Source organism: Pseudocalidococcus azoricus BACA0444 (assembly GCF_031729055.1).
Classification (GTDB): domain Bacteria; phylum Cyanobacteriota; class Cyanobacteriia; order Thermosynechococcales; family Thermosynechococcaceae; genus Pseudocalidococcus; species Pseudocalidococcus azoricus.
The window spans coordinates 227,027-284,056 of record NZ_JAVMIP010000002.1 but is presented as its reverse complement, the minus strand read 5'-3'; the positions used below and the strand labels follow the sequence as shown (position 1 = coordinate 284,056).

55 protein-coding genes, 1 tRNA gene and 2 pseudogenes (1 of these 58 running past the window's edge) are annotated in these 57,030 nt (G+C 50.5%); 35 read left to right on the top strand and 23 right to left on the bottom strand.

The window, feature by feature from the left end:
- The first annotated feature begins 188 nt into the window (after nt 1-188).
- The 5 genes from RIF25_RS03815 to RIF25_RS03795 all read left to right on the top strand — a co-directional run bounded on the left by RIF25_RS03815 (nt 189) and on the right by RIF25_RS03795 (nt 4,484).
- Nucleotides 189-941 carry a HEAT repeat domain-containing protein gene (locus tag RIF25_RS03815; protein WP_407682309.1) on the top strand — a complete coding sequence of 251 codons (753 nt, stop codon included), beginning with the start codon at nt 189-191 and terminating at the stop codon, nt 939-941.
- A 6-nt stretch (nt 942-947) separates the two neighbouring features.
- Complete coding sequence (locus RIF25_RS03810; protein ID WP_322877224.1) at nt 948-1,751, top strand: ABC transporter ATP-binding protein; 804 nt, start codon at nt 948-950, stop codon at nt 1,749-1,751.
- The gene (locus RIF25_RS03805; RefSeq protein ID WP_322877223.1) at nt 1,748-2,983 is read left to right on the top strand and encodes an MlaD family protein; all 1,236 of its coding nucleotides are present in this window, start codon (nt 1,748-1,750) and stop codon (nt 2,981-2,983) included. Before RIF25_RS03810 ends, RIF25_RS03805 begins: the two co-directional genes overlap by 4 nt.
- Nucleotides 2,984-3,036: 53 nt before the next feature.
- Nucleotides 3,037-3,183, top strand: a complete 147-nt coding sequence (locus RIF25_RS03800; RefSeq protein ID WP_322877222.1) for a hypothetical protein — start codon at nt 3,037-3,039, stop codon at nt 3,181-3,183.
- A gap of 110 nt (nt 3,184-3,293) precedes the next feature.
- The gene (locus RIF25_RS03795; RefSeq protein WP_322877221.1) at nt 3,294-4,484 is read left to right on the top strand and encodes an NAD(P)/FAD-dependent oxidoreductase; all 1,191 of its coding nucleotides are present in this window, start codon (nt 3,294-3,296) and stop codon (nt 4,482-4,484) included.
- A gap of 90 nt (nt 4,485-4,574) precedes the next feature.
- Here RIF25_RS03795 and RIF25_RS03790 read toward each other — a convergent pair whose 3' ends face one another.
- Nucleotides 4,575-5,384 carry a TrmH family RNA methyltransferase gene (locus RIF25_RS03790; protein ID WP_322877220.1) on the bottom strand — a complete coding sequence of 270 codons (810 nt, stop codon included), beginning with the start codon at nt 5,382-5,384 and terminating at the stop codon, nt 4,575-4,577.
- Between the two features lie 88 nt (nt 5,385-5,472).
- Between RIF25_RS03790 and RIF25_RS03785 the strand changes: the two genes are divergently transcribed.
- Nucleotides 5,473-6,792: a glycoside hydrolase family 10 protein gene (locus RIF25_RS03785; RefSeq protein ID WP_322877219.1), complete on the top strand. Its 1,320-nt coding sequence runs from the start codon at nt 5,473-5,475 to the stop codon at nt 6,790-6,792.
- 52 nt (nt 6,793-6,844) lie between these two features.
- A complete protein-coding gene (locus tag RIF25_RS03780; RefSeq protein WP_322877218.1) occupies nt 6,845-7,393 on the top strand; it encodes a hypothetical protein in 549 nt (182 codons plus the stop codon).
- Nucleotides 7,394-7,951: 558 nt separating this feature from the next.
- Here RIF25_RS03780 and RIF25_RS17115 read toward each other — a convergent pair.
- A pseudogene (locus RIF25_RS17115) lies at nt 7,952-8,330 on the bottom strand (response regulator); the annotation flags it as partial.
- Between the two features lie 146 nt (nt 8,331-8,476).
- Here RIF25_RS17115 and lipA point away from each other — a divergent pair.
- From lipA to RIF25_RS03750, 5 genes are all read left to right on the top strand, one after another.
- Nucleotides 8,477-9,349, top strand: a complete 873-nt coding sequence (gene lipA, locus RIF25_RS03770) for a lipoyl synthase (RefSeq protein WP_322877216.1) — start codon at nt 8,477-8,479, stop codon at nt 9,347-9,349.
- Between the two features lie 839 nt (nt 9,350-10,188).
- Nucleotides 10,189-10,464 carry an RNA recognition motif domain-containing protein gene (locus RIF25_RS03765; RefSeq protein WP_015126014.1) on the top strand — a complete coding sequence of 92 codons (276 nt, stop codon included), beginning with the start codon at nt 10,189-10,191 and terminating at the stop codon, nt 10,462-10,464.
- A 36-nt stretch (nt 10,465-10,500) separates the two neighbouring features.
- Entirely contained in the window at nt 10,501-11,493 is a 993-nt protein-coding gene (gene ilvC / locus RIF25_RS03760) for a ketol-acid reductoisomerase (protein ID WP_322877215.1), read from the top strand.
- Between the two features lie 47 nt (nt 11,494-11,540).
- Nucleotides 11,541-11,951 (top strand): pre-16S rRNA-processing nuclease YqgF, encoded by a 411-nt coding sequence (locus RIF25_RS03755; RefSeq protein ID WP_322877214.1) that lies wholly within the window; start codon nt 11,541-11,543, stop codon nt 11,949-11,951.
- A gap of 161 nt (nt 11,952-12,112) precedes the next feature.
- Nucleotides 12,113-12,862 (top strand): Uma2 family endonuclease, encoded by a 750-nt coding sequence (locus RIF25_RS03750; protein ID WP_322877213.1) that lies wholly within the window; start codon nt 12,113-12,115, stop codon nt 12,860-12,862.
- Nucleotides 12,863-13,775: 913 nt separating this feature from the next.
- Here the strand turns inward: RIF25_RS03750 and carA are convergent.
- Entirely contained in the window at nt 13,776-14,927 is a 1,152-nt protein-coding gene (carA, locus tag RIF25_RS03745) for a glutamine-hydrolyzing carbamoyl-phosphate synthase small subunit (protein ID WP_322877212.1), read from the bottom strand.
- 256 nt (nt 14,928-15,183) lie between these two features.
- On the opposite strand from carA, the gene RIF25_RS03740 reads away from it, so the two are divergent.
- From RIF25_RS03740 to RIF25_RS03730, 3 genes are all read left to right on the top strand, one after another.
- On the top strand, nt 15,184-16,590 hold the full coding sequence (locus tag RIF25_RS03740) for a DUF3352 domain-containing protein (protein ID WP_322877211.1): 1,407 nt from the start codon (nt 15,184-15,186) through the stop codon (nt 16,588-16,590).
- Between the two features lie 110 nt (nt 16,591-16,700).
- Entirely contained in the window at nt 16,701-17,660 is a 960-nt protein-coding gene (locus RIF25_RS03735) for a hypothetical protein (protein ID WP_322877210.1), read from the top strand.
- Nucleotides 17,661-17,761: 101 nt separating this feature from the next.
- Nucleotides 17,762-18,328, top strand: a complete 567-nt coding sequence (locus RIF25_RS03730; protein ID WP_322877209.1) for a TIGR04376 family protein — start codon at nt 17,762-17,764, stop codon at nt 18,326-18,328.
- An 18-nt stretch (nt 18,329-18,346) separates the two neighbouring features.
- Here the strand turns inward: RIF25_RS03730 and RIF25_RS03725 are convergent, their stop codons facing one another.
- Nucleotides 18,347-19,057, bottom strand: coding sequence for a TVP38/TMEM64 family protein (locus tag RIF25_RS03725; RefSeq protein ID WP_322877208.1), 711 nt, complete (start codon nt 19,055-19,057; stop codon nt 18,347-18,349).
- Between the two features lie 95 nt (nt 19,058-19,152).
- On the bottom strand, nt 19,153-20,883 hold the full coding sequence (locus tag RIF25_RS03720; RefSeq protein ID WP_322877207.1) for an ABC transporter ATP-binding protein: 1,731 nt from the start codon (nt 20,881-20,883) through the stop codon (nt 19,153-19,155).
- A gap of 164 nt (nt 20,884-21,047) precedes the next feature.
- Between RIF25_RS03720 and RIF25_RS03715 the strand changes: the two genes are divergently transcribed.
- From RIF25_RS03715 to RIF25_RS03705, 3 genes are all read left to right on the top strand, one after another.
- Nucleotides 21,048-21,296, top strand: coding sequence for a DUF3134 family protein (locus RIF25_RS03715; protein WP_015126004.1), 249 nt, complete (start codon nt 21,048-21,050; stop codon nt 21,294-21,296).
- Nucleotides 21,297-21,334: 38 nt separating this feature from the next.
- Nucleotides 21,335-22,456, top strand: a complete 1,122-nt coding sequence (mraY, locus tag RIF25_RS03710; protein ID WP_322877206.1) for a phospho-N-acetylmuramoyl-pentapeptide-transferase — start codon at nt 21,335-21,337, stop codon at nt 22,454-22,456.
- Between the two features lie 94 nt (nt 22,457-22,550).
- Entirely contained in the window at nt 22,551-23,084 is a 534-nt protein-coding gene (locus RIF25_RS03705; RefSeq protein ID WP_322877205.1) for a pentapeptide repeat-containing protein, read from the top strand.
- A 26-nt stretch (nt 23,085-23,110) separates the two neighbouring features.
- Here the strand turns inward: RIF25_RS03705 and mazG are convergent, their stop codons facing one another.
- Nucleotides 23,111-24,268: a nucleoside triphosphate pyrophosphohydrolase gene (gene mazG, locus RIF25_RS03700; protein WP_322877204.1), complete on the bottom strand. Its 1,158-nt coding sequence runs from the start codon at nt 24,266-24,268 to the stop codon at nt 23,111-23,113.
- 441 nt (nt 24,269-24,709) lie between these two features.
- On the opposite strand from mazG, the gene RIF25_RS03695 reads away from it, so the two are divergent.
- Nucleotides 24,710-26,992, top strand: a complete 2,283-nt coding sequence (locus RIF25_RS03695; protein WP_322877203.1) for a RelA/SpoT family protein — start codon at nt 24,710-24,712, stop codon at nt 26,990-26,992.
- A 51-nt stretch (nt 26,993-27,043) separates the two neighbouring features.
- Entirely contained in the window at nt 27,044-29,344 is a 2,301-nt protein-coding gene (locus RIF25_RS03690) for a putative PEP-binding protein (protein WP_322877202.1), read from the top strand.
- A 10-nt stretch (nt 29,345-29,354) separates the two neighbouring features.
- Here RIF25_RS03690 and RIF25_RS03685 read toward each other — a convergent pair whose 3' ends face one another.
- The 5 genes from RIF25_RS03685 to pheA all read right to left on the bottom strand — a co-directional run bounded on the left by RIF25_RS03685 (nt 29,355) and on the right by pheA (nt 32,637).
- Complete coding sequence (locus RIF25_RS03685; RefSeq protein ID WP_322877201.1) at nt 29,355-30,443, bottom strand: Get3/ArsA fold putative tail anchor-mediating ATPase NosAFP; 1,089 nt, start codon at nt 30,441-30,443, stop codon at nt 29,355-29,357.
- A gap of 2 nt (nt 30,444-30,445) precedes the next feature.
- Nucleotides 30,446-30,718 carry a hypothetical protein gene (locus RIF25_RS03680; protein WP_322877200.1) on the bottom strand — a complete coding sequence of 91 codons (273 nt, stop codon included), beginning with the start codon at nt 30,716-30,718 and terminating at the stop codon, nt 30,446-30,448.
- Between the two features lie 63 nt (nt 30,719-30,781).
- Nucleotides 30,782-31,066, bottom strand: coding sequence for a photosynthetic electron transport-dependent transcriptional regulator PedR (pedR, locus tag RIF25_RS03675; RefSeq protein WP_322877199.1), 285 nt, complete (start codon nt 31,064-31,066; stop codon nt 30,782-30,784).
- 124 nt (nt 31,067-31,190) lie between these two features.
- On the bottom strand, nt 31,191-31,739 hold the full coding sequence (locus RIF25_RS03670; protein ID WP_322877198.1) for a cytochrome b: 549 nt from the start codon (nt 31,737-31,739) through the stop codon (nt 31,191-31,193).
- A gap of 25 nt (nt 31,740-31,764) precedes the next feature.
- Complete coding sequence (gene pheA / locus RIF25_RS03665) at nt 31,765-32,637, bottom strand: prephenate dehydratase (RefSeq protein WP_322877197.1); 873 nt, start codon at nt 32,635-32,637, stop codon at nt 31,765-31,767.
- 117 nt (nt 32,638-32,754) lie between these two features.
- Between pheA and RIF25_RS03660 the strand changes: the two genes are divergently transcribed.
- Together RIF25_RS03660 and RIF25_RS03655 are read left to right on the top strand one after the other, a co-directional pair.
- A complete protein-coding gene (locus RIF25_RS03660; RefSeq protein ID WP_015125993.1) occupies nt 32,755-33,339 on the top strand; it encodes a DUF1997 domain-containing protein in 585 nt (194 codons plus the stop codon).
- A 50-nt stretch (nt 33,340-33,389) separates the two neighbouring features.
- The gene (locus tag RIF25_RS03655; RefSeq protein WP_322877196.1) at nt 33,390-34,931 is read left to right on the top strand and encodes a mercuric reductase; all 1,542 of its coding nucleotides are present in this window, start codon (nt 33,390-33,392) and stop codon (nt 34,929-34,931) included.
- A 29-nt stretch (nt 34,932-34,960) separates the two neighbouring features.
- Here RIF25_RS03655 and RIF25_RS03650 read toward each other — a convergent pair whose 3' ends face one another.
- Nucleotides 34,961-35,314, bottom strand: a complete 354-nt coding sequence (locus RIF25_RS03650; RefSeq protein ID WP_015125991.1) for a DUF760 domain-containing protein — start codon at nt 35,312-35,314, stop codon at nt 34,961-34,963.
- 78 nt (nt 35,315-35,392) lie between these two features.
- The gene (locus RIF25_RS03645; RefSeq protein ID WP_322877195.1) at nt 35,393-36,469 is read right to left on the bottom strand and encodes an AOC03_06830 family ribosome hibernation factor; all 1,077 of its coding nucleotides are present in this window, start codon (nt 36,467-36,469) and stop codon (nt 35,393-35,395) included.
- A 99-nt stretch (nt 36,470-36,568) separates the two neighbouring features.
- Here RIF25_RS03645 and RIF25_RS03640 point away from each other — a divergent pair, with 99 nt between their 5' ends.
- Nucleotides 36,569-37,228, top strand: coding sequence for an ABC transporter ATP-binding protein (locus RIF25_RS03640; protein WP_322877194.1), 660 nt, complete (start codon nt 36,569-36,571; stop codon nt 37,226-37,228).
- Nucleotides 37,225-38,025 (top strand): ABC transporter permease, encoded by an 801-nt coding sequence (locus RIF25_RS03635; RefSeq protein ID WP_322877193.1) that lies wholly within the window; start codon nt 37,225-37,227, stop codon nt 38,023-38,025. Before RIF25_RS03640 ends, RIF25_RS03635 begins: the two co-directional genes overlap by 4 nt.
- A 51-nt stretch (nt 38,026-38,076) precedes the next feature.
- On the opposite strand, the gene RIF25_RS03630 is transcribed toward RIF25_RS03635, so the two are convergent.
- Entirely contained in the window at nt 38,077-39,378 is a 1,302-nt protein-coding gene (locus RIF25_RS03630; protein WP_322877192.1) for an ABC transporter substrate-binding protein, read from the bottom strand.
- 63 nt (nt 39,379-39,441) lie between these two features.
- Nucleotides 39,442-39,951: a GNAT family N-acetyltransferase gene (locus RIF25_RS03625; protein WP_322877191.1), complete on the bottom strand. Its 510-nt coding sequence runs from the start codon at nt 39,949-39,951 to the stop codon at nt 39,442-39,444.
- A gap of 233 nt (nt 39,952-40,184) precedes the next feature.
- Here RIF25_RS03625 and psbO point away from each other — a divergent pair, with 233 nt between their 5' ends.
- The 3 genes from psbO to RIF25_RS03610 all read left to right on the top strand — a co-directional run bounded on the left by psbO (nt 40,185) and on the right by RIF25_RS03610 (nt 43,724).
- Nucleotides 40,185-41,009: a photosystem II manganese-stabilizing polypeptide gene (psbO, locus tag RIF25_RS03620; RefSeq protein WP_407682308.1), complete on the top strand. Its 825-nt coding sequence runs from the start codon at nt 40,185-40,187 to the stop codon at nt 41,007-41,009.
- Between the two features lie 58 nt (nt 41,010-41,067).
- Nucleotides 41,068-42,720 carry an ABC transporter ATP-binding protein gene (locus RIF25_RS03615; protein WP_322877189.1) on the top strand — a complete coding sequence of 551 codons (1,653 nt, stop codon included), beginning with the start codon at nt 41,068-41,070 and terminating at the stop codon, nt 42,718-42,720.
- Between the two features lie 83 nt (nt 42,721-42,803).
- The gene (locus RIF25_RS03610; RefSeq protein WP_322877188.1) at nt 42,804-43,724 is read left to right on the top strand and encodes a Ycf66 family protein; all 921 of its coding nucleotides are present in this window, start codon (nt 42,804-42,806) and stop codon (nt 43,722-43,724) included.
- A gap of 20 nt (nt 43,725-43,744) precedes the next feature.
- Here RIF25_RS03610 and RIF25_RS03605 read toward each other — a convergent pair whose 3' ends face one another.
- Complete coding sequence (locus RIF25_RS03605; protein ID WP_322877187.1) at nt 43,745-44,602, bottom strand: M48 family metallopeptidase; 858 nt, start codon at nt 44,600-44,602, stop codon at nt 43,745-43,747.
- Between the two features lie 174 nt (nt 44,603-44,776).
- Here RIF25_RS03605 and RIF25_RS03600 point away from each other — a divergent pair, with 174 nt between their 5' ends.
- Both RIF25_RS03600 and rppA read left to right on the top strand, forming a co-directional pair.
- Nucleotides 44,777-45,298 (top strand): DUF4330 domain-containing protein, encoded by a 522-nt coding sequence (locus RIF25_RS03600; protein ID WP_322877186.1) that lies wholly within the window; start codon nt 44,777-44,779, stop codon nt 45,296-45,298.
- A gap of 53 nt (nt 45,299-45,351) precedes the next feature.
- A pseudogene (rppA, locus tag RIF25_RS17110) lies at nt 45,352-45,974 on the top strand (two-component system response regulator RppA); the annotation flags it as partial.
- 91 nt (nt 45,975-46,065) lie between these two features.
- Here rppA and accB read toward each other — a convergent pair.
- The 3 genes from accB to RIF25_RS03575 form a co-directional block, all read right to left on the bottom strand.
- Nucleotides 46,066-46,542 (bottom strand): acetyl-CoA carboxylase biotin carboxyl carrier protein, encoded by a 477-nt coding sequence (gene accB / locus RIF25_RS03585; protein ID WP_322877185.1) that lies wholly within the window; start codon nt 46,540-46,542, stop codon nt 46,066-46,068.
- Nucleotides 46,543-46,552: 10 nt separating this feature from the next.
- Nucleotides 46,553-47,110, bottom strand: coding sequence for an elongation factor P (efp, locus tag RIF25_RS03580; RefSeq protein WP_015125981.1), 558 nt, complete (start codon nt 47,108-47,110; stop codon nt 46,553-46,555).
- Between the two features lie 65 nt (nt 47,111-47,175).
- Nucleotides 47,176-48,492, bottom strand: coding sequence for a glycosyltransferase (locus RIF25_RS03575; protein WP_322877184.1), 1,317 nt, complete (start codon nt 48,490-48,492; stop codon nt 47,176-47,178).
- A 139-nt stretch (nt 48,493-48,631) separates the two neighbouring features.
- Between RIF25_RS03575 and def the strand changes: the two genes are divergently transcribed.
- The gene (gene def, locus RIF25_RS03570; RefSeq protein ID WP_322877183.1) at nt 48,632-49,210 is read left to right on the top strand and encodes a peptide deformylase; all 579 of its coding nucleotides are present in this window, start codon (nt 48,632-48,634) and stop codon (nt 49,208-49,210) included.
- A gap of 57 nt (nt 49,211-49,267) precedes the next feature.
- Here the strand turns inward: def and RIF25_RS03565 are convergent, their stop codons facing one another.
- The 3 genes from RIF25_RS03565 to RIF25_RS03555 all read right to left on the bottom strand — a co-directional run bounded on the left by RIF25_RS03565 (nt 49,268) and on the right by RIF25_RS03555 (nt 52,326).
- Nucleotides 49,268-49,909, bottom strand: a complete 642-nt coding sequence (locus RIF25_RS03565) for a YqiA/YcfP family alpha/beta fold hydrolase (protein WP_322877182.1) — start codon at nt 49,907-49,909, stop codon at nt 49,268-49,270.
- Nucleotides 49,910-49,924: 15 nt separating this feature from the next.
- Complete coding sequence (sir, locus tag RIF25_RS03560) at nt 49,925-51,841, bottom strand: sulfite reductase, ferredoxin dependent (RefSeq protein ID WP_322877181.1); 1,917 nt, start codon at nt 51,839-51,841, stop codon at nt 49,925-49,927.
- A gap of 296 nt (nt 51,842-52,137) precedes the next feature.
- On the bottom strand, nt 52,138-52,326 hold the full coding sequence (locus RIF25_RS03555; protein WP_015125974.1) for a hypothetical protein: 189 nt from the start codon (nt 52,324-52,326) through the stop codon (nt 52,138-52,140).
- A gap of 327 nt (nt 52,327-52,653) precedes the next feature.
- On the opposite strand from RIF25_RS03555, the gene accD reads away from it, so the two are divergent.
- From accD to RIF25_RS03535, 4 genes are all read left to right on the top strand, one after another.
- Nucleotides 52,654-53,568, top strand: coding sequence for an acetyl-CoA carboxylase, carboxyltransferase subunit beta (gene accD / locus RIF25_RS03550; protein WP_322877180.1), 915 nt, complete (start codon nt 52,654-52,656; stop codon nt 53,566-53,568).
- A 160-nt stretch (nt 53,569-53,728) separates the two neighbouring features.
- A complete protein-coding gene (locus tag RIF25_RS03545) occupies nt 53,729-54,031 on the top strand; it encodes a hypothetical protein (protein WP_322877179.1) in 303 nt (100 codons plus the stop codon).
- Nucleotide 54,032: 1 nt separating this feature from the next.
- Nucleotides 54,033-55,322 (top strand): YegS/Rv2252/BmrU family lipid kinase, encoded by a 1,290-nt coding sequence (locus RIF25_RS03540; RefSeq protein WP_322877178.1) that lies wholly within the window; start codon nt 54,033-54,035, stop codon nt 55,320-55,322.
- A 228-nt stretch (nt 55,323-55,550) separates the two neighbouring features.
- Entirely contained in the window at nt 55,551-55,907 is a 357-nt protein-coding gene (locus RIF25_RS03535) for an IS630 transposase-related protein (protein WP_322877177.1), read from the top strand.
- A gap of 269 nt (nt 55,908-56,176) precedes the next feature.
- Here RIF25_RS03535 and RIF25_RS03530 read toward each other — a convergent pair.
- Nucleotides 56,177-56,261, bottom strand: a tRNA-Ser gene (locus RIF25_RS03530).
- 202 nt (nt 56,262-56,463) lie between these two features.
- Between RIF25_RS03530 and RIF25_RS03525 the strand changes: the two genes are divergently transcribed.
- Nucleotides 56,464-57,030, top strand: the 5' portion of a protein-coding gene (locus tag RIF25_RS03525) for an NnrU family protein (protein WP_407682320.1). The gene runs 111 nt beyond the window's last position; the window shows 567 of its 678 coding nt (coding positions 1-567); the start codon lies at nt 56,464-56,466; the stop codon falls past the right edge of the window.

The following is a 57,030-nucleotide window of genomic DNA, read 5'->3' as shown; positions in this document are numbered from 1 at the left end:
GAGGTTGGGGGTCTCTCCGGCCCAAGCAGAGAAATTCTCGAGTCGCAGGGAGTAAATAGGCTATTCTATAGCTGCACAAGCGGTGTGATGGTGATTTAGCCACCCCTCAGTAGTTTAATGGATCATAACTAGGCAGCCGCAATAGTTTTCGGATGAACCCCAGGCCTGGATTGCTGCAAAAGAGACCCATGATGGATGACAGCGACCTCCAACTGAACGGAGCCATAATCAGCGAAGTTAACTTGGCCGATCACGAAGATTGGGCTGAGGTGACTGAACCGCCCCGGCCAGATCCCGATGAAATGCTAGCTCTGTTGACTGCCGAGGATGTTACTCAACGGATGCTGGCGGCGCGGGCTTTTTGTGAAATTGAAGATGCCAGGGCCGTACCCGCACTCATTAACCTCCTCTCCTCTTCTTGTCCCCTCGTTCGGGTCAGTGCTGCCTATGCCTTGGGCCGCAATCCCAGTCCCAGTGCGGTGGAGCCTCTGATTCAACAACTGGAGCAAGATTGGAATGGCTATGTCCGCAAAGGGGTAACTTGGGCCTTGGGGAATTGCCGCGATAGTCGCTCCCTCTTACCCTTAACAGAAACCTTACTGACGGATATTTCGGCGGTACGATTATGGGCGGCCAGTTCCTTGGGACAAATGGCAGAAGTGAGTATTGAGGCCGCAACCCAGGCTGTTCCTCCCTTAGTCAAGGCTCTGACTGTAGATGCGATGGCGGTCGTCAGAAGTAATGCGGCTTGGGCTTTGGGGCAACTCTGTCGAGCGATTCCTGTGGATCAAACCTATAGCCAGGCCATTGATGCCTTGATTAGCGCGCTGGAGGATGAGGATATGGGGGTACAGGAAGATGCCCGGGCTGCCTTGGTGAAGTTGGGAGATGCCCGGGGCCTGGAAGCCATTGAAACCCAAGAATTGGAAGGACTAATTTAAACCACCATGTCTGTTCCCCTGATTGAATTTCGGAATGTCAGCAAAGCCTTTGGGGATAAGGTCGTTCTTGATCATGTCAACCTTGCCATACATGTAGGCGATGCTTTAGCGGTGATTGGCCCATCGGGAACTGGGAAATCCACCATCCTGCGTTTAATCGCGGGCTTGACGCAGCCAGATACGGGGGAAATCTATGTGAATGGCCAGAAACGGGATGGGGATTGGGATGAGGGCAAGGGAGATATTCGCATGAGCATGGTCTTTCAGCAGGCCGCCCTCTTTGATTCGTTGACCGTAGAAGAAAATGTCGGCTTTCATCTGTTGGAAAATACCAATCTCTCCTGTACAGAAATCAAAACCTTAGTCAGCCACAAACTAGCCTTAGTTGGCCTGGAGAATATGGGCCATTTGTATCCGGCAGAATTGTCCGGGGGAATGCGGAAACGGGTCAGTTTTGCCCGAGCGATTATGGATAATCCCAAAGATAAAAATGATGACCCCCAAATTTTGCTCTACGATGAACCCACAGCGGGCTTGGATCCGATTGCCTCAACCGTCATTGAAGACATGATCCGCAATATCCACGCCACCACCTGCTCGACCTATGTCATTGTCACCCACCAACACAGCACAATTCACCGCACCGGAGGACGAATGATTTTGCTTTATGAGGGTAAGATACGATGGCAAGGAACTGTGAGCGACATTCCCACCTGTGATGATCCCTACCTGCATCAATTTCTCCAGGGGGCCGTCCACGGGCCAATTCGGATTATTGAACCACCCCTAGCTGGAGGCCAAAGCGAATGAGATCTCGGGTCATGCAGGAAAGTGTGGTTGGCCTGCTGTTTTTAATTGGCCTGGGGGTGCTGGGCCTAGCCTTGATCTGGCTGCGGGGAAATCTCTTTGCGGGGCAAACCTACGAAGTCACCATTACCTTGGCCGATGCCCCAGGCCTGGTGGTGGGTACACCGGTACGCTATCGGGGCGTTAGAGTCGGCAGTATTTCTGATGTCCAAGTCGGGCCAATGGGGATTATCGCCAAGGCCAAGCTGCGGGATGTGATTATTCCCCGTGATGCCATTCCCGAGGTGCGGCAGTCAGGCTTTGTCGGCAGTTCGTTTCTGGATTTTCGTCAAGTTGTGGCCGTAGCAGATCTTCCCGAAAATCTTTCCCCTGTCAGTGCCGATTGTGACCCCACAATCATTATTTGTAATGGGCAGAAAATTCAAGGGCGGACAGGTAAAAGCCTTGATGATTTAATCACCGCTGCAAATGCCATTGCCGATAGTTTGGATCAATCGCAACTAATTGAAAATACCAATTCTGCCATTACGAAAGTGGCCACCGCCGCCGAAAATGTGAATCGTCTTAGTGCCGATGCCCGAGTGCAACTGCGAGAATTTTCGACTGCGGCCCGCTCTGTTACCCAAGCAGCCAATCAGGTAACAAGCTTAGTGGAAGTCAATAAAGGGACTTTAACCACAACTCTAAATACCTTGAGTGCATCTGGACAGGAACTCAAATTAGTTTTGGGTAACCTATCCCCATTTCTGAATCGCTTAGAAAAAAGTACAGTCCTGGCGGATTTAGAAGCCTTGTTGAAAAATGGTTCCCAGGCCGCGGCCAACTTAAATACCATTTCGGGAACTCTCAGTAATCCGGCGGTGATGTTTTCCTTGGCCCAAACCCTAGATGCGGCCCGGGCCACCTTTATCAATACCCAAAAAATCACCAATGATCTGGTTAAACTCTCGGGAGACCAAGAACTGCAAGAGGATTTACGGCGACTCATTCGGGGCCTGAGTCGGTTATTTTCCTCCAGTTTAGAACTTGAACAACAACTGCTGGCCCTGACCCAACAATCCCAACTATCCGCCACTCCCCCTGCTCCAGTTTCCCGCACCAATCAACCCGCTCTTGCTCCTAATACCCCCAGTAGCGATCCAGAAACCGTTGCTCCCAATCAACCCGTGAATGCCACAGCCCCGCCCCCTCCTACCCCGGAACCGACTCCCCTTCTGGCTCCAAACCCCTCCTAAGCATCAATGACAAACTGAGTCAATTAGCTGATCAATCTTAAGGATATAGACCAATGGAACGACCAAAGTGGGTAGCGATTTTAACGGGAGTTGTCGCCGTATTACTGGGGGTGGGTTATCTACTCTTAGGGCAGCTTTTAGACTTTCGCGGGAATTTGCTACCAGCCCCGATGGAAATTATTTTTAACCTCAAATTTTAGCCAGGCCACCTTTATCTCTCCTGCAAATAGCTGGCTACTGAAATTTGTCGTTATTGTGGAGATGTTTGGCCAGCGAGCAGATGTGACTTTAGGTTGGAACCAGAAAAACTATGGCTAAGAAAGTTGTGATTCTCGGTGGGGGGTTTGGGGGACTTTATACGGCACTGCGTTTGGCCCAACTCCCCTGGGAAGAGGGTGGCAGGCCTGAAATTACCCTCGTGGATCAATCTGATCGCTTTTTATTTACACCCCTGCTCTATGAATTGCTGACTGGGGAACTGGAAACCTGGGAAATTGCCCCCCCCTTTAGCGAAATTTTAGCGGATACCCCGATTCAGTTTTGCCAGGCCCAGGTGTCGCACATTAATCTAGTTGAAAAACTCATCGCCCTCAGTTCCCAGGCCACCCTCGCCTATGACTATTTAGTTTTGGCCTTAGGCGGCACGACTCCCACTGGCCAGGTTCCGGGAGTTACCGATCATGCCCTGATGTTTCGGACTTTGGCTGATGCTTATACCCTGGGGGAACGCTTAAAAACCCTAGAGAATTCTGGACAAGACAAGATCCGTATTGTAATTGTCGGTGCCGGTCCCAGCGGTGTGGAACTGGCCTGTAAACTCTCGGAACGGTTGGGCAATCGGGGGCGAATTCGCCTGGTGGATCGCAATAGCCAAATCCTGGGTGGCTCCCCCAGCTTTAATCAGGAAACGGCGCAACGGGCCTTGGAAGCGCGGCAAGTGTGGCTGGATTTAGATACCACCCCAGAGTGGCTGAGTGCCAATACCATTGCCCTGAAGTATAAAGACCAGGTGGATGAACTGCCGGTGGATTTGGTGATCTGGACAGTTGGGACAGCGGTGGCGGGTGCGATTCAAGCCTTGGAACTCCCCAAAAATGAGCGCGGCCGACTCCTGACTACCCCGACCCTGCAAGTTGTTGATCATCCCGAACTGTTTGCCTTGGGGGATGCGGCCGATGTCCGGGATCAAGCCGGCCAACAGGTACCAACAACGGCCCAAGCTGCGTTTCAACAGGCCGATTATCTGGGTTGGAATGTTTGGGCCAGCCTGAATCACCGCCCGCTGTTGCCCTTTAACTATTCTCATTTGGGGGAAATGTTGACCTTGGGTACCGATAGCGCGGCCTTGGCGGGCCTGGGCTTGCAGTTGGATGGCTCCTTAGCCTATTTGGTGCGGCGGTTGGCCTATCTCTATCGCATGCCGACTCTGGAACATCAATTAAAAGTGGGGGCCAAGTGGGTCCTCTCGCCGTTGATGGATTTTTTGACGACTGCGGTTTGAGAAGTGAGGATTTAGGAGTGAGGAGTGAGAACCTCCCCTGGACTCAACTTGATGCCTTTTGTTAACTCTTTTCTCATTACTCTCTAATCCCTAATCAGAAGATTCGATCCCTTGGGCATGATGACGGCGTTGACGTTTGACTTCATAGAGTAAAAGGGCGGCGGCAACTCCCACATTAAGGGATTCGACACCAGGGGCCTGGGGAATATAAACCTCTTGGCTGGCCTGGGCGCGTAACTCTGGGGAGAGGCCCTGTCCTTCACTCCCTAATAAAAAAATGGTTGGTTGACAATAATCCAGATCCCAATAATTACAACTGCTGGGGCTAGGCCGGGTGGCAATAATCTGCCAATTGGAACTGGTTTGATAGGGGGCTAAATCTTGGCTGAGATCACTACTTTGCTTGAACCCGAGTCGAAACCATTGCCCAGCAGTCGCCCGTAAAACTTTGGGATGCTCCAAATCCACACAGCCAGGCCCCAAATAGATTCCCTCCACTTCAGCCGCGGCGGCCGTCCGGATCAGCGTCCCTAAATTACCGGGATCTTGAATCCCCTCTAAGACCAGGCCAAGGCTGTGGAGTTCTAAAGATGCGGCGGGGCGGCGGGGAGCAATGGCAACAATTCCATCAGGGGTTTGGGTCGTAGCCAAGGCCGCTAAAACAGGTTCACTGACTGATTCCAGGTGTTCGGCAATTTCCTGGAGATGTTGATATAGCACTGGGTTTTTCCCTTGCCAGGCCGGGGTACTGTAAACCCTCAATAAGGGGTAACGAACCGCACAGGCCTCCATAATCAGGTGAGTCCCTTCTAGGAGTAACTGCTGGTGGTGATGGCGATATTTGCCCTGGTGCAATTGCCGACACTGTTTAACCAGAGGATTGTGCAAACTGGTGATCATAACTGGGGAAATTGTGGGGGATTCCGAAAGGACTCTAGAATAATCCAGAAGCTGAAAAAATTCTAAACCACGCAATAGGTGAGGGTTTGTGACACAGTCCAGATGGCGGAAGTTGGCATATTGGCTCAGTTTGGGGTTGGGGGTAGTCCTGGCCTGGGGAATACTCAGTCCGGTCTTGGCTCAGTCTCCCATAAAAGTTGTGGATCCCCTCGATCATCCTGACAGCATTTACGTTCAACCCGCCGCCCCTGCTTCCCCCACCCCAAGAGTGTCGGAACCGGAAATTCGCGGGGTTTGGCTGACCACTAATGACACTAGAATGCTCCGAGATCGCCCCAGCTTAACCCAGGCCATGGCCCAACTGGCCGATCTTAACTTCAATACGGTCTATCCGGTGATTTGGAATTCGGGTTATGTCACCTATCCCAGCCCAGTCGCTCAACGCCATAACATTCAACCCTTTGTGATTCGGGGCATTCAAGATAACTATGACATCCTCGCCGAAGTCATTAACCAGGCCCACTGTCAAGGCTTACTGGCCATCCCCTGGTTTGAATTTGGCTTTATGGCCCCAGAAACCTCGGAACTTGTCCTACAGCATCCCAATTGGGTAACCCAGCGGCGCGATGGGACAAAAACCTGGGTCGGGGCAGCTGGGGAAGTGGTTTGGCTCAATCCCTTTCATCCAGAGGTGCAAAAATTTATGACGGATTTGGTGGTGGAAGCCATCAGCCAGTACGACGTGGATGGGATTCAGTTTGATGATCACATGAGCCTCCCCAATGAGTTTGGTTATGATCCCTACACCGTGGCTCTTTATAAGCAAGAAACGAAGAAAGATCCCCCCGCCCATCCCCAGGCCACGGATTGGGTCAAATGGCGCGCCGATAAGATTACGGCTTTCATGAAACAACTGAATCAAGCCATCCAAGCCCGGAAACCGAAGATCATTGTCTCTGTGTCCCCCAACCCCTATCCCTCCGCCTACAATAGCTCTCTCCAAGACTGGGTGGCCTGGATTAATCAAGACATTGTGGATGAGTTAATTGTCCAAATTTATCGGCCCACCTTGGAAGCCTTTTTAGAACAAATTGCCCGCCCGGAATTGCAAGCCGCTAAACAGAAAATTCCCACCGCCGTTGGGATTCTCTCTGGCCTGCGAACCAACTTAACCCCACTCTCTCTGGTCAAGGCTAAAGTAACAGCCGCTCAAACCGATGGTCTGGGAGTCGCGTTCTTCTATTACGAGAGTTTATGGAACAATGGCCCGGAACCCCCAGAAATTCGTCAAGCGGGCCTCCAGTCTCTCTTTGCCTGGCCAGCCACTCGCAGTCGCCGGGCTCAATGTAGTCCAGAAACTATTACCCCGGCCAGCAGTCCGCCCCCCGCCCCTATCATTGCCAACTAATCTCCAGTCCTGACGATTCTCCCTCTCCATTAACCTCTAACAAGCCCTCCCCATGTCTAACCTTGACCCCGCCCAGGCCTTATGTCTCAAGCCCTCGCCCTTAATCACTTGGACAATCCTCAGTTTTTATATAGCCTTGACGCTTCCTCTTCCTCTTCTATCCCAACAAACCCAGGCCCCGGTTTCCCCTTGGCTATTACTGATTGCGCTGGTGATGGGCGGTCTGATTCTCCTGGGAACCCTCAGCTATCGAGTCGAACTGAATCAACAGGGGATGGCGATTATCTATCCGGCCTGGGTTCCAACTTTCCTCCGGCGACAGTGGTCAATCCAATGGTCAGAAATCACCGGGATTCAGCCGCGGGGCACAAGTCAGGGTGGACTGGTGTATTATCTATTGACTCAAGCGGGTATGGCCTATTTATTGCCGATGCGAGTGGTCGGCTTTAGTCAAATGCTGCGGTTTATTCATCAACACACTGGCCTGGACACAGAACTGATCCGCCCCCTGGCCCAACCTTGGATGTACGGATTACTGGGACTGTTTGCGCTGCTAATGTTCGCCATAGATGCCTGGGTCTTGATAACGCTGCAAAGCTAACCAGGCCTGGGATCAGCGTGAGCAAATTTGGCTATTAATCTGGGCGTTTGCGTTTGAGGAAGCCAACCACTTGGGCCAGGGTATGCCGAATTGTATGCAATTCTTCTTCCAGAGAGTTCACTAAGGTTTGCAGGGCCTGGAACTCAGTTGGATTAGGCCCAGAAGCAATTTCCCCAGAGCCATAATCCTGATGTTGGGGTTGCCCCACTTGGGTCTGGAGTTCCATAACCATACTTTTCAATGCGGCAAAATCAGCCGGATCGACCGTGTGGGCATGGGCCAAGCCCTGGATTTGTAGTTGGGCCACGGTGGCTTCCAGTTGGGCAAATTCTAGGGGGTCAATGGTGCTGGCGGGCGGGCTGACTTGGGACTGGAGTTCGGCAACCATTTCTTTCAGGGCGGCAAACTCTTCTGGATCAACCCCAGCCGTTACAACTGGAGCCTGAGTAAGGGCCGCTTTGAGTTCAGCAACTTCGGCCTGGAGAGCGGCAAATTCTGCCGGATCAATGCCGCCCACCGTTGCTGTTTCTGGAGTAGAAGCTTGGGACGTAGCAGGAGCTAGGCGAGCTTTGGCAAAGGCTTTTTTAATCGCTTCGTCTAAGTCCTCCTTTTCAAAGGGTTTTTCAATGAACTCAAACAGTTCAAAGGGTTCTTGAAGCTTCTCGGTGACTTCTTCCCGCCGCCCGGACATAATCACTAGGGGGACGCGTCCTAAATCTTGTCGCCGCTCCAATTCCTGGAAGACTTCCCAGCCGCTGACCTTAGGCAGGAGAAAGTCTAACATGATCAAGTTAGGGGATTCTTGCCGAATTAAATTGAGTCCCTCTTGGCCATCCTTGGCTTCTAGCACTTGATAGTCACCCTCGGGGAGCATATCCCGGACACGCATCCGAATGACTTTACTATCATCAATCACCAAGATTTTTTGGGTTGACACAAATACCCCCAAGTTCCTCTAGAAGGCGGTTAACTTGACTATGCCATATAAGTATCATGGTTCCAGTCTCGGCTGGACGCTACTTAGCTAACAATCTTAGGAAATTTAATTTATCTTAAGCTTTACGGATCTACCGGTCTTGCCCCATGTCTGAATCTGTCTCCCCCCCTCAGCGTCTCCCCAGTTGGTTAAAATCTCCCATTGGTCGGGCCCGTGATCTAGCGCCGGTTCAACGTCTGATTAAGCAAGCGGGGATCCATACCATTTGCGAGGAAGGCCGCTGCCCCAATCGGGGAGAATGTTATCGCCAAGGAACGGCCACATTTTTGCTCATGGGGCCAATTTGCACCCGGGCCTGTGGGTTTTGCCAAGTGGATAAAGGTCATGCCCCCCGGCCTGTGGATGAAGCAGAACCCCTCAAGATTGCCCAGGCCGTCCAGGCCCTTGGTTTACAGTATGTCGTTCTCACCTCAGTGGCTCGGGATGATTTAGCGGATCAAGGGGTAGGCCACTTTATCGCCACAATGACCGCCATTCGCCACCTCAACCCAAACACTGCCATTGAAGTTCTCACCCCAGACTTCCGAGGGCATCAAGAGTTAATTGGTCAAATTGTCCAGGCCCAGCCCGTTTGCTATAACCATAATCTTGAAACCGTTCGTCGTCTCCAGGGGCCAGTCCGGCGCGGGGCAAAATATGAACGTTCTTTAGAGGTTCTCGCCACCGTCAAGCGTTTAAATCCCGACATTCCGACAAAATCCGGCTTAATGCTGGGCCTGGGAGAAACTACAGCCGAAGTTATTGCCACCCTCCAAGACTTGCGGGCGGTGGATTGTAATCGCCTCACCCTCGGTCAGTACCTTGCTCCTTCCTTAGTCCATTTACCTGTCGTCAAGTATTGGCATCCCGATGAATTTCAGGCCTTAGGGCAGACCGCAAAAGAGATGGGATTTGCCCAAGTCCGTTCCGGCCCCCTTGTTCGCAGTTCTTACCATGCCAGCCACGGCGAAGATCCCTAGATTGCCCTAGTCAAGTTGAACTTTAGTAACAGAAACTTTGCAGACTATCAAGAACATTTAAGTTCGATAAAAAGATGGAAATTACCAAACCTTGGTGTTAGCTTATACATAGGCACAAGAAAGGGGTAACAAAAAAGAGTTTCTCAAGCTCTGTTACTTCCTTAAAAATCCAACTCAAAGGTGTAAACGCTGAGAACTAGAGACTGTGCTGCCCTCCTCTGGTTCTGGGACAAGTTAGACAGTGATTTCAGTTAATTGTCGTTTCGTTAATCAAGGTGGTTTATCTAGTCGCTTTAGGTTATTGATGTCCCCGTTTTACCTAGCACTGTGTTGATTTCAAAACCCATTTCTGTTGCTTCAGGGAGATGAACAAATACAATCGCTGTCTCAATCTGTATTTTGTTCTTAAAATGTCTCAAAGCCGATCCGGTTAGGATATAAATTGGGTTCGTCTAAAAGTTTTCCAGTGCAACCTGTTCACCCTAGTAAGAGTTAAAAATTCATTGATCTATTTTTTCGGGATCTAGTTGCCTTCAACTGGGTCCCTCGTTTTGTGGAGATTGATGCGGCAACATCAGCCTATGGCTAGCCCACCCCAGAAATCTTTGTCCTAGTCTTAAGCCACCCCTAAGAAATTCCGCCCATGCTTCACAGGCCCTCCCCATGTCTGGTTATAATTTTTGATCAGGGTTGGCTTACGCCACTCGCCTTAGTTATATCTGGCTAATGTTTCAGGCGGTACATGAGTTCGGTTCCAGAGTCGTTTTGTTTCAGTGGACAGGCATCTCTCCGAAGTCACAGGCCAACGCTCTGTATTTTTTTGTGCTTTGGAGCAGACTATGTCAATTTATGTCGGCAATCTTTCTTACACTGCCACTCAGGAAGATCTAGAGGCCGTATTTGCCGAGTACGGTTCAGTTAAGCAAGTTTATTTACCCGTGGATCGTGATACTGGACGCAAACGCGGGTTTGGCTTTGTCGAAATGTCCACCGATGCCGAAGAAGATGCGGCCATTGCAGAATTAGACGGGGCTGAGTGGATGGGGCGGCAACTCAAGGTTAACAAGGCCCGCCCGCGGGAAGCTGCTGGGGGTGGTGGTCGGTTTGCCCGCTAGAGAATTGGATTCATTACAGAAGAGGACAGCATAACCATGGCACGGATGTATTACGACACAGATGCAGATTTAGGGTTACTTTCTGGCAAAACGGTGGCCATTATTGGCTATGGTTCCCAAGGTCACGCCCATGCCCTGAACCTACGGGATAGTGGTGTGAAGGTGATTGTCGGTTTGTACCCCGGCAGTAAGTCTGCGGCTGTGGCCCAGGCCGAGGGGTTGGCTGTCCATTCTGTGGCCGAGGCGACCAAGGCGGCGGATTGGATCATGATTTTGCTGCCGGATGAAGTTCAAAAAGCCGTTTATACCCAGGAAATTGCCCCTCACTTGGCTCCGGGTAAAGTTTTATCCTTTGCTCATGGGTTTAATATTCACTTTGGTCAGATTGTCCCCCCGCCAGATGTGGATGTGGTGATGATTGCGCCGAAGGGGCCGGGTCATTTGGTGCGGCGGACTTATACCCAAGGCCAAGGGGTTCCGGCATTGTTTGCGATTTATCAAGATGCCACTGGGGAAGCACGTCAACGGGCCATGGCCTACGCGAAAGGGATTGGCGGTACGCGGGGCGGGATTTTAGAAACTACGTTCCGGGAAGAAACGGAAACCGATTTGTTTGGGGAGCAAGTGGTTTTGTGTGGTGGGTTATCGGCGTTGATTAAAGCCGGATTTGAAACCTTAGTCGCCGCTGGTTACCAACCGGAATTGGCCTATTTTGAATGTCTCCATGAAGTCAAGTTGATTGTGGATTTGATTGTTGAGGGGGGCCTAGCCAAAATGCGGGACAGTATTTCCAACACCGCCGAGTATGGCGATTTAACTCGTGGCCCGCGCATTGTCACCGATGAAACTCGGGCGGAGATGAAGCAAATCCTCAAGGAAATTCAAGAGGGTCAATTTGCGCGGGAGTTTGTCTTGGAAAATCAGGCTGGCAAACCCGGATTTACCGCAATGCGGCGGCGGGAAGCAGAACACCCCATTGAGGAAGTGGGTAAAGACCTGCGGGCCATGTTTAGCTGGTTGAATAAATAACCCCAGTTGATGACAACCCCATTTTGAAACCATGAGTATCCAGGCCTGTGAGTGAGAGCTATTATTTAGGCTTTGACCCAGGCCGGGATAAATGTGGTTTAGCGATTGTTACTGAGTTTCAACAGGTCATTACCCATCGAGTGGTTTTAGCTGACCAGGCTCTGAATGTCATCAATCAAGTCCTCGCAACCTATGCAATTCAGGCAATTATTATTGGTGATCAAACTACTTCAAAGATTTGGCAAAAAAAACTAAAAGAAGGAATTAGCCAAGAGATTGTTATAAAAACGGTTAATGAACGCAACAGCACCCTAGAAGCTCGTGATCGCTATTGGCAAATGTTTCCTCCGCACGGTTTAACAAAATTACTACCCCCAGGCCTGCGCCACCCCCCTCGGCCGATTGATGATATTGTGGCGATTTTACTAGTTGAACGGTACTTAAAAGCTGTTCGCTGAGCCTGAAGAATGATGAATAACAATCAAGCGTAACTGACGGTGAAGTGGCATGAGTTCACTAGTCAAATTCATCAAAGGTACTAGCTGCTTATCCTTTGACCTATCCAAGTCATACCCTAGTGTTTGCTGTATAGTATGAGCATCGTTCGGGGAAAGTGCTTATGGCCACTCTTACAGCCGATGATCTAGAACGGCAGATGCCCGATGCCCGTCAACTGCTGAGCGATGAACCAGAGATGGAAAGCTCCCTGCACTATATGCAATTGCTGTTACTGGTGTCCTGTCTAGAGTGGGCCTGGCGAGACCGAGATGACTTTTTCATTGGGGCCAACCTGACCATTTACTTCAGTCGCCAACAACTCAAGCAGCGGGATTTTCGTGGCCCTGATTTTTTCTTAGTCAAAAATACGACTCGGGAGCCTCGTAATTCCTGGGTAGTTTGGGAAGAAGATGGCCGTTACCCTGACTTAATTATTGAATTGCTCTCTGACTCAACGGCCCAAGTGGATCGGGTGACAAAGCGGGAGCTTTACGCAGAACGGTTTCACACCCCTGAGTATTTTTACTTTTCACCAGAAACCTTAGAATTTGCAGGCTTTAGGCTCAATTTCAATCAGTATGAACCCATAGCTCCCAATGAGCGTGGCTGGCTGTGGAGTGAAGCTTTGGGCTTGTTCCTCGGTATCGACAATGGTAAGCTACGTTACTTTTCCTGGGATGGAACTTTGATTCCGACTCCAAATGAAGCGGCGATGCAGGGAATATGGAAAGCTGAGCAGGAAGCACAACGAGCAGAACAGGAAACACAACGAGCTGAGCAAGAAGCCCAACGAGCCGAGCAGGAAAAAGCCCGAGCTGACCGCCTAGCAGCAAAGCTTAGAATGTTAGGCATTAATCCCGATGACCCCTGAGATTGCTAGTGGGGAGCAGGAGATTTTTTTAGGCTAGCCCTTAGGATAAAAGAGTTTTCTTATTATTTAGATGTGGTTAAGCTTTCTAGGGCCATTACTGTGTTGATGTTCTACAGTTCAACTGACTTTGAATGCCGCTAACTCATGACGTACCCCCAGGCCTGCGCCAACCACCTCATTCCATTGATGATATTTTGGCAATTTTACTAGTTGAACGATATTTACAATCAAGTTGTTAGATTTGATTACATGACATAGGCTGTTCTAGAGTCATTGAATTATCGTAGTCATTACGAATAAAACATTTTTGTCTTGCCTTAATTTCGACTCAAAGAGTTAATACTATAGTCAGGGTTATGAGTTTAGGAATATATTGGGGATGAAGTGTAATCGTAATAATAGTGATGACTCCCTGACTAGGCCGATAAAACCAGAAAACATGAAAAACAGCAGGAGTTTTATTCTCTACATAAGCCTCAAACACATCTTGATTGTTGGGGCAGCTTAGAGACTTGATATTTGTGAGTGTTAAGGCCTGGATGCCGAGGATTGCTAGACAATAAGCCCAGAGTTTTCAAACCCTTGGAATGTTTTTTAGGCTGTATTTGAGCAAGTTGATCCAAAACCTTTGTCGCTTCGGGACTAAATTCCAACCGAAATGACACCTATCCTCTATCTCTAAATCGGCATACTGGCTAAAGTCACCTAAATATCCGCCCTGAAGCGAGTTGAGTTGTTCCAGGCCAGGTTGAGCCGAAGCCAACGCCTCTGGATTTTGCCATAGCCATAACTCTTTAGAAAAAAGATTTGCACATCTTTAGCATACAAACCCAAAATCACAATACCTAGGAACTATAGATTGATTAATGATGCAGACCAGCGTTTCGAGAATGCCAATTAGGCAAACCAAAGCTTAGTGATGCTGGCGATAATTCCGCATGGCCTGGACAAATTTAGCAAAGAGATAGTCGGCATCATGGGGGCCAGGGCTGGCTTCGGGGTGGTACTGCACAGAAAAGAGGGGCAGGGTACGGTGTTCCAGGCCGGCGACCGTTTGATCATTCAAATTCAGATGGGTAATTTCTACGTCTTTGCTGGCCAGAGATTCTCCCGTAATGGCAAAGCCATGATTCTGACTGGTAATTTCGACTTGTTTTTGGGCCAGGCCAGCGGGTTGATTTAAGCCCCGATGCCCAAACTTCAACTTAAAGGTGTCCGCCCCCAGAGAAAGCCCTAAGAGTTGATGGCCCAGACAAATGCCAAACATTGGTTTACCGGCTTCCAGCAAGGCCTGGGCGGTGGTAATTCCCTCGGTAACAGCAGCCGGATCTCCAGGGCCATTAGAGAGAAAAATGCCATCGGGGTTGTGGGCGAGAATCTCCGCAGCACTGGTACTGGCCGGCACAACGATCACTTTACAGCCGTAACTGGCCAACCGCCGGAGGATATTCCGTTTAACCCCAAAGTCAATGGCTACCACTAAGAGGGGGTCTTGATCCGGGTTAACTGTGGCCGCAAATTCCCAGGCCGCGGCGGTGGGTTCTGTCCACTCATAGGCTTTAGGGGTGGTGACGGTTTTAGCCAGGTTTAAGCCTTGCATACTCGGTGCGGCCTGGACTTGCCCCAACAATTCAACCGGATCTAAAATTTCGGTGGAGATGGCCCCATTCATGGCCCCAACGGTGCGAATTTTGCGGGTCAGGGCGCGGGTATCAATGCCATAAATCCCCGGAATTCCGTGTTTTTTCAAGTAATCGGACAAGGACTGTTCAGCACGCCAATTACTGGGTTGTTCACAAATATTCCGGGCAATGGCTCCTTTGACATGGGGATAAATGGATTCTTCATCCTCGTGATTCACGCCTGTATTGCCCAATTCGGGATAGGTAAATGTCACAATCTGCCCACAATAGCTGGGATCTGTTAAGACTTCTTGATACCCTGTCATCCCGGTATTAAAAACCACTTCACCAACGGTTGTGCCCTTGGCCCCAAAGGCTTTGCCCATAAAGACCGTACCATCGGCAAGAACAAGGAGGGCACTTTGTACTGGGGAAGTTGTCATAATCCAGGGGTTCCAAGCGGTGAGACGTTTCCTAGACTAGCCTATTCTTCCGAAAACCTGAGCGGCGGGGGAAACAATCGGGGAAAATGGGAGGGGAATCAGGATTTGTCATGCCTTGGGTGGGTGGTACTGGATGCAAAGATTAGGGGAAATAATCACCAGATTTATACAAGTCCTGGGGGTGTTGGCCCTGGTTTGGGGGTTACTTGGATCTGGGCTGGCCTGGGCTGGGAGGGAATTAAGCCCCCTGAGGTTTGTGCCTCGACAAGCGGCCTGGATGGTGACATTAACGCAACCCTTGAATAAGGTCTCTCCCCAAATGCGGCCGGTATTGTCCGAATTTTTTGAAAGCCAATGGGATGATCTGGGCCTGGGGCGGGCGGGTGGGGGTCTGTTGGCCTGGGATGCTGGTTTAACGCTGGTGAATATGAGTCCAATTTCAGCAAAAAACCCCCAACCTCTGTGGATTATCCCAATTAAAGATGCTGCCAGCACTGAAAAAGCCCTGAGCAAATTCTGGGAAAAATTGGAGATTACCCCTGTTGCCAAAACCTTCCAAGGCATCCCGATCCTCACTCCAGGCCCGGCTGTCTCCACTCCCTCGGTTGCGCTGGGAATTGTGGGGAATGATTATTTAGTGGTGAGCCAATCTGTCCAGGCCTTGGAAGAGTCTTTGGTCGCGGCCCAATCGGTCAATAATATCTTGGGAGCAAATTTCTATCGAGAAGCCAATCTTAACTTGACGGGGGACACCTGGGGCTTAAGTTATCTCAATCTCGGGACCTGGAGCCAAGACTATCAAAATGGGGATGTGATCAGTCCGGATCGCCTGTTTTTGCAATGGGAAAATCTGCAGAAACCTGTCTCTGGCCTGGGGATTGGTACAACCTTAATTAGCTCTAAACTGGCCCGAGAGGCTTCAGATTCGACTGCAACTAAACTTAATCTGGACATCTCGAAACGGTTTCCCAGTCATCCGGCCGCAGTAGGTTTGGGACATGATTTGCCGGATATTTTTAATCGACTGGATAAATTATTAACCGGATATGGGGCCGGACAGCCATTTTTGGCCCAAACCCGCCAGGCCCTGAATCGTTACTTGGGGATCAACCTTGAAACAGACCTTTGGCCCTGGTTGATAGGAGATTTTGGTTTGGCAATTTTTCCCCCTACCTCAGACAGTCACTCCCAAGCCCCTTGGTATTGGCAACTCACGACTCCAACTAATCCAACCGTCACGGCCGGCCTGGAAACCTTAGAAGCATCCTTGCAAAATCAGGGGTGGCTCACAACTCCCAGGGAATTTGAAGGGATTACCGCCCAGGCCTGGAGTTCAACCCCCGCTGCTCCCCCCACCTTTGTCCAGGCCCAAGATCAAACCTTCACCACCCTAGCAACAGAGATGACGGAACTACACCCCTCTGGGGCAGCAACCCAAACCCCGGCCTGGCAACCCCTTTTAACACTTGACTCGCCGGATATGCTGCTCCATCTGGATTGGGCCACCCATCAGCAGGCCTGGCAAACCACATTTCCCCTCCTGAAAGTCCTAGAAGTTTCTGCCCCCAGTCTGTTTGCACATCTGAACGGAATCACTTGGCTGGGGCTGGGACAACAGGGAAAAGTCTATCGGGGTGAGGTGATCCTGGCCTGGGAGAAATAATCTCGACTGATCCCTCCCTGTTTTGTATCAATCTTGGCCTGGGGACGTAATCAGAAAAAGATGTTTTTAGCCCGTCATCGCCAACGGATCATTCCCAGGATCGGCAGCCCATGATACAGACCCTTGCCCGTCAAAACCACCCCCAATCTGAACCCGCCTTATATCTGGTTGAATCCTGTCGCACTGACATTCACGCCAATCAGATGATGGACGAACTCTTCCGAGATATTGAAGCCTACCTCCAGGCCCCCAATCAACAACTCAAACGCCTGGCCCCTGCATCCACCTTGGCCCGCCCCAGCATCTCCTTAACTCAATCCTCAGCTGCAACGTCCCTCGGCTTGCAAACCTGGGACAAAATCAAAAACTTGAGTTCAGAGCGATACTTTATTGGCCTGGGTATAGCTTCCTTTCTCATGGCTGGGGGCCTACTGATTGGGGGAATTCTCCGCGACCAAGGAACCCCAACCTCAAACGTAAGTCCTCATCCTGGGGATGTTGAGTTTGCCCGCTATGCCTCCCAGGCCTTGGGGTCTATTCGCAGCACCTCACGGCCAACCCCCAACTCTGGTAATCAAGGCCTAGCCCATCCACCCTCCCCCGGCCTGGAGCCAACCACCATTATCAGTCAAGATGCCCAAGGCAACCGGGTTGAGCGGGTTTACATCCCCGTGAACTCCAATACACCCACAACAACCAATACTCCGGCAAATCTCTCCCCAACAGCAGTAGCTACCAGTCCATCTACCCCCCAACCCCTAACCCCCGTCCCGCCACCGCCTAATAATTTGGCAAAAGTTAACCAGCCTATGGTAGCGGCTAAAGCCTCCGTCCCAACAATGGCAACCAGTCTCCCTGCGCCCGTAAAGCCCCAAAACAATTTAGTTGGAGTGATCGAATTGGGGGATCGCTCTATGGCTTTGATTGCCCACAATGGCTTAGTCCAGAGGGTTTCCCCCGGAGATGTGATTGATAATTCCAATTGGCGGCTGACTGGGGTGCAAAAACAATCGGTTGTGTTGCAACGTGGTAGTGAAGTACGCACCATTCAGGTCGGTGAAACCTTTTAGGGGTTAGGGATTGTTGGTGTTTCCAGATTCAAGCTCCAATCTTTTTTTCATCCTCCCATCGCCTCGACTAAAATGAGCTTGTTCTCATTACCGACTCCGCCATGAAATTTCTAGAAGACCTCTCCGCCTTTTTAGAGCAACGTCTAGAGGATTTTTTGGCAGCTAATCCCGGCCTGAAGTTACAGATTCTTCTTTTGGAAGTGGAACAGCAGGAGACAGAAACCAGCCAACTCTTACAATCCCTCATGACTCAAAAACAACGGGCCGAACAAGACATCCTGGGCCTGGTGGCCGAGATGCGGAAATGGACTGAGCGGATTCAAAAAGCAGAGGCCGCCCATCGCCCCGATCTGGCCCAGGCCGCCCGTCAACGGGAACAAGACCTCCGACAACGCGGGAATCTGCTATGGCAACAGATGACCCAATCTCAGCAGCAAATTCCTGCTACCCAGGCCCTGCTGGAAAAAATTAAAGTTCGCCGTCAGGAAATCCAAGCAGAAATCCGCAAACACCAAACCCAGGCCCCGCCGCCACCCTTCTCCAAATCGGCCTCAGCCCCCTCACCCCCCTCTAGCTTTGGTCAGTCCTTAGATCCTCTAGAAGCAACGTTTCGGGAAATGGAATTAAAAGAAGCCCTCGAGGAACTGAAGCGGAATATGTCTCTCTAGTCCCCCCAGGAATCTAACCTAGGATTTAGAGCTTTGCTGCCTCCGTAACTGTTTCCAAAGGATGGGTAAGACGGACAATAGCACCAGGCCAAGACTGACCAAAATAATCGGCATCGGATTGCCACTGACTGCCAACTGATCTCCCGCCACCCCAAACCAGGTATAGAGAACAATACTCGGAATCAAGCCAACAAACGTACCCAGGCCATAGCTCCAAGTGTCAATGGATGTCAGTCCAAACAAAAAATTGACAAAGCTAAAGGGTGAAAAGGGAGCTAGACGGACAGCCAGGACAAAGGAGATCGGGTTAGCCTGGACGGCCTGGTTAAACTTCGTCACATACTTATGGTTGCCAAATTTCCGCTCTGCCCAGCCATGTAACAAGTAGCGAGCCAACCAAAACGCCCCCATCGCCCCCACTGTGGCCCCCGTCAAGGCCCAAACACTCCCCCAAACCAGGCCAAAAATTGCCCCTCCCGCAATGGGAAAGAATGTCGCTGGCAAACCCACAACTGTGGATAGGGCAAATAGGCCCACAAACAGGACAACGGCCCAAGGCCCCCAACTGCGGATCATCGCCACCAAAGCTTCATAGTCAAATAACCAGCGCAACGGCCCGGCCAGAGCGATACCTAAGACAATCCCTAGCCCCACCAAAAGCCAAAACTTGGGATTTCGGGATAGCCTTGACCAGATCTCTAAAAGGCGTTGCATTGTAGGGTGACTCATTTAAGACTCTGATTGAGATCAGTCAAGAAATGGGTGATGGGTCGTCTGGCCAAGGTTTCTAATCTCCCAGAATAGTCTGCGCGACGCGGTGGTCGTTAATTCGGTAACTGTTGGGCATAAAAACGGGCATAACGGGAAGTTCCCCCCTCTTGATGCATCAGTTCATAATGGGAACCGGACTCCACCACCCGACCCTGTTCAATCACCAAAATCCGATCCGCTTTGCGCACCGTTGTTAACCGATGGGCAATAATAAACACGGTTCGATCCTGCATTGCCCGCTCTAGGGCTTCCTGAACTAACTGCTCCGAAGTCGAATCCAAGGCTGAGGTAGCTTCATCCAAAATTAAAATCCGCGGATTCAGCAGTATGGCTCGGGCAATGGCTAGGCGTTGACGTTGTCCCCCGGATAAATTTACCCCCCGCTCCCCTAACCATGTTTCGTAGCCCTCGGGCAGTTGATCAATAAATTGGTCGGCATTGGCAATTTTGGCAGCCTCCCGGATCGCCTCATAGTCCAACTCCCGCTGTCCAAAGGCAATATTCTGAGCCACAGTCCCGGAAAACAAGACCGTTTCCTGAGGAACAATGCCAATTTGTTGCCGGAGGCTCCTCAGACTAACCCCGCGAATATCAATCCCATCTATGAGAATTGATCCGGCCTGGGGATCATAAAAGCGGGGTAGGAGGTTCACAATCGTGGTTTTCCCGGCCCCAGAATGACCGACAAAGGCAATGACTTCGCCTGGGAGTGCCAGTAAGTTAAATTGCTGTAATACAGGTTGTCCAGAGCGATAGGCAAAGGAGACATGACGATATTCAATCTTGCCTGATAGGGGCGGTAGGGGCGGGGCCTGTTTTTTCTCCTGAACATTGGGTTGGAGTTGAAATAGCTCAAAAACCCGATCCACAGAGGCCTCGGCCTGTTTGTATTCATTAAAGTTAGCCGTCACGGCGTTGATTGGATCAATCAGCAGGGCAACCCCGGCGACAAAACTCAGAAATTCGGCTCCAGTCAGTTGCTTCGCGCCAATTTGCCAGGCCCCGAGCAAAAACAGAATCATCACACTAACGGATTCTAAAAACCCAACCACAGGATGTTGAATGGCTTTGACTCGTTCGGCAGCATAGCGGGCCTGGCGATTTTTTTCCGCTGCTTTGTGAAACCGCTGAATCTCATATTCTTCGGCCGCAAAGGCTTTGACTAGACGAATGCCACTGAATACCTCCGTCAGGAGCGCAGAAAGATTGGAAATCCGGTTTTGACTCAGGCGGGAAAAGTTGAGAATCCGGCCGCCAAACCAGGCCACCAGGGAAGCCATCAAGGGAGCCACAATTGCGGTTGCCAACGTTAATCGCCAGTTGAGGTAAAACAAATAGCTCAAAATTGTCAACATCGTTAACGCGGCGGGTAAAAACTGATGAAATCCCTTATGGACTACTTCTCCAACTCGATCCACATCTTCCGTGAGGCGATAGGTTAAATCTCCGGTGGCCGCCGTTTCAAAATAGTCCAGGCCGAGAAACTGTAAATGACGATATAAACTTTGGCGAATGTCTAAGGTCATCTCTAAAGCGGCCTGGGCCATGAGGGTATCTTGCCCAAACTGGAGGAGACCCCGAATAAAAAAGAGCAAGGCCCCGCCCCCGACCCACTGCAACAGGCCGGGAATATCCCCTGCGCCAATCAGGGCTGCGGCTTGACCGACTAGGTAAGCAATTAAGGGTACGGAGCCGACAAAACCAGCCATTAAGACTAGGGCTAAACCAATGGTGCGCCAATGGGGTTTGAGATAGGGAATTAGAGCTTGGTAATTAGATTTCAAAGGACGTTACGCAACGGGCACACTCATTATCATCCCAGCCTACCCTGCTCCATAGATGAAATTGAGGAGAATTTATCGGGAGAACCGGCCTACTTAAGTCACCGCCAGAGGAGTCTGATTTTGTTATGGTAAACAATGGCGAATTATTTGGTTAAGTTTGGATCATGCCCCTGAACAATCCTTCACTGTATGAAGAACCCCTCGAACAGAAAAATTTAGCAGCCCATGCTCGCCCCGAGTTATCAGTGTTGGATTGGCTGGAGCAATCGGGACGACTGGTTAAACGGGATCAAGCTGAAAAAGACATTATCATTGACGGCGGTGGCCTGGACGAAATTGGCGATATTGATGAATTTGCCCCGGACGATGTGGCCGACTTTGAGGAGGAAGACGAAGCAGATGATGATCTGTAAGCTATTAGGGTGATACCTCTTTCCGTGGCATTGTTCCTATGTCTGAACCGATAACCCAGGCCCCTGTAGTGTTTTGGACGGGGAGACGGCTGTTTCTTGGCCTGTTAACCGCCTTATTACTCTGGGTTCTCGGCCTGGATTTCCTGACGGGTTCTGGGTTTGATTGGCAACAATCCTTAAGTCTTCCCTTTGGCCTGGGAGTTATCTTAACCGCTTGGGTTGGAGCTTGGGTGGTTCCTCTGCTACGGCAATTAAAAGCGGGGCAAATTATCCGCGAAGATGGCCCCCAATCCCACCTGAAGAAAACGGGTACGCCGACAATGGGGGGGATTTTTATGATTCCCACCGGCCTGGGGGTTGGGGTAGTTTGGGCTGGGGTGACTCAAGGGGAAATTCCAGTAACTGCCCTGGCAATTGCGGCATTAACCTTGGCCTTTGGTGCGATTGGCTGGTGGGATGATTGGCAAGTTTTAGTCCGCAAGTCCAATAAGGGGATGTCCGCCAAGTTACGGTTACTGTTTGAGGGCCTGGCGGCGGCGGGGTTTTGTGCTTGGTTGGCTACAGCAAATCCCACAGTGACTACGATTGATTTTCCTTGGGGTTGGCTTTTACCCTTGGGGTTATTGTTTTGGCCCCTAGGGATATTTGTCTGTACGGCAGAAGGAAATGCTCTAAATCTCACCGATGGCCTGGATGGGTTGGCGGGAGGAACGGCGGCGATTGCCTTGATGGGATTAGCCGTCTTGGGGGGGGCTGAGCATCCTGAAGTGACAATTTTAGGGGCCAGTCTGAGTGGGGCCTGTTTAGGGTTTCTGGTCCATAATCACAATCCAGCCCAGGTCTTCATGGGCGATACCGGGTCATTGGCCTTAGGGGCGGCTCTGGCTGGTTTGGGCCTGGTCAGTCAAAACCTCTGGGAGTTATTTATCCTCAGTGGTCTCTTTTTTGCTGAGTCCCTGTCGGTGATTGCCCAAGTTGGATATTACAAAGCCACGAAAGGCCCCGATGGCATTGGTAAACGGCTGTTCAAAATGGCCCCTCTCCATCATCATTTTGAGTTGAGTGGTTGGACAGAATTACAAGTGGTTGCCAGATTTTATTTGATTGTCGGGGGCCTGGTGTTGCTCTGTTTCGGCTTTAATTTCAGGCAAGTTTATTAAGCAACTCCTGATTGGCTGAGATAATTTTGGCAATTTACAACGGTACGCCCTGCGCCTACATTGGGTTTAGGGAAGCATCTCATCGGAGCAAACCATGTTGAATGTCACGGCGGTTGCCATCCATTTTCCCGCTTGGTTCAAGTTCCAGGCCCGGTCAATTTTTGCGGCGTTTCTCTTGGCCATGCTCCTGATTTTGGGGTTTGCCCTTCCCGCCCAGGCCGAGAACTACACCAAAGAAGCCTTGGTTAACTTTGACTTTTCGGGGCAAGACTTACGGGATTCTGAATTTACCAAAGCCAATTTGTTCCACAGTAATCTCAGCCATACGGATTTACGGGGAGTCAGCTTTTTTGCTGCCAACTTGGAAACGGCGGATTTGACGGGGGCGGATTTACGGGTAGCCACGCTGGATACGGCCCGGTTTACCAAAGCCAACTTAACGGATGCCAACTTAGAAGGCGCATTTGCCTTTAATACAATTTTTGATGGGGCAATTATTGACGGGGCAGACTTTACGGATGTGGATTTACGGCCAGATGCCCGGAAAATGCTGTGTAGTGTTGCCAAAGGGGTGAATCCTGTAACGGGTCGGGCTACCCATGACACCTTAGAGTGTGACTATCTTTAGACGTTTCTGCCGAAAACCAGGCCCCCCTAGGATTCGCCTAATTCTGGAGTCACTTCAGGGGAAGTCGGTTCTGGGCCTGGGGCAGGGATGTCTGGGGATGGAATCTGGGCCTGGTCACGGAGGGCTTTTTTGGCCTGTTGCCAGAAGGTTTCTAGTTCAGCCAGGCTATAGTCCGAAAGGGGGCGGTCAATGGCTGCTTCCATTTTTTCGAGGCGTTGAATAAAGCGGCGATGGGTTCCCTGTAAAGCCTTGATCGGATCCAACTCACTCTTTTGAGCCAAACAAATCACCGTAAACAGCAAATCCCCTAGCTCCGACTCCTGCTCCGCCAGGCCTCCCTGTAATAAACTTTCCTGAAACTCAGCCAACTCCTCATAAAATTTTTCCCAAACTCCGGCAATATCCGGCCAATCAAATCCAGCCGCGGTGGCTTTTTCAGCAATTTTGATCCCGGCCTGTAGGGGGGGTAAGGTCCGGGCATAGCGATCCAGTTTTTGGCTCAGCGGGGGTTCACCATCATATCCTTTTTCTTGGGCTTTAATGGTTTCCCACTGGAGATGCACCTCTTCAGGAGTCCTTAACTCAACGTCAGCAAAAACATGGGGGTGGCGGCGAATCAGTTTTTCGGTAATCCGAGTGGCTACATCGGCAAGTGTGAACTGAGCGGACTCTTGGGCAATTTGGGCCTGGAGAATCACTTGCAAAAGTAAATCCCCTAGTTCCTCAGCAATGGCCTGGGGGTTCTGATCCTGAATTGCGGCAACCACTTCATAGGCTTCTTCAATCACATAGGGGGTGAGAGTTTCCGGCGTTTGGGCCAAATCCCAAGGGCAACCGGTTTCAGGGTGTCGCAGTTGCGCCACAACGTTCACTAGGGCCTGGATCGCGCTCAAGGGAGGGGTGGGTTGGGGGGGGAGGTAAATTTGACTGGGAGCGGGACTGTCTGCTTGCTGAAGCCAAATCTTGAGGGGGAGAGTTTGGCTGGTTTGTTCAGAAAAGATCAAGGTAATGGGATAGTCCGGGGCATAGAGGCTCAGGAGTAAGTCGGCCAGTTCCAGTAATGTTTCGCCCGCCAATAAATTGGTGATCAGATGGGGCTGGGCTAAGTTGAGATCAGCGGTCTGGGCCATAAATGCTGCTGCTGGCAAGACCTGTAAGTGGGTGAGGATGGGGCCTGGCAGCATAAAAATTAGTTGGGTTCCAATGCGGATTTAGAAAAATTATAGTTTATTGGTTTCTTGGACTCATGTTTCCTGACGCTTAATCTGCTGGATACATAGCTCAAATGTATCGTTTCTAACGATTAGCAAGTCGCGATTACCAACTGTGCAGCCCCAGATAGCAATATCGAATCAACAAAACGAGCTTGCCTGGCGATGCCTACCTGATTCCCATCATTTTAAAAATCGTCTGTGTGATTGGCGCATTCTTAACCCATTGAAATCTCTGCTGTAATTATCGAGTAACGATTGTTAAGGCACTCTTGTTTAACCCCAGATATAGTGACATCATCGCAATGCCTTTTGGAGTGTACTCTGTCTGGAATTGCTTGTGTATCAGTCTATACAAGATTGTAAGATTTATATACAATGAGATGACATGACCCCAGGCCTGCTCAAGTTCCTATGAATGCATTGGCACCCCCTGTCCCCACAGATATATTGGTTCCTGATTGGTTACAAGCGTGTTTACTGGAACCCAATGCCGATGATGGGCAATCTTTAATCTGTCGAGCTTTTACTTTTGCTTACGATCTGCACACCGATCAAAAACGGGCCTCCGGGGAACCCTACATTGCTCATCCCGTGGCGGTGGCGGGGTTATTGCGAGATTTAGGGGGTGGAGCAGCCTTAATTGCGGCCGGATTTTTACATGATGTGATTGAGGATACGGTGGTCACGGGGGAGGAGCTAGAGGTTCAATTTGGCCCGGAAGTTCGCTACCTGGTCGAAGGGGTGACCAAGCTGTCTAACTTTGACTTTTCCAGCAAGACGGAACGCCAGGCCGAGACCTTTCGCCATTTATTTTTGGCTATGGCCCAAGATATTCGGGTGATCATCGTCAAATTGGCGGATCGGCTCCATAATATGCGGACATTAGAATATCTCAAGCCGGAAAAGCAAATTCGGATTGCCCAAGAAACCAAGGATATTTACGCGCCCTTAGCAAATCGGCTGGGAATTTGGCGGTTTAAATGGGAACTAGAAGATTTGTCTTTCAAGTATTTAGAGCCGGAAGCCTATCGAAAAATGCAGGAGTTGGTGGCTGATAAACGGGCCATTCGGGAAGCCCAATTACAGGAGGCTTTAAATCTACTCCAAGAGCGAATGGGAACCTTAGGCTTTGAACATTTGGAAATTTCCGGGCGACCGAAGCATCTCTATAGTATTCATCAAAAAATGCGGCGGCAACAAAAGGAGTTCCATGAAATCTATGATGTGGCAGGTATTCGGGTCTTAGTCGCCAACAAGGACGAATGCTATCGGGCCTTAGCTGTTGTCCATGATTGTTTTCGCTCCATGCCTGGCCGGTTCAAGGATTACATTAGCTTGCCAAAGCCAAATCAATACCAATCGCTGCATACGGTGGTCATCGGCCTGGGGGGACAGCCCTTAGAAGTCCAAATTCGCACCACAGAGATGCACGCCGTGGCTGAAAACGGGATTGCAGCCCACTGGAAATACAAGGAAACCGGTGGTTCACAGCCCAATAAGTGGAATGCCCGTGATGAAAAATTTACCTGGCTGCGGCAATTGTTAGATTGGCAAAACGATCTGAAAGATGCCCAGGAATACCTCAACAGTGTTCGAGATGATCTGTTTGACAATGAAGTTTATGTCTTTACTCCCCAAGGCGATGTGAAATCCCTCCATCAAGGGGCAACTCCGGTAGATTTTGCTTACCACATTCATACGGAAGTCGGGAATCATTGCGCTGGGGCCAGAATCAATCAACGCATCGTCCCCCTCGATACGATTCTCCGCAATGGGGATATTGTTGATATCATCACCCAGAAAAATGCCCATCCCAGTTTAGATTGGTTAAATTTCGTGGTGACGGAAACAGCCCGCAACCGCATTCGCCAATGGTACAAACGCTCCCATCGTGAGGAAAATATCCAACGGGGTCGAGAATTACTGGTGAATGAATTGGGTAAGTCGGGCCTGGATGCACTCTTAAAATCGGCCCGGATGCAAGCGGTGGCCGAACGCTGTAACTACCAGGCCGTGGATGATCTCTTGGCGGCTTTAGGTTATGGGGAAATTACCCTCAGTCTAATCGTTAATCGGCTGCGAGAAACCGCTAAGGCCGTTGAACCCGATGCCCAAGCGCTAATCAATCTGACCCATAGTAGCCCGAAAGTCATCCCACCTCCTTCTGGACGGGCTAGTGAATCCCCAATCCTGGGTATTGAGGGTCTGGTTTATCACTTGGCAGGTTGCTGTAGTCCTGTCCCTGGAGAGCCAATTATTGGGATTGTCACGTTGGGGAGTCGGGGAATTTCGATTCATCGCCAGGGCTGTGCCAATGCGGAAAGTATTCCCGGTGAACGGCTGATTCCGGTGCGTTGGAATCCACAGGCTAAAAGCAATCGCCCCCCAACTTATGCGGTGGATGTCCAGATTGAAGTGATTGACCGAGTCGGTATCCTGAAGGATATTTTAATCAGATTGACCGATAATCGTATTAATGTCAGTAATGCCCAAGTCAAAACCTTTCCGGGACAAACCGCTATTATTGATTTAACGATTGATGTCACTGATGCGAATCAATTAGACCAGACCTTTACCCAAATTAAGAAAATTACAGATGTGGTCAGTCTGCGGCGACGGCAACAGGGCGGATCAGGGGGAGGTAAACCTGGGGGGGATGTGACAGTTCCGGTGGAAATCCCAGCGGCATTGTGATCTGTGTCGGGATTTAAAATCTCTTGTTGTGGCGACTCTGAGTTAGGGCCTGTGACAATCGCATTTTTGCAACTCGATCAAGATTGTCAATGTTTGGCCCCCGGCCTGGTCAGGAGTGAGGCTCAATGTCAGGATTGCCTGAACCAAGGCGCGGCGGGGCAAATCCTCCTGAATCCGCAGTTACAACATCTCTTCCATCTTGAGCAGCATCGGGTGAAATTGGCGGCCAGTGCGATTTTACTCAACGGGGCCTGGGAGGTTTACCGAGCCAATCTCAGGAAGCCCTGGACTAATTTGCAAGCCACTATCAGGGATCAATCGACTGATTTTTCTTGGCAACAGGCCGCCCAACAGTTACAAACTCGATTGCCAGAATTCCCAATTGCTGAGTTAGAGCCGTTAATACAGGTGATCCAGGCCTGGGACTGTGGCTATTTACGCCTGATTCCCTATCTCAGCCACCCCAGTCCTGAGCAACAGTTTCCCCCTGATTTTTGGCCGGGATTGGTGGTCGAAGTGAGTCAACTATCCCCTGGCCTTGGGCAACTCTTTGGCCAACTGTTCCAGGCCCGCGCGCTCATCCAATGGCAGCAACGGCAGATTAATCCCCTTGACCTGGGCCTGGAGGTGTTAATTCAGTCGGTTGTCCCTTGTATTGCCACAGGTTGCGCCACCTTTGCTGCTGGGGTCTGGCACATCACGGCTGTTTCTGAATTGGCCGATGGCGAGACGACCATGACCCCTGACCGCTATGACTTGGAGGCCACTACCTTCAAACTCCGCCAGACTCACCTGGGCCAAAAAGATCATGCCAACACCCTCACCCCAGGCCTGGGAGTCACCCTCATACCCCTCCCGGCAACCATAGACCAGGGCATGATCTTGAGAGATGACCACCTAGAAAACCTGACCCAACTCCTCAGTACCCTTCCCCTATCAATTCAACCAAAACCATTGTGCTACGGTTGGCAGATTCCGACAGAACCCGGCCTGGCCCAGATTAGCCGCGTGAGTGACCAGTTACCCGAACATCCGCCAAACTCCCACCAACTCCACCTCAAACCCTTAGCCACTGGGATCATCGCCACACCTGGCCAAGCCTTAGGCCCAGCCCTCGTGATCACAGAATCCATGGCCGCTCCTGATTTTAGTAGTCAGCAGTCGGGATTTATTTGGGTTGTTGTCAACGTTAATCCAGAATGGTTGCCGAGGTTGCGGGGGGCGGCGGGCCTGGTCTGTGAACGGGGCGGCCTGGCATCTCATGGGGCAATTTTGGCACGAGAATTGGGGCTACCAGCGGTGATTGGGGTCTTGGACGCGACTCGGAACATTCGCAATGGGGATGTTTTATACCTTGATGGTCAAACGGGTCATGTTGCCCATGTCACGGAAATAACGCCGGTTCTCCAACTCAGGCCGCCAGTCCGTTTTGCCCCACCTCCCGGCCCACCGCCGCCTACCCCCAGGCCAGCCCTTCGGACGCAACTCTATGTCAACCTCAGCCAGGCCCAGGCCCTAGAACAGTTACCCAAGCTGCCCATCGCCGGGGTTGGCCTATTGCGCTCAGAAAACATTTTTTTGGAACGTTTGGGCGGACAACATCCCACTCTCTGGTTTAGAGAAAATCGCCAGGCCCAACTTCAAGCTCGGTTTAGGCAGGGCTTAGAACCCTTCTTTGCGGCCTTTGCCCCCCGGCCAATTTTTTATCGTTCCCTAGATTTACGCTCCCATGAACTACGGGGGTTAGTCGGGGGCAACCAATATGAACCGGATGAAGAAAATCCAGTTTTGGGGTTACGGGGTGTGGCCCGCAGTTGTTTGTACCCGGAATTATTCCAACTGGAACTGGCGACCCTAAAACAAATTCACCAGCGGCATCCCAGCCCAATGCGCTTTGTCTTACCTTTCGTCCGCAGTTGTGAAGAAGTCGCCTTTTGTCAGGAACAACTGAATTTAGCCGGAATCTCCCGTGTTCCAGATTTTGAGCTGTGGGTGATGGCGGAAGTGCCAGGAATTTTGTTTATGTTGACAGATTTAGCCGGCCTGGGGGTGAAGGGGATTTCCATTGGTAGTAATGACTTGACCCAATTAATGTTGGGGGTAGATCGGGAGCATTCCCACCTCGGCCAGCAGTTGAATGAGAATCATCCGGCCGTCAAAGCCGCCATTGGCCAACTGATTCAGACGGCGCAACGACTTGGCCTGGCCTGTAGTTTGTGCGGGGAAGCAGCCAGTGTCTATCCCGATTGGGTGGAATGGCTGGTAGGGTTGGGCATTGATGGTATTTCCGTCACCCCCGAAGCATTAGGTCGCACTTGGGAGACACTCCAACGCTACCAGCCACGATCCTGAGTTAAAGGACTTAAAAGCTGATTACTAAATAGGGAGCTTCAAACTTACCAGCGGTGACAGGCTGATTTTGTAACTCGGGGGGGAGTTGTATATGTCGGCGCTGATCCGCTGCTTCAATGGTAATTTCACCGTTAAATTGGGTCAGTTTCACGTCTTGTTTTGCCAGGCCAGGTAAAAAGACCTTAATTTGTCGCTGGCTAACATCAATGTCTTGGCAGGGGGGAGCCTTGAGGGGGGTGTCTAAATTGGGCAGGCTAGCCACATCAACCAGGCCCCGGTCATTACCCCTTAAACCTTGGACAGCCAGGGGGCTAAAGGCAGCCGTTATGTCCTCAATTGCCGCCGGGTTAATCATTGGCACCAAGACTTGGGCAATTGGGACTTGAACTTGTTGACTGGCTCCCCACAACCACTGAACCTGTTTAATGGCAATGGGATCCGGGGTGGTGACTAAATAAACCTGCAATTGTTGAGGATCTGCGACAGCCCTTAAGCCTTTTGCGACCCATTCTTTACCTTGACTGAGGGCCGTAGAAAATTTTTGAGGATCAAAGTTGGCCGCTAACAGGGCAGTTGCAATTGGCCCCCCCATGGCATTGGCAATTTTCACGGGGTCTAGGTCTTCTAAAATGCCACCAAAGCGCCGATAGTACCAGGCCACGGCATGGGGCAAGCCAATAAATCGCAGCGTCGTGGTTGGATCAGCTCCGGCATAAACGAGGACATCGTAAGCACCACTCTGATAGTGCTGACGGAGGGCATTGAGGGTGAGAAATAAATCCATTCCCGGTAAGACCATCAATTCTCCGGCATAGACCTCACTGCCGAGGACATCAGCGGGGACATAATCTCGAATCAATTTCCGCAACTCGTCCCAGGCCCCCCCCAAGCTATGAATGGCCCGCAGTTCGACAATATCTAGGTTTTGGGTCAGAGGTGTTGGTTCCTGCGTAAACTCACTGCCACAAAGATATTTGAACCGGATGCCAGGGGTGGGCACAAGGATTAAAGTCTTTTGGCCGGCCTGGGCATGGCCTTGGGCGATTGCATAGGCGGTGGGTTCAATGTCATTGCCTAAAAAGGCCACTACCTTGGGCATAACTAGCTTTCTCCATAGGGTTGCCAGGCCCCGAACTGTTGGGCGTAATAGTCGAGGATGTTTTGGACATATTGGGCATCCGCAGCCGATAAACTCTCTGGGGCGTGAATTTGGATGCCACCAATTTGACTGGCCAGGTAATCAAAGGGGCCGGGCAAGGGGGGTAAAAGCTCGACCGTAACTCCGGGTAATTGTTGGAGATGGGCTTGGACTTCCCGATAGACCGCTAGGGGGAGTTGGGGACAGCTTAAGGGAGTTGAGGGGCTAACAACCATGCCAATTTCACCAAACCTTGCCCCCCGCCGCTCAGTCCTAATCTTCAGGAACAATCCCCAATCCTAGGCCTGGGATTCATTCACAAGAGGGGAGCGGGTGGGCAATGGACAACAGTTAACATGATCTAAACAAACCTTCCCCCATTGCAAGGCCCAGCGGACAAGGGCAACCCGATTATCGGTTTTAGTTTTGGTGAGAATATTGCTGATGTGGTTGTCAACGGTACGTTTGCTGATGTCCAGTTCCACGGCAATTTCTTGATTGGTCAATCCCGCCGCCACTAATTCAATCACCTGTAATTCACGTTCGGAAAGAAGGGGGTAGTCTTGGGTGTCAGTGGTTTGCATTGGCCTGGGTTAGTCCGTATAAATACTCAGTGGTTTCTTCGATTGTAGGGGGTGTAGTCAATCATATCCCTAAAAAATATTTAACTGGATCAGTAATTTTACCTAGGGGCTTGTCCACACTCTCTTAAGTAAAATATCGCCGCCACTGGGCCTGGACAAATTTTTTCTGGGCCATAACGTGAACCACAATGGTCAGCAAAAAGGTGTAGGCCAACCAAAAATGCAAGTCCTGGCCCAACTCCACCGCTTGAGGATTAACGGGGAATAGATCCGGTAGGGTAATTCCAAATACTTGCACAGAACCACTCCGGCGAGAGTTGGAAAACAACAACCCACTTAAGGGCACAACCACCATAAGCAGATAGAGGAGGCAATGGAGTAAAAACTTCTGCCACCAGGCCGGGGAGAACTTGGGTAACTGTTTGGTATATTTGCGCCACCAGACCCGCAGCAAGACCAGGAACCGGGCCACCAGAAGGAGTAAAACAATCACCCCCAGGCCCTTATGGAAGTCATACATTTCGCTGCGGCCAGGGGTTCCACGGGTTAGGCGGGCCATAATCGTGCCTGTGGTAAACAAAATCAGGAAGCACCAGTACATGGCCCAATGGAAAGACATTAATAATTGAAAGGCAGAATTGACACGGGTTTTGACCGTCAACCACTGGGCCATATCGTCAGCAAGCCTCCTTAGTTCGTTACACCATTGCCAGGGAATAGCTACCCCAAACGTGCAGGACTTCTGTGCGGGTTTGAAGTTCCTCCAGGGCGGTATGGATAATCTCCACATTCTCGCCAACTTCTAAGTCTAAGAAAAATAAATAATCTCCCAAGCTACGTTTACTGGGCCGGGATTCAATTCGACTGAGGTTAATATTGCGCTCGGCAAAAATCAAGAGGGCCTGCACCAATGCTCCGGGACGATTTTTGGGCAAACTAAAGGCCAAGGAGGTATGGCTATCACCGGCCTGGGGCCAGCCGTCGCTCTCTCGGGGTTTCATCACCCAAAAGCGGGTACAGTTTATCGGGGCATCGCCAGTGTGGGGATAGGCTTGAATATCGTGGGCAAGGATCGGCAGGTTGTGGAGTTGGGCCGCCCGCATGGAGGTAATGGCAGCAGTAGTGGGATCGGTGGCGGGATAGGCCAGGGCCGCGCTGGTGGAATTGGTGGGAATCTGGCTAGCTTGGGGTAAAAACTCCTGTAACCAGGGCTGGCATTGACCAAGGGCTTGGGGATGTGAATAAACTTTTTGAACTTTTGTTAAATCGCTGGCCTGGGTTACAAAAGCATGGGAGATTGGCAAGACAAGGGCCTGGGTAATTTGAATGTGTTTCAACTGCCAGAGGGTATCAAGGGTCATATTGACGCTGCCCTCGAGGGAATTTTCCACGGGGACAATGGCATAGTTAACCTCACCCCGATCCAAGGCCTGGAGGGATTGAGCAATACTCGGATAAGGGTGTAAATCAAAGGTCTCGGGGTGTTTCAGACTGAGTGTGTTTCCAAATGCCAAGGCCGCCATCTCCGCATAGGTTCCGGCGGGACCAAGGTGAGCAAGGGTGATGGGCATGGGGCAAGGTTCCAAAACAGGTGAAAGGCTTGTTTAGAGTTTGGGTTGGGGATAAACCGCCCACTGTGGAAATATTGTAAACTTAGGTTAAGAAAGTTAAAGGGGTTCTCAGGTTATATGTATCTCCACTTTACGGCTAACCAAACTGTAACCCTGGATGTGCCTAGTCATCCTACCCCCATCCAACACTATTTACGCCAGCCCCAACGCCTTGTCCATGCCCTGACTGACCCAACCCGAGTCGAGCTTTTGGGGGAACATTGTTTTCGTTTAAAAATGCGCCCCGTGAACTTTTTGATGATCACCTTGCAGCCCGTGGTGGATATGGAAGTTAAGGCCGCAGCAGATGGAAGTATTCGCCTACGCTCCAAGGCCTGTGAAATTCGCGGGGTGGACTATATCAATCAGCGGTTTCGTTTGGATCTGATTGGCTATTTACGGCCGGAAGTCACCCCCAACCAAACTAAACTGATTGGCCAGGCCGACTTAAAAGTGGGTGTTGATATGCCGCCCCCCTTATCTTTAACCCCCCTGCCAATTTTGGAAGCCACGGGCAATGGCCTATTAAAAAGTGTCCTCCTGACCATCAAACAGCGCCTGATGCACCAACTTTTGGCCGATTATGGGGCCTGGCTGGAGGAGCAACACCCCCACGAACTCCCCGCCGAAGAGGGTATGGTGACTGTCCCAGGCCTGGTTTGAGCCACTATTTCGGGCTGATCAACGTGCCGATACTGTCCGAGTGAATTTAAATGTCCTTACCCCTGCCCTTAGATGCGTTTAACCAGTCCCTGCTCGCTCAAGTTCATCCTCCTGACTGGGTTAATCCAACTCCCCTCAAATGCTATGACCTCCTGGTGATTGGCGGCGGGACGGCCGGATTAGTCACGGCGATTGGGGCGGCCGAGTTAAGGCTAGGGCTAAAGATTGCCTTAGTCGAACAAAGCCTTCTGGGGGGGGATTGCTTAAATTGGGGTTGTGTCCCCTCAAAAACCTTAATTGCCGTTGCCAGAAAAGTTGATCAGATCCGCAACGCGTCCCGATTTGGGATTCACTGTCCCCAGGCCCCGATTGTTGAATTTGCGAAAGTAATGGAACGGGTCAGACAAGTCCGGGCCGACATTAGCCACCATGATTCCGTAGAACGCTGCCACCAGGCCGGGATTGATGTCTTTTTCGGGACTGCCCAATTTCGGGATCCCCACCATCTCCAGGTTCAACAGCAACTTTTGCCCTTCAAACGGGTCGTAATTGCCACCGGAGCGAGGGCCACAATCCCCCATATCCCCGGCCTGGAGGCAGTTCCCTTTTACACCAACGAAACCATCTTTAACCTGACAGAACTCCCGCAAAAACTGGCGATTATTGGCGGCGGGCCGATTGGCTGTGAACTGGGGCAGGCCCTACAACGCTTAGGCAGTCAGGTGACGATTTTCCAACGCCCAGAACAGATTTTGCCTCAGGAAGATTTTGAGACTGCCCAACTAATTGCATTGCAACTGCAACAGGACGGGATTGAAATTAAAACTGCGACCCAGATTCACCAAGTTATCGCCACTGCCAACCAAACCCAAATTGAGTTCCAGTCCCCAAAAACTAACCCAGAGATTCAATCAGTCACCGTAGATGAAGTTTTAATTGCGGCGGGGCGAACTCCTAACCTAGAAACCTTGAATTTAGAAGCGGCTGGAATTGAGGTGCAACCCGGCCGGGGTATTGTCGTGAATGATTATCTGCAAACGAGCCAAAGCCATATTTTTGCCGTTGGGGACGTGTGCCAGGCCTGGAAATTTACCCATGCCGCCGATGCCGGAGCCAGAATTGTGATCAAAAATGCTCTGTTTTCCCCCTGGGGCCTGGGTCGAAGCAAAGTCAGTCGTTTGCTAATTCCCCGTGTCACCTATACAGATCCAGAAATTGCCTCCGTAGGAATCAGTGCCGCCCAGGCCAAGTCCCAAAATCTTAAAATTAACGTCTTAACTATTCCCTTTACAGACGTAGATCGAGCCGTGACGGAGGGGGACACCCAGGGTTTTTTAGAATTAGTCTTGAGTGACAATTGCGATCGAATTCTGGGGGCGGTGATTGTCGGTCATGGGGCCGGGGAATTGATCAGTTACATTACCCAGGCCATGGGCACAAACCAGGGACTAACTCGCTTTAGCCAAACCATCTTTCCCTACCCAACCCAGGCCGAGATTCTTAAAAAAGCTGCCGACCGCTACTACCAAGCCACCCTACTAAGGCCGGGATCTCAAGCTCTGCTCAAATTAGTCCGCTGGCTGGCACGGTGATCGAATTGACTGAATCCTTAAAATGCAACTTAATCTTGACTCTCAACGGGGGTTACAGACAAGGAACTGGCAAAACCAGCTTCTAGTTCCATCCGTTGTTCCATTTGGCGTAAGAAATACCCGGTCATCATCGCCGAGGCTAACAGACCCGCTAAGTTATCTCGATCCGTTGTGATTTGAATATTAAAAGCCTCAGACGGTAATCCCCCCACCAGTCCTTGGACATTATGACTAATAATTTGGCGAATTTCTGGGCTAGCAGAGCGGGCCACCCGTGACAAAACTTCAGGAGACTGATTTTGGAGGTATTTCAGCAGCAGATTGTTGGTGTGCTCTTCGGTCGCGTCGGAGAAGAATTCACTATTTTCAGAGTTAAAGACCATACACAATTCCGCTTAACGTGACTCTTATTCTGCCATCTTTGTTAACGGGATGACATCGTTTTTAACGGACTCGGCCGATCAATAGCGCAAAATCAGGGCGATTTTTTGGTGCAAAGCCAAGGCTCCATCCTCGACAAACTGCACATCTCCCCCTTTCGCCAAGATCACTTCAATAATCTCATCAACCGCATCATCCATAATGCCCACCCCACCCGGCTCTGCGGCTAACTCTAGGCGGCCCGCTTCACAAACAGTTGCCGGTTCATGATAATTCTTCTCGACTAATAGGGTTTTCCCCCGTCCCTCATGGGCAAATCGCCAGGCTTCACCGATAGTCGAAACAACCCGTTGAGCATCCACCGCCGCGGCTAACTCTTCTAAAGACTGACTCCGCCGTGTTTCCCGAATGGATTGGAAGATGGGGTAAACCTGGGGGGCAAGCTCTGACAAACTCGCTTTATCAAAATTACCCGTGATCGTGCCAGCAACAGCCGCTGCGTATTGAGAGACTTCCTGGAAAAACGAAATTTGTCGAACCACTCCACCCAAAATTAGGGGCAATGATTCACCTTCAGCATAGTTAGCAAGGGCCTGATCAACCTGCTGGAAAAATTGCCGGTGGCGATCATCTAAATAACTAGAATCCGCGTGGTAGGGCAGTGGACTTGTGGCCCCAGGCCCGCTCATCACCATCGGAAAGGCTTCATCTGTAATTTCTTCGAGGGTTTCCCCAGTTCCAGCAATGAGACGAGTTTCCCCTTGACTGAGGAGGAGCAGCCAGTAACGTTCAGCCCGGTGAAGTCCATAAACTAAATCACGGGTTGCAAAGGTTTGGTCAATCACCACCCGAGCGCGCACAGGAAAAGGTAAATAATAGAGCTTGGCAAAATCATGACTGACATACAGGGCCAACCCATCGAGGGCATAGCTATAGTCAATTTCGGCCACCAATGCCTCTAAGTTCTGCAAGAGGGGGTCAAGTTGCCGCTGCTTAAATTCTTGACTCAGGCGGTTTTTAGCCTCGGTGACTAGGTTTTTAACTTGAATGGGATCGCGTTTGTTGTCGGGGGAGGTACGATGGGTGGGGAGCAAAATGGAAACAGCAGGTACAGCCTTTATTGCTTGGAGATGCTTCAGGTTTTGACGACAGATCATCGGGACTCCGGGAGTAGGACCTTTCAAGATAATCGTAATCGGTTGAGCCGCCCCTTGGCCAAAAACTCTTGAAAATCATGGGGGCGTTGCAAAATATCAATGACGGTTGACTCTTTCTTGTTGCAAGCGACTGGTTTAACTTGTGCCATCGCTGGACGGCGGTTGTGGGAAAATGTCAGCCTTGACTTACGGCCTGGAGAAGTTTTAGGGTTAGTCTCGCCCTCTGGAACCGGGAAAACCTTGCTATTGCGGCAACTCGGACTCTTGGACTCTGTTCAATCTGGAAGGATTAAATTTCGTAACCGCACTCCCGCCCAATGGACATTTCCGGTCTATCGCACTAAAGTCATTTATCTGAGCCAACGCCCGACAATTTTTCCGGGAACTGGCCTGGCGAATTTGCAGCATCCCTTTAGCTTGGCCGTCCATCACCAGCGCACCTTTGATCTGGGCCAAATTCAAGTTTGGTTAGCCCAACTCGGCCGTACCTTAGACTTTTTAGAACGACCGGGGACAGAACTATCGGGGGGAGAAGCGCAAATTTTGGCCCTCCTGCGTGCCTTGCAACTGGATCCGCACATTTTACTTCTGGATGAACCGACTGCCTCCCTTGATGCGGCCACAACCCTAGCTCTTGAACGCCTCCTGCTCCAATGGCTGCAACAACCGGATAAGGCCTGTATTCTCACCAGCCACGACCTCAGCCAAATCCAACGCCTCAGCCAGAGCCAACTCAATTTACAACCGTTTCAGCCATGACTAGCTCTTATATTTCCCTGGGGTACGGTCAACTGGCCCTTGCCGCCTTACTCTTGCTGATTAACATTGGCCTGTCTCTGGGCTTAAAGCTTGGCCTGGAGCGGATTCTCAGTATTGCAGCGGTGCGGATGGTTGGGCAATTGCTGTTAGTGGGGGTGCTGTTAGAGTGGCTCTTTATACAGGACAATCCCCTCATTATCTTGGGAATCAGCTTAATCATGGCCACGATTGCGGGCATTTCGGCGGTAAATCGGACTAAGCGGCGGTTTGAGGGCATCTATGGCTCTAGCCTGATTTCGGTATGGGGATCTTCTGTCTTTGCAACAGGGTTTGCCTTGATCGTGATTTTGCAGCCGCAGCCTTGGTATGAACCGCAATATGTGATTCCTCTCCTGGGTATGGTTTTGGGCAACACGTTAACTGGAATCTCCCTGGGCCTGGATCGTTTTATGGAGGATTTGGTCAATCAACGCCAACAAATCGAAACACTCCTGAGTCTAGGGGCAACCCGTTGGGAAGCGGCACATCATCAAGTCCAAGAAGCCATTCGGGTCGGGATGATTCCAACGATTAACTCGATGATGGTCATGGGCCTGGTCAGTTTGCCGGGAATGATGACGGGACAAATTTTGGCCGGAGCCAGCCCAATCGAAGCCGTGCGTTATCAGATCGTGATTGTTTTTATGATTGCCGCTGCCGCTGGTTTGGGGATTTTTGGGGTTGTTCTTCTCGCCTTTAACCGACTGTTAAGCCAGGATCATCAACTCCGACTGGATCGATTACATCGGGCTAAGTAGGCTCCAGGCCAGGCTTCTTAACTTTTTCTGCAAATAACTATCGCCAGAATATTAGGGTGTATTCGCCTTGGGGGTGACTTTACCAATCACGCTTAACGTGCCATCCTCGCCAACTTGCCAAATATCATAAACTCCAACCACATCCCCATTTTCATCAATATCCACATTACCGCTGGCCCCTTGGTAGTTAATCTTTTCGCCCTGACGCAATAATTCCAGGCCTTGGCAGACATCATCCACGGGTGTACCCGGCCCGCCAGAGACTTCCCGTAAGTGGGCTTTGATTCCTTCGCCCGTATTCACACCTGCTGCTTGGGCTGCCAACATTAATAAAGCTGTCGCATCCCAGGCCTGGGGGACAAACGCCGGCGGGACAGATCTATACTTGGCTTCCCAAACTTTCGTAACTTGGGCTAGTGCTTTCCCATCTGCACCTGGAACAGTGCCCACAGCCCCGGCGAGGATAAATTTGCCATCGCTAGTTTTACCCACTTGGGCCGGAAAGGTATCAGATTTCACGCCATCGGTGAGTAAAATTTGTACCCCTGGTGTGAGACCCTGCTCAAAGGCGGATTTGAGTAAAAGACTTCCGGTTTCAGGATAAAGAATCGCCACGACCCCATCGGGTTTATTGGCAAAGGCCTGGGCGGCTTCTGTATTAAAGGTGGAGGCCCGTTCATCGTACCGGGTGGGATTGGCCTCATTGATTACTGTGCCACCCAATTTTTTGAAGGCTGTGACAAATTCCTTCTCAAAACTACGGCCGTAGTCATTATTGATCACCACAGTAGAAACCTTTCGTAACCCCCGATCGTAAGCTAATTGGGCCAAGGCCACGGCCTGGTAATTATCGGGAGGAGCCGTTCTGGCCCAGTAGCCATTAAAGTCTCCTTTGGCCGCCCGTTCTGTGAGGAGAGTGCTGGTACTCCCCGGAGAAATTAAGACCACCTTACCCCGGGCCGCAATATCCACCGCCGCATTGGAGACACCACTGGCAAAGGAACCCACTACCCCCGCCACCTTGTCCACCTCCACCAGTTTGGTCATGGCCTCGGCCCCTGCCGCCGGACTAGATTGATCATCTTCCGCAATCAGGGTAACAGGTTGACCATTCACCCCCCCACAGGCATTCACGGTTTCGACCACTAGGGGCACAGTATCCACAATGGGTTGTCCCACAGAAGCAAGGTCGCCCGTAGAGGGAAGTAGGGAGCCAATCCGTAAACCGCTATTTGTTGCTCCACCATCGCTACCCGTTTGAGTTGCCGTATCACAGGCCCCTAGGGTTGCAAGTACCAACAATGCCCCCAGGCCAAGCCCGAACTTACATCCCCAAAACCCTGACTGAGCCATAGCTGCTTTACTCCAACTCACCACATAAACGGGTAACAATAACCCCAAACTATAGCATTACTCTTAAGCGCGAGTCAGGCACTTAAACATCCGATTGGTCAAAAGCCACTGGCCCCGACAAAAAACCTGTTGTTCCTCAAGGAGACTAAACCCCATCCGGGCAAAAAAAGGGCGGGCGGTAATACTGGCTTCAACTCCTAAACTCTCCAGGCCCCGGGTTATGGCTTCATGTTCTAAGGCTTGATAGAGTAACCGCCCCACTCCCCGCCGTTGATATTGCCAATGGCCGTAAAAACAACCGATGTGGCCCGATGATTCCAGTTCCCCAAAGCCAATAATCTTGTCCAATGCCATGGCCGGGTCGGGGGCTGGATCAATGGCAACAAAAGTTATTCTGGCTCCACAGCGGCTGGCCCAATCACAAAAATGTAGATCATCGGGGGCCCAGGCTTGGAGTTGGGCGGGACAATAGTCTTGGGCGTTAATCCGATGGATGGTGTCATGGAAAAGTTGGGCAATCTGGGGAGCATCGGCAGGGATAAAACGGCGAACTTGATAAGGAATTTCAGGCATACAGGTATCCTAGGGCAGCTAATCTCCGTAGGTTTTCGCAACAAAAGGGGCCTGGGGATCTCAATGCTTCGTATAATCAAGGGTTGAATGAGGCAACTTGCACCTTATTTTTCATTTTGGGACTTATTTTTATCCGAAGGGCCCTGGCCTGGGCGGTCAAAATTTAACCCATACTTATTTATGACTTTTGACGTGCTTGATGATCTGCTGTGCTTTGACTTCTGAGGTTAATCATGAGATACCGTGCTTTAATACTTGCTTTTTGCCTGCTGTGCTTCGGGTTTGTAACCTGGAGTGGTTCAGCCTTGGCTGCGAAACAGGGTGTAACCTATGACGATATTGTCGGGACTGGCCTGGCCAACAATTGCCCCACCTTGGATGATTCGGCTCGGGGGGCCTATGGAATTGATCCGACCAAATCCTACGCCATCAAGGATCTCTGTCTGCAACCCACAAATTTTTTAGTCAAAGAAGAACCGAAAAACAAACGGCAAGTCGCTGAATTTGTCCCAACAAAACTGGTAACTCGCAAAACTTCAAGTCTTGACCAAGTTATGGGTTCTCTGACTATCAATAGTGATGGCAGCTTAACCTTTATTGAAGAAGATGGGTTTGACTTCCAGGCCATTACGGTGCAAATGCCCGGTGGCGAGCGGGTTCCGTTCCTATTTTCTGTGAAAAATCTCGTTGCCAGTACCGAACCCAACATCACCAGCATTACTACTTCTACGGACTTCAAGGGAGAATATAGCGTTCCGTCTTACCGCACCTCTAACTTTCTCGATCCGAAAGGGCGGGGCTTAACCACTGGCTATGACAACGCCGTCGCAATTCCCAACAAAGCCGATAGTGAAGAGTTGCTCAAGGCCAATGTCAAGCGGTTTGGGTTGAGCAAAGGGAATATCTCCCTGGAAGTCTCAAAAGTGGATGGGCGCACAGGGGAAATTGCTGGGACGTTCTTGAGTGAGCAACTATCCGATGATGACCTTGGGGCCCACGAAGCCAAAGAAATGAAAATCCAAGGGGTCTTTTACGCCCGGATTGAGCCAACCGCCTAAACTTGAAACTAACGCTGCCGTCCTTTCCCTGTATCCGTTTGTCCGGTACTGTTAGTGGATGAGTAACACCCGATTAGAACTCCAAACCCTATCCATTGCTTATCCCAGGGCGATTAATCCTGAATTACGGGCAGCAGTGGCTGGGGTTTCTTTGCAAGTGCAAGGGGGAGAATGCCTGGGCCTGGTGGGGGAGTCGGGCTGTGGCAAATCAACCATTGGGCGAGCTATTTTGCAGTTGTTACCCCCAGGGTCCCAAATTAGAGGCAGCATTTGGGTGGATGGTAGCAATATCCTGACCTTAAGGGGACGAGCCTTACAACGGTGGCGGGGGGAACAAGTTGGCTTAATCTTTCAAGACCCGATGACGCGACTCAATCCCTTAATGACGGTCAAGGATCATTGTTGGGAAGTCCTCCAGGCCCATGCACCCCATCTCTCTAGAACCCAAAAACTCAGCAAAATTAAGACCACCTTAGAAACCGTCAAAATTCCCGCCGCCCGCATGGATCAATATCCCCATGAATTTAGCGGGGGGATGCGTCAACGGGTCGCGATTGCCCTAGCCTTGCTGTTGGAGCCGGTCTTAATCATTGCCGATGAACCCACCACAAGCCTTGATGTCACAGTGGCCGCCCAAATTTTGACAGAACTGACTCGACTGTGCCAAGCACGAGAAATGGGCCTATTATTGATTTCCCATGATTTAGCTTTGGTGGGTAAATATTGCCAACGGCTGGCGGTGATGAATCAGGGGCAAATTGTCGAACAGGGCAACGCGACCGAAATTCTCAGCAACCCCCAACAACCCTATACCCAGGCCCTCCTTAATGCCGCCCGCCGGATGCACCAGACCCCCGAAACTCCCCCGGCCCCGCCAGATACGGATACTCCAGTGCTACTGAGTTTGGATCACCTGGAACGCCACTACACCCTTGCTCCGAACCCGATTGCCCAACTCCTTGGCCAAGCTCCCCATTTCATCAAAGCTGTGGATGGGGTTACTCTCGACATTTATGCGGGGGAAACTCTGGGCCTGGTCGGGGAATCGGGATGTGGCAAAAGTACCCTCTCCAGAACCATTCTCCAACTCGTCACACCGACTGGGGGTAAGGTGCAATTTCACGGGGAAGATTTAACCCAACTCACGCCTCGACAAATGCGGCCCCGCCGGCGCGAACTCCAGATGATTTTTCAGGATCCCCATGCCTGTTTGAATCCGTTGATGACCGTTGGCCAAAACCTGTTAGAGCCGCTCTTGATTCATGGCCTGGGAACCCCAAAAACAGCCAAAGAACGAGTGTTAGATATTTTGGCGCGAGTTGAATTAGTCCCTCCGGAAACCTATTTTGCCCGCTATCCCAAGGAACTGTCCGGTGGTCAACGCCAACGGGTGGCGATCGCGCGGGCCTTAATTACCCATCCGCAACTAGTGATCTGTGATGAGCCGGTGAGTATGCTCGATGCCCATATTCAAACCCAAGTTTTGGAGTTAATGCAGCACCTCAAAGCCGAGTTTAATTTAACCTACTTGTTTATTACCCATGACTTAGCGGTGGCCCGGTTTTTCTGTGATCGAATTGCGGTCATGCAGGCCGGGCAAATTGTTGAAATGGGGCTAACCGAAACGATCTTCCAACAGCCCCAACATCCCTATACCCAAACCCTGCTCCAGGCCGCACCCCTACTGACTCCTGCCCAATCTGGTCATTAAGAATTGCAAATCAGCCCATTGGACTCCTGGCTATTGGTTCATCCAGGCCCCGCGTGGGGTGATAAGGTAGGGGTTGAGCTTATTTGGTACACACCGTTGTCACAGAGGACGATGAGGGAATGTTGACCTATTTGCTGGCCTGGGCCATTGCCGTTGGTAGCTTTGGCCTGTACCTAACCGCCTTCTTTTTTCCAGAGTTACATCGCAAAAATGATCTGATCCTCAGTGGTGTTGGCTTATTTTTTGCCCTGACCCTGTGGATCTATGCGGATCGGTTGCGGGGAGGATTGCTCCTTGGAGAAACTGCCGCAGTTGTCCTGATTTTCTGGTTTGCCTGGCAAAGTTTTAACTACCGGCGACAACTTACGGATCCTAAGCTCAAAACTGATGACTCCCAGGCCCAAGAACTCTGGCAAGCAATTAAATCTGTTCTGCCTGGACAAAAGTCAGAGAGCGATGGAGTTCCCACCAGCAAAATTGCCGGACAAATTTCCGATTGGGTCAGCAAAGTTGATTTAGATAAGCTCAAGGGGCAGTTTCAAGGGGTGATCAAAAAAGTTCCTCTACCCACCCCAAAATCTGACTCCCCAACCCAAGCTAAGGTCAATGAGCCAGACCTGGCAGAATTTGAAGAAACCATCACAGATGTAGTGACAGAAACCCTAGCTGAAGCGGATGTGCCCCCAATAGAATCGGTAGGCGTTGAACCTGAACCAACTCTTGAACCACCTGTTGAATCTATAGCTGTTGAGCCTGAGGCAACTCCTGAACCACTTATTGAATCAGTAAACGTTGAGCCTGAACTAACCATTAAATTTATAGCCGTCAAGCCTGAGCCTATTCATGAGCCTCCTGCCGAATCTGTTACTCTTGAACCTCAGCCTCAGGATATTCAAGTGGAAGTAGGGGGAGAATTAGCTCCTGATCCTAATCTTGAGCAGCCAGAACCCAATCATGATCAACATGAGGACCCTTGGCCGCCCAAAGGGACTGAGTTAAGTTAATCCAGTAAACCTTGTCAACCTTAATTTAGGCGACTGCGAATATCTTGCTGGTAGATAGAACTGTTTAGTCCACAGGCCGGGTCTTGGGGGGTATTTGGGCAGTTGTTGTTAATGCCAGATTGAATTAATCGTTCAGCAATGATGACCCGATCCCGAGCGGCTGGATGGGTGCTAAGAATTGCAGGTGGTGCTGGATTGCGAGCTAATTTAACTAAAAATGAGGGTAACCCAACGGTGGCATAGTTACTCCGAGCTAAGAGAATGAGGCCAACCCGATCCGCTTCTAGTTCATCTTGCCGACTGCGGGGCCGCCGAAAGGCTAATTCTGTGGCCATCATCACCCCCTGATCTCGATCTAATCCGGCAGCCGTTAACAGGCCACGGGCCAAGAGGGTTTGCTGCATTTGGCGAATCACGTGACGCTGTTCAATATGACCAATTTCATGCCCCATTACTCCGGCTAATTCTGCTTCGTTCTCAGCTGTGGCAATTAACCCTGTAGTGACATAAACAAATCCCCCCATTGTGGCATAGGCATTAACTGCCCGGTCATTGATGACTTGAAAGGTGTAGGGAATATTTTTGCGCTCTGTGACTGCCACTAAGCGTGAGCCAATTTGATTAATGTAACTCTGTAGTTGAGGATTACTGTTAACTCGCATCCCTTGACGGAGCATTTGTTGGTTAATTTGGCTACCAATAGCTACTTCCTGCTGCGGCGAAATATTAGACACCTGGAGGAGTTGAATGCCTTGAAATAAAATGCGATCCAGCACACTCTGGGCCTGGGTAGTCAGAGGATGGAGCAGGAAACTCAGGGCTAAGCTCAGCGCGGCCACACGAATAAACCAGCGACTTTGGCGAGGCGTGATAGGCACGGGGTTAATCACAGAAATCTCTTTGTTTCCAGACTAAGGCCCTTTCGGGAATGTTCCAGTTGGTTCTCCTCATCCTGGGTAGGTGACATCGTGATAGGCTGACTGGTGTGTGGAAATGTGGCAAGGTTTAATCGGTTCCACAGATCCCCATGCCGGTGAGTTGAGAGCAAATGGATGGCGTTAATTGATTCCCAAGGGCGATTATTTGGCAAGTTAAGTGTTTTGGATGTTGGGGCTGGCCTGGTCTTACTGTTAGTGGTGATTGGCCTGCTGATTGTACCCGGTAAATCTGGAACTTCCATTGCCCAAGTTGCAGCAAGTAAGCCGATTGAAGTGGATGTGCTGGTGATTGGCCTGGGAACTAGGGATGCAAAAGCCATTGTCAGGCCTGGGGAAAAAGCCAACTTTATTATCCGTAACCAACCCTATGGGCAAGTGGATATCAAAACCGTTGATTATTTACCCCGTACCGTTACCGTTTCTCAACCCGATGGCTCCGTCAAGGCCTTACCGGATCCCCGCCCAGAAATGGCCTTTAGTAGCAATGTCTTGTTAACCCTGATCGGGAAAGGGCAAGTTACGGCCAATGGCCCGGTTTTAGGGAATAGTAATGTCAAGGTAGGGACTCCTGTAGAGCTAGACAACCCCAACTACAATGCCCGTGGGACAGTGGTGGATGTGCGGGTGGGTTCTTAGAGTTTGGCCGATTAGGTATCTCTATCAAAATTAAGAATCAATAGGCAACCATCATCGTTGATTGGGTTCAAGATGCGAACCAGGCCTGGAATCTTCTTAATTATCCTTGGACAGAATATACCTTAGCGATTTTTGATTGGTTATTACCAGGACTCAGCGGCATCGAACTCTGTCAGCGCCTACGGCAGCAAAACAATCCATTACCCATCCTGATCCTGACGGCAAAAGTAAAATTAGTGACCGGGTTATTGGCCTGGATGCCGGGGCGGATGATTCCTTAGTCAAACCCTTCGCAATGTCGGAATTCTTAGCGCGTCTGCGAGCTTTACAACGGCGCGTACCCCAATTTCAACCCCAGGCCTTGACCGTGGGCGAACTGACCCTTGACTATGCTACGGCTAGTTTAATTCATAATCCGAATTCCGAGATCAACATGATCATTCCCTTAACAGCTAAAGAGTTTCAATTGTTAGAATATTTTATGAAACATCCACAACAAATCCGCAGTAGCGAACAAATCAAAAACCAACTTTGGGCCATGGCCTCGGAGTCCACCAGTAATGTTGTTGCGGCTCAGGTTCGCCTACAGTGCAAAAAAATAACAGCCTTTGGCGATGACCATTTAATTGAGACAGTCTATGGCCTAGGATACCGGCTTAAGGGAAGTTGTCAATGAGGTCAGCAAAAGCGGTTTTAGAGATTAGACTCCTGGCCGGGTTGAGTGGCTAACCTAGTCTTATTCAGATGAGCCGTATTGAGGAACTGAATTAACTTGGATTAATGCGGATCAAGGCCTGGCCAAATTCCACAGGTTCGCCATTTTGCACCAAAATTTCGGTGACAATCCCGTTACTCTCGGCTTCAATTTCGTTCATGAGTTTCATCGCCTCAATAATGCAGACGACTTGTCCTTTTTTAACGCTATCCCCCACGTCAATAAAAGGCGGATCATCCGGAGACGGGGCCCGATAAAAGGTTCCAACCATGGGGGAATTAATCTCGGCTCCTTTTTTCGGGGCCTGGGGGGGAGGGGTGGGTTCAGGAGCCGATACCACATCGGGAGCGGGGACAGAGGTTTGAGACGTTACAGGGGCTGATGTACTGGTCAGGATTGGCTGAGCCACAACCATCGTGCCTTTCTTAAGAGTCAGTTCTAAATCACCGCTTTTCAGGCTCAACTCGGTAATGTCCGTTTGGTTGAGAATGGTGACTAATTCCCGGAGTTGGTTTAGGTCTAGCTCCACGGTGTTTCTTTTACTCCCGGCCTAAGTAGGCATCACTGCGGGTATCAATCTTGATTCGTTCGCCAATGGAGATGAATAATGGCACCATCACTTGGGCCCCGGTTTCAACAATGGCCGGCTTTGTCCCCCCGGTGGCGGTGTCTCCCTTTACGCCTGGATCCGTTTGGACAACTTCTAAGACGACAGAATTGGGTAATTCGACTTCTAGAACTTGGGCTCCCCACCGGACCACATTCACCTCCATGCCCTCCTTCAGGTATTTGACTCGATCCCCAATCTGAGCGGCACTGAGGCTGGCTTCTTCATAGCTTTCCATGTCCATAAAGACAAAGTCATCCCCATCTTTATAGGTGTGTTGCATGGTGCTTTTTTCAATGTTGGCCTGGGGAACTGTTTCACCAGCCCGGAACGTCCGCTCGACCACATTCCCAGATTGGACATTTTTGAGCTTGGTGCGGACAAAGGCAGACCCCTTACCCGGTTTAACGTGTAAAAACTCAACCACCCGCCAAACCGAACCATCTAATTCAATGCTGACACCGGGGCGAAAATCGTTACTGGAAATCATGAATAGGCCGCAAGTTCACCGAAATTGTATTGTACCCCGTGCGGGTGGCCTGGGGGAGAAATTCTCTAGGTGGTTGCTTTCCGCCCCGCTAGTTGATACCAGGCCCCGAGGACATCTTGTTCAAAGGTCTCAGCCCAAGTTAAATAGGTGGCGGCTGTAATTTGATGGGCTTTGTCCCCAATCTGCTGTCGGCGTTCTGGCTGAATCAAGAGGGGTAAAATAGCTGCGGCCCAGGCCTGGGCATCCCGACTATCCACAATCAGGCCATCTTCATCGGGTTGTTGAATAAACCGGGCCCCATTGTCAAACCCCGAAATGACCACGGGTAATCCGGCCGCCCGGGCTTCCACAACTACATTTGGCCCCGTCTCCGATTCCGAGGGAAAGACAAAAATATCACTGCTGGCATAGACCTGGGCCAGGGTTTCTTGGGCTAAGACTCCTGGTAAAGTTACCTTGTCTCCCAGTAATGCTTTCACCTCAGCCATTTGCCCCCCCGCCCCCGCCACAAAAACGTGCAAATCATAACCCTGATCTAGGAGTACCCGCGCCGCCTCAGCCATCACCATGACCTTTTTACTGGCATCTACCCGGCCGACAAAGAGCAACACTGGGACATCCGGGGGAATCTGAAACCGTTGCCGAAATTGGGTTGAATTGCGCCGACTGGGATGAAATAACTCCCGATCTAACCCCAAACGAAACCAACTCACCCGCGCTGGGGGTAAGAAACTAGTCAACCAATCATAATCTGCTTGGCGAGAGACTAAAATCCGGTCACAGGCCTGACAAAAGCGTTTTAACTTTTTACGGGCATCTTCTCCCAAGCGTTGATCCAACTGCCACTGCTCCAACAACAACCTGCCCAGATAGCCCCGTAACCCCTCCGTCCCCAAGAAACGACCAATAATGTCGCGGGAATAGACTTGGGTAAACAGGGGTAAATCCGTATTCAAACAGGTCAGTAGGGGGCGATTTGTTTTTTGGCAATAGCGGCGGGCGGCCTGGGCAAAGCTAAAGGTGTCTGTGGTTTGAAAAACATCATGTTGGGGCAAAAATTCCCTTAGGCGGGTGTGACTGGGCCAGAGATCCGTATCCCCGGCTCCCTGTTGGAGAAACTTGAGTTGGCCGGTGCTGAATTGGGGGGGCAAGAGGTGATAGCGGACATTTGGGGCAATTGTGACAACTTCTTCTGTTTGACCCAGGAAATAGACCGTCACATCCACTAGCTCAGGAAAATTCGTCGCGGCCTGGGCATAGCGTTCCCAACATTTGACATGACCACCGGCCTGGGGATGCCATTCTAAACAAACAAAAACCCCCGCAGAGAGGGGCCTGGAGCCAGGGACAAGAAGCGGAGAAACTGAGGAAAGACTCGCCATAGGTTGCCAATCTGCCAAAGGGAAAAATTATCTAGGGCATCAAGAGGCTGAATAAAACCCCAACCCAGGCCCAGCAGCGTGCAGGAAACCATAGGATAGAATTATATTAAACGTTCTCAAATAGTCTTCATAATTTTTCATGGCCAGCCTAACCACATCCCCACTCCAAGTTGCCAAGACCAAACTCAAAAATCCTCCCTTTGAACTCCATTTCTTAGGGGATAAGGTGTTGCGGCAAGGCTCCAAGCGGATTACTCAGGTTAATGAAGACACACGCCAATTGGCCCGGAAAATGCTCCAAACCATGTATAGCTCCTCCGGTATTGGCCTGGCTGCTCCGCAAGTGGGGATCAATAAGCAGTTAATTGTTGTGGATATCAACCCCGACGAGGCGGCCAACCCACCCTTAATTTTGATTAATCCGGTCATTAAAGAGGTCAGCCAAGAGGTAGAAGTTGCGGAGGAAGGCTGCTTGAGTATTCCGGGAGTTTATTTAGATGTTAAACGCCCCGTCATGATCGAAGTCGCTTACAAAGATGAACTGGGTCGGCCCCAATTGCTTTATGCCACAGAACTCTTGGCACGGGCCATTCTCCATGAAATTGATCACTTAACTGGGGTGATGTTTGTAGATCGGGTTGAAAATGCCATTAAGCTCCAGCAGGAACTCAAAGAACATGGATTTTCGCGCCAGGCCGTGCGTCCGATCAAAGCCTAGGGAGAGATTCGTAAGATTCGTGCACTAATTCTTGAGGTAACTCATCCCCATCTCGGCTTATGGCCGGCCTAGAATATTTTTAATCTGCAACGTCTGCCAAATATCCTCACAGTTCTCCGTCAGGCCGTGATCTTCCCTAAGTACCTGTAACTCAACCCAGGCACGACTTTGTCCATAGCGTTGACTTGCTGAAACTGGAATCACCTCATCCGCCTCTCCATGAAAAATGAGGGTTGGGACTGGGCGGGTTAGTTGTCCTTCATCATAGGCCTGGAGATCCTCAACAAAGCCATAGTTCAGGGGCCGGGATTGACCATAGGCGTAATGCTCCACCTCCAGATAGCCTTGGGTTTGCCATTGGAAGAATTGATCCCCTAAACGGGGCAACCAGGCCTGGGCAAATTCAAACGCCGGGGCTAATAAAATTAACTGCTTGACCTGCAACCGTTCTTGGGCTACCCAGGCCGCGGTGAGACCACCAAAACTGGAGCCGATTAACACCACTGGTTGGGGCAAAGGAGGAAAGAGCCTGTCAACTGCGGCAATATTGCGAGTCAAACTTAACTGGCTAAAATCTGGCTCGTTTAAGTCCGGAACCAGGAGCGGTATCCCCAGAGTCTCAAACTTTCTTTGGAAAAACACCGCCTTGGCAGACTTCGGGCCTGAGGCAAAGCCATGTAGATAGATGTAAGTTGGCACTCCCACCACCTGCATCTAGGCGTGATGACGCAAATAGGCCGCAATCGCCTCCCGGGTAATGGCTGCAATAGATTTATTTTCCTGATGGGCTAAATCCTTAAGGTGTTGATATTGGTCGTCTCGCACATCCACCCGATACCGCCGCCCCTTGGCCTGGGATAGAGGTTGATAGGTACTGATAAACTCCCGTAACGCTGCAAATCCGACTCGATGGCAGAAATCGCCAAAACTCTCCAGGCCAGGCTGGGTTAAGCGTGACTTCTGATAAAACACCAATAAGGGTTCTAAGGTGGCTTCCAGTTCAGCAATTGGTAACTTTTCAATAAAAGTTTCAGCTAATCGGGTTTGATTCGGGCAGCCCGCTAACCAGAGTTGGTAGGTTTCTGGGGTAATGCCCACAAATCCCAATTCCGCTAAATAGGGCCGGGCGCAACCATTGGGACAACCCGTCATCCGAATCACAAAATGCTCCTGTTTAAGCCCCACCCGATCCATGACTGTCCGAATTCGGGCCAAAACACTGGGAATAGCCCGCTCCGATTCTGTAATTGCCAAACCACAGGTGGGTAAGGCAGGGCAGGCCATGGCATAGCGTTGGAGGGGATCAATGGCTTCTAAGCGAGGAATCCCATGATCATCAAGCAGGGCCTGGATCGCTCCCCGATCTTGCGGCTCAATGTCACAGAGAATCACATTTTGGTGGGGAGTCACCCGCATCGGCAAGTTATAGTGGGCAATGATTTTCTGCAACGCCGTTTTTAAGCGAAACTCCTGACGATCCCAAATCCGGCCATTGGCAATGGACAGCCCATAGAAATACCGTCCATCTCCCTGTTCCTGCCAGCCTAAAAAGTCCTCATACTGAAACGGTGGTAGTTCACGGAAGGGTTGCAGGGGTTTCCCAAAATACTCCTCCACCTTGGCCTTGAACTTAGCCACTCCCCAATCGTGAATTAAGTACTTCAGTCTGGCGTGTCGGCGGGTTTGGCGATCCCCATAATCCCGTTGGGTGGCGACAATTGCTTTGACCAGATCATACACATCGGCTCCATCCACATAGCCAATGGGATCAGCAGCCCGAGCGAAGGTTTCTTCCTTGTTATGGGTGCGCCCCAGGCCCCCACCGGCATAAATATTAAAGCCCTTGAGCTTGCCCCGATCATCGGCGATCACCACCAGCGTCAAGTCTTGGGAAAACAGATCAATGGAGTTATCCCCTGGCACGGTCATCGCCACCTTAAACTTCCGGGGCATATATTGAGTGCCATAGATCGGCTCTTCATCGTCATGAATTAAAGTGCCGTTGCCATTTCTCTGCCGGGCTGCTTTCACTTCTGGGGCTTCTTCGGCGGAGATGACCTTTTCCCCATCCAACCAAATTTCGTAATAGGCTCCTGTTTGTGGGGTGAGTAAATCAGCAATTCGATGGGCATAGTCGTAAGCCAGTTGGTACTCGGGACGATTCGTAAAAGGGGCGGGCGGGGCCATCACATTCCGATTCACATCACCACAGGCCCCCAGGGTTGACCCCATATTTTTGACAATGGCAGCAATGGTGGCTTTTAAGTTGCGTTTCAGAATCCCGTGGAGTTGAAAGCCCTGGCGGGTGGTGGCCCGAATCGTGCTATTGCCATATTCATCCGCTAGTCGATCCAGGGTTAGATAGAGCTGGGGAGGGATATAGCCGGCTGGGCTCCGGGTTCGCAGCATAAAGGAATAGTCTTTTTCCTGGCCCTTCACCCGGTTGTCGCGATTGTCCTGTTGATAGGAGCCATGAAATTTGAGGATTTGGATCCCGTCTTCACTAAAGTGGGTCGTATCCTGAAGTAGTTCCCTGGCCACAGGCTCGCGGAGGTGATTGCTCCGTTCCTTGAGGGTTTCAACTTTAGAGGGTTTGTAGGGCTTAAGGTCAGTTGCAGGAGATGGAGCCATAGAAGAGTAGCAATTGCGATAGTGTGGGCAGTCGGAGGGGCATCCTCAGGATTGCGAGTTGTCGTTATTCTGCGGAACAAGGATTATAAAAATTCCTCAATCCCGGTCGGAATAGCGTTCAATAATTCCTAATCATACAAGATTTAGGGTTGCTGATGGATCCATTCCCCATCCTACCGACTTCCTTGATCCGGGGAGTCTGGCTTGATCTGGGGATTGAGAATCGTCCTGAAGGATTCACGCTGTCCCAAATATGCATCAATGGCCGCCCTAGGACGCAGTTAAGACCAGGAATCTCAATGGTGTTCCGAGGTATCCCCAAAGGAAGGACAATCCTGCCGCCAACATCGCTCCAAATGGGAATATTGATAAAATTGCCAAAAGCGATGGGGGTTGAGAAATGTGCCTGGTAGCCCAAGGGGTTGGTTGAGATAACGCCAGAGGGGAAAGCGCAGTCGCAGGGGGCGGAAGGCAGAATGGGTCATGATCGTCAGGGGAGCGTGAGGTCTAAATCTGGCCAACAGAGTCGTTATTTCATCATAAATCAGGGGATTAGGAGCGTCCGGGCCTGGTTATGTTTCTTAAGGGTTTTCTTAGGTTGACTCGCTTTTGGGGATACAATATTGCAATCTCGCAACAAAGTGAGATGATAAGTAAAACTTAAAAACTATTTTTTTGCTTAATGTTTAGTTGACGAATTAAGAGGCCGGTGATGTCCATCAATAGGAATCCTTCAACTGATGTTGATGCCTGGTCAGGTCAAGATTAAGAAAAAAACTCTATTTGCTTTTACGGAGAACTCCCCTTCAGATATGTCACTTTTTGATTGGTTTGCCAACCGCAAGAAAGATGCCCCCTTACCCGCCACCCAACAAGAACGGGAAATCGCCGATGGTCTTTGGAGTAAGTGCCCGGCCTGTGGGGTGATGACCTACACCAAGGACTTACGGGCCAATCAAATGGTTTGCCCTGAATGTCACCACCATAACCGTGTCACTAGCGATGAGCGCATTCGTCAACTCATTGATCCTGGCACTTGGACAACCCTGGATGAACAGCTAGTCAGTTGTGATCCGCTCCAGTTCAAAGACCGTAAACCCTATCAAGATCGCCTCAAGGAATACCAGGCCAAGACGGGGCTAAAAGATGCGGTGCAAACGGGGTTAGGGAAAATTGAAGGTGAACTTGTTGCCTTAGGGGTGATGGATTTCCGCTTCATGGGTGGCAGTATGGGATCCGTGGTCGGCGAGAAAATTACCCGCCTGATTGAACGGGCAACCGGAGATAATCGCCCCGTGATTATTATCTGTGCCTCCGGTGGAGCCAGGATGCAAGAGGGAATGTTGAGTTTAGTCCAAATGGCTAAAACCTCCGCAGCCTTGGAGCGGCATCGAGAATCCCGGTTACTCTACATCCCCGTCTTAACCCATCCGACAACCGGGGGAGTCACGGCTAGCTTTGCCATGCTCGGCGATATTATTCTGGCTGAACCCAAGGCCACTATTGGCTTTGCTGGGCGACGGGTGATTGAGCAAACCTTACGAGAAAAGCTCCCCGATGACTTTCAAACGGCGGAATACCTCCTCCAGGCCGGGTTTGTGGATGCCATTATTCCCCGTACTCAACTGAAATCTACTTTAGCCCGCTTAATTCGGCTTCATACCTCCCCTAAACCCCACCATTCCCTTGTTCCCCCCACATTGAGCATTCCTTCTATCGTTCAGTAGCAGGCCTGATAACAGGGTCATGCCCATTTGTTATGAATTTAAGTTAAGCTTGACGTTAACAAATAGAAATCTTCCTTCATTGAGGTAAGAGGCAAGACGTAAATTAAATGTATGAGAGGGTTTATTCCTCCTGTGTGATTCCAGAGGTGAAAGCGACACCATGTTCTCTCCCCAAGACCTAATTGGCCAAAAAGTCTGGCTTGAAATTGAACGAGACGACCCCTATGGGCCCATTGCCCCGATCCGAGTTCAGGCTGAAATTACGCAACCAACTTCTCCCCCCTGGTACTTTGGACGATTTTTAAATCCCCCGACCTTTTTATGGGAACCAGGTAAATGGCTCACCTATCAAGAAGCCGAGCGGGTCTTTCTGATGCAGCCTGTTCTGGAAGAGGAAGAAGAGGATTTTGCTGATGAAGATGACGATCTTTACCCTGATGAATTAAATCCACCCCGCTGGTGATATGTCACAGCCAACCCTTGCTTTTGGTTGTGATCTCAGTGGCCGTCATGAACTGGCAGAATTTCTCCAGGCCCATGCCGTTTTTCTGAGACGATTTCGCCTTTTGATTCCCCGAGATTTGGAGGTTTTGCTGCCGGATCACCTCCATGCTTGCCCTGGAATTGAGTTTCTGCCAGAGGTGGGACAAGGGGCAGAGATTATGATTACAGCTAAGATTCTCGCTCAAGAAATAACCGCTGTGTTTTGGTGGGGAGATTATTGGCCTGGACAGTCCGGGGAAATGGACTTAATCATTCGCTATTGCGCCCGTGAGGATATTCCCCTGTCCCTCAATGCCGCCACGGCCTGGGCTATCCTAACCAAGGCGGCCCGTTACCCCCATGCTTGCTTGATTTTTAATCCGGTGGCTGGCCAAGGGGATGCGCGCCAAACTCTCTTACAGATCCGGAGTCTGCTGAAACCCTATTTTCATCTCACTGTTTTAACCACAACGCCGACGAGTAGTGCTGAAAGTCTGGTCAAGCAAGCACTGGAGTCAGAAATGGATACAATTTTAGCCGCAGGGGGCGATGGGACTATTTCCGCCGTTGCCCACGCGCTGGTTGGGACGAATATTCCTTTGGGGGTAATTCCCACAGGGACAGCTAATGCCTTTGGCTCGGCTTTGGGTTTACCGGGAATCATTCCTGCGGCCTGTGAGGTGATCATTGCAGGCCATACTCGCCAAGTTGATATTGCGGCCTGTGAAGTGAGGGGGGGGGATGATTCTGTCTGTAAACAAACCATGATTTTACTAACAGGAATTGGCTTTGAGGCGGAAACGGTGGAGCGGGCCAATCGGGAAGTAAAGGATCGCTTTGGCAGTTTGGCCTATATCTGGGCGGGGGTGCAGCAATTTCAATCTCAGTTCCCGTTTACGGCCGAGCTAGTGGTAGATGGACAGACAACGGAGATTACGGCGGCCGCGATTACGGTGGCCAATGCAGCTCCAATAACCTCAGTGCTGGCCTATGGAACCGGAGATGTGATTATGGATGATGGGTTGATGGACATTACGATTGTCGCGCCAGCCGATCGCCTCCAGGCATTTAACTCTCTCTTGGAATTGTTTGGCAGTGCCATTCGCAAAGTTGCCCCAAACCGAGATGACATCATTGGCCTGCGGGGCAAAACCCTAGAGATTAAAACTGATCCGCCCCAAAAAGTTGTTGTTGATGGGGAAATTCTTGGGACAACACCCCTGACGATGAAAACAATTCCCCAAGGCCTGGTTGTCTTTGCTCCATTTTGAGCGACCCATAGACCCAAGGATTGGCTTGCACCTGTGGAGTGAGTTGGTGTTACCTATTTAGAACTGGATAGGTGCAAGTTTAAAAGTATTTTACTGCTGGAGTTGCTCAAGTTTTTATCAGTCAGAACATTCTGGGTTAGGCCACGTCCTAGAGCGATGATATTACATACTTATAAATGAGCCATAATATGATTTACTAAAATACAGAACAAGATGAGTAGAGTAGAGATGGCTTACAGTGCAGATTTACGCAAGAAAGCAATAGAAGCGGTGGCTCAGGGAGCAGTCAAGGCCCAACTCTGTAAGACTCTGAATATTAACCGCAATACCCTTGATCTATGGATTAACCAATATCTGGAAACGGGTTCTTTTGCACCGCGCTCTTATCATCATCAACGGCGCAAACCAAAAATCAAAGATCTGGATAAGTTTAAGGATTTTGTGCTTAAAAACAGTGATAAGACCCAAGCGCAACTGGCAAAATTATGGGGAGATAATCTGAATCAGCAGGATGTGAGTCGAGCTCTCAAGCGTCTCAATATTAGCCGCAGAACCCAAGTTGGCCGCAACAAGAAAAAAGTTTAGAATCCAAGCAGTTTGCCCTGTGCAATGGGCTAGTTAGACCAGCATCCCCCCAGTCTGAAAACATATCTGCACCGTAAAAATTCTCTACCTTGATCACTCATGGGACTAGCACTTCTGTCCACAAGGGATAAAAATCTTCTAGCATCACAGACTCATCCTTAACCCTAGCCCCGTGAATCTGAGGGATGCTTGAGAATCTTTTCTGTTGAGATTGACATCGGCAAACCTGGCCTGGCATCTTCTTCTCAGCAGGCCCAACGATGAAAGTACGGAGAGAGAGGGATTCGAACCCTCGGTGAGTTGCCCCACACAGCATTTCCAGTGCTGCGCCTTCGACCACTCGGCCATCTCTCCAAATCAGAAATCTGAGGCACAGGATTTTAATAGTAGCAAACTTTTTGTCCCAAATCTCACAGTTCAGTGATCTCTGTATTGGGCAATTCGGATCACAATCTCGCTAAAATTTGCCAAGATGCCATAGGACACTTATTGATAGACAGGCCTGGACGGGATCGTGGATTATACACACACATGGCTGGCCCCATCTCAGGGGATCATGGTTGGTTTTTTACTCATGTTTGCCATGGCCCATAGTGGCCTGGCGGCATTACGACTGAGCCTGGAAAAACGCGTCGGTGCAAGACTTTATCGGGTTGGCTTTGCCCTCGTAAGTCTTACCTTAGCCGTAGCCATGATTGGTTATTTCTTAGCCCATCGCTATGACGGGGTGCAATTGTGGCAAGTTCAAAATGTTCCCGGAATCCCTGGCCTGGTCTGGATCCTTTCCGCCATCTCATTTCTATTTCTCTATCCAGCCACCTTTAATCTTCTCGAAATCGCTGCCATTCAAAAACCTCAGGTTCACCTCTACGAAACTGGCATTATTCGCGTCACCCGCCATCCCCAACTCTGGGGGCAAGTCATTTGGTGTCTGGCCCATACTCTTTGGCTAGGAACCTCCTTTACTCTCATTACCTCCCTGGGCTTGATTGCCCACCATTGTTTTGGGGTTTGGCATGGGGATCGCCGTCTTGAACTCCGTTATGGCCCGGCTTTTTTAGCGGTCAAGGAGCGGACTTCTGTGATTCCTTTTTTGGCGATTTTGCAGAGGCGACAGACATTC

Excerpts from the sequence above, each read along its gene's own strand:
- RIF25_RS03815 (WP_407682309.1), top strand. The coding sequence starts at position 189 with ATGATGGATGACAGCGACCTCCAACTGAACGGAGCCATAATCAGCGAA.
- RIF25_RS03810 (WP_322877224.1), top strand. The coding sequence starts at position 948 with ATGTCTGTTCCCCTGATTGAATTTCGGAATGTCAGCAAAGCCTTTGGG.
- RIF25_RS03805 (WP_322877223.1), top strand. The coding sequence starts at position 1,748 with ATGAGATCTCGGGTCATGCAGGAAAGTGTGGTTGGCCTGCTGTTTTTA.
- RIF25_RS03800 (WP_322877222.1), top strand. The coding sequence starts at position 3,037 with ATGGAACGACCAAAGTGGGTAGCGATTTTAACGGGAGTTGTCGCCGTA.
- RIF25_RS03795 (WP_322877221.1), top strand. The coding sequence starts at position 3,294 with ATGGCTAAGAAAGTTGTGATTCTCGGTGGGGGGTTTGGGGGACTTTAT.
- RIF25_RS03790 (WP_322877220.1), bottom strand. The coding sequence starts at position 5,384 with ATGATCACCAGTTTGCACAATCCTCTGGTTAAACAGTGTCGGCAATTG.
- RIF25_RS03780 (WP_322877218.1), top strand. The coding sequence starts at position 6,845 with ATGTCTAACCTTGACCCCGCCCAGGCCTTATGTCTCAAGCCCTCGCCC.
- lipA (WP_322877216.1), top strand. The coding sequence starts at position 8,477 with ATGTCTGAATCTGTCTCCCCCCCTCAGCGTCTCCCCAGTTGGTTAAAA.
- RIF25_RS03765 (WP_015126014.1), top strand. The coding sequence starts at position 10,189 with ATGTCAATTTATGTCGGCAATCTTTCTTACACTGCCACTCAGGAAGAT.
- ilvC (WP_322877215.1), top strand. The coding sequence starts at position 10,501 with ATGGCACGGATGTATTACGACACAGATGCAGATTTAGGGTTACTTTCT.
- RIF25_RS03750 (WP_322877213.1), top strand. The coding sequence starts at position 12,113 with ATGGCCACTCTTACAGCCGATGATCTAGAACGGCAGATGCCCGATGCC.
- carA (WP_322877212.1), bottom strand. The coding sequence starts at position 14,927 with ATGACAACTTCCCCAGTACAAAGTGCCCTCCTTGTTCTTGCCGATGGT.
- RIF25_RS03735 (WP_322877210.1), top strand. The coding sequence starts at position 16,701 with ATGATACAGACCCTTGCCCGTCAAAACCACCCCCAATCTGAACCCGCC.
- RIF25_RS03730 (WP_322877209.1), top strand. The coding sequence starts at position 17,762 with ATGAAATTTCTAGAAGACCTCTCCGCCTTTTTAGAGCAACGTCTAGAG.
- RIF25_RS03725 (WP_322877208.1), bottom strand. The coding sequence starts at position 19,057 with ATGAGTCACCCTACAATGCAACGCCTTTTAGAGATCTGGTCAAGGCTA.
- RIF25_RS03715 (WP_015126004.1), top strand. The coding sequence starts at position 21,048 with ATGCCCCTGAACAATCCTTCACTGTATGAAGAACCCCTCGAACAGAAA.
- mraY (WP_322877206.1), top strand. The coding sequence starts at position 21,335 with ATGTCTGAACCGATAACCCAGGCCCCTGTAGTGTTTTGGACGGGGAGA.
- RIF25_RS03705 (WP_322877205.1), top strand. The coding sequence starts at position 22,551 with ATGTTGAATGTCACGGCGGTTGCCATCCATTTTCCCGCTTGGTTCAAG.
- mazG (WP_322877204.1), bottom strand. The coding sequence starts at position 24,268 with ATGCTGCCAGGCCCCATCCTCACCCACTTACAGGTCTTGCCAGCAGCA.
- RIF25_RS03695 (WP_322877203.1), top strand. The coding sequence starts at position 24,710 with ATGAATGCATTGGCACCCCCTGTCCCCACAGATATATTGGTTCCTGAT.
- RIF25_RS03685 (WP_322877201.1), bottom strand. The coding sequence starts at position 30,443 with ATGCCCAAGGTAGTGGCCTTTTTAGGCAATGACATTGAACCCACCGCC.
- RIF25_RS03680 (WP_322877200.1), bottom strand. The coding sequence starts at position 30,718 with ATGGTTGTTAGCCCCTCAACTCCCTTAAGCTGTCCCCAACTCCCCCTA.
- pedR (WP_322877199.1), bottom strand. The coding sequence starts at position 31,066 with ATGCAAACCACTGACACCCAAGACTACCCCCTTCTTTCCGAACGTGAA.
- RIF25_RS03670 (WP_322877198.1), bottom strand. The coding sequence starts at position 31,739 with ATGGCCCAGTGGTTGACGGTCAAAACCCGTGTCAATTCTGCCTTTCAA.
- pheA (WP_322877197.1), bottom strand. The coding sequence starts at position 32,637 with ATGCCCATCACCCTTGCTCACCTTGGTCCCGCCGGAACCTATGCGGAG.
- RIF25_RS03660 (WP_015125993.1), top strand. The coding sequence starts at position 32,755 with ATGTATCTCCACTTTACGGCTAACCAAACTGTAACCCTGGATGTGCCT.
- RIF25_RS03655 (WP_322877196.1), top strand. The coding sequence starts at position 33,390 with ATGTCCTTACCCCTGCCCTTAGATGCGTTTAACCAGTCCCTGCTCGCT.
- RIF25_RS03650 (WP_015125991.1), bottom strand. The coding sequence starts at position 35,314 with ATGGTCTTTAACTCTGAAAATAGTGAATTCTTCTCCGACGCGACCGAA.
- RIF25_RS03645 (WP_322877195.1), bottom strand. The coding sequence starts at position 36,469 with ATGATCTGTCGTCAAAACCTGAAGCATCTCCAAGCAATAAAGGCTGTA.
- RIF25_RS03640 (WP_322877194.1), top strand. The coding sequence starts at position 36,569 with ATGACGGTTGACTCTTTCTTGTTGCAAGCGACTGGTTTAACTTGTGCC.
- RIF25_RS03635 (WP_322877193.1), top strand. The coding sequence starts at position 37,225 with ATGACTAGCTCTTATATTTCCCTGGGGTACGGTCAACTGGCCCTTGCC.
- RIF25_RS03630 (WP_322877192.1), bottom strand. The coding sequence starts at position 39,378 with ATGGCTCAGTCAGGGTTTTGGGGATGTAAGTTCGGGCTTGGCCTGGGG.
- RIF25_RS03625 (WP_322877191.1), bottom strand. The coding sequence starts at position 39,951 with ATGCCTGAAATTCCTTATCAAGTTCGCCGTTTTATCCCTGCCGATGCT.
- psbO (WP_407682308.1), top strand. The coding sequence starts at position 40,185 with ATGAGATACCGTGCTTTAATACTTGCTTTTTGCCTGCTGTGCTTCGGG.
- RIF25_RS03615 (WP_322877189.1), top strand. The coding sequence starts at position 41,068 with ATGAGTAACACCCGATTAGAACTCCAAACCCTATCCATTGCTTATCCC.
- RIF25_RS03600 (WP_322877186.1), top strand. The coding sequence starts at position 44,777 with ATGGCGTTAATTGATTCCCAAGGGCGATTATTTGGCAAGTTAAGTGTT.
- efp (WP_015125981.1), bottom strand. The coding sequence starts at position 47,110 with ATGATTTCCAGTAACGATTTTCGCCCCGGTGTCAGCATTGAATTAGAT.
- RIF25_RS03575 (WP_322877184.1), bottom strand. The coding sequence starts at position 48,492 with ATGGCGAGTCTTTCCTCAGTTTCTCCGCTTCTTGTCCCTGGCTCCAGG.
- def (WP_322877183.1), top strand. The coding sequence starts at position 48,632 with ATGGCCAGCCTAACCACATCCCCACTCCAAGTTGCCAAGACCAAACTC.
- sir (WP_322877181.1), bottom strand. The coding sequence starts at position 51,841 with ATGGCTCCATCTCCTGCAACTGACCTTAAGCCCTACAAACCCTCTAAA.
- RIF25_RS03555 (WP_015125974.1), bottom strand. The coding sequence starts at position 52,326 with ATGACCCATTCTGCCTTCCGCCCCCTGCGACTGCGCTTTCCCCTCTGG.
- accD (WP_322877180.1), top strand. The coding sequence starts at position 52,654 with ATGTCACTTTTTGATTGGTTTGCCAACCGCAAGAAAGATGCCCCCTTA.
- RIF25_RS03545 (WP_322877179.1), top strand. The coding sequence starts at position 53,729 with ATGTTCTCTCCCCAAGACCTAATTGGCCAAAAAGTCTGGCTTGAAATT.
- RIF25_RS03540 (WP_322877178.1), top strand. The coding sequence starts at position 54,033 with ATGTCACAGCCAACCCTTGCTTTTGGTTGTGATCTCAGTGGCCGTCAT.
- RIF25_RS03535 (WP_322877177.1), top strand. The coding sequence starts at position 55,551 with ATGGCTTACAGTGCAGATTTACGCAAGAAAGCAATAGAAGCGGTGGCT.